Origin of the sequence: Actinomyces faecalis (assembly GCF_013184985.2) — a bacterium.
In the GTDB taxonomy this organism is placed as follows: domain Bacteria; phylum Actinomycetota; class Actinomycetes; order Actinomycetales; family Actinomycetaceae; genus Actinomyces; species Actinomyces faecalis.
Genome location: NZ_CP063418.1, coordinates 2,184,298 through 2,241,968 on the forward strand (window position 1 = coordinate 2,184,298; position 57,671 = coordinate 2,241,968).

The following is a 57,671-nucleotide window of genomic DNA, read 5'->3' on the forward strand; positions in this document are numbered from 1 at the left end:
CGTTCTTGTGGCCGACCTGCCAGGGGCCGTCCATCTCGTTGCCCAGGCACCACATGCGCACGTTGTAGGGCTCGGTGTGGCCGTTGTCCCGGCGCATGTCCGCGTACTGGGTGCCGAGCTCGCCGTTGGTGTAGTCGAGGATGTTGACAGCGTCCTCCTCGCCACGGGTACCGAGGTTGATAGCCATCATCGGCTCGATCTCAGCCTGACGGCACCACTCCATGAACTCGTCCAGGCCGAAGGAGTTGGGCTCGGTGGAGTGCCAGGCCAGCTCGCGGCGGGTGGGACGCTCGGACACCGGGCCGATGGCGTCCTCCCAGCGGTAGTTGGACACGAAGTTGCCGCCGGGGTAGCGGGCCACCGTGATGCCGAGCTCGCGCACGAGCTCCATGACGTCCTGACGCAGACCGTGCTCGTCTGCCGTGGGGTGGTCCGGCTCGAAGATCCCGGTGTAGACGCACCGGCCCATGTGCTCCACGAGCACGCCGTACATACGGCGGTCGATATCGCCGATGGGGCGGTGGGCGTCAACCGCGATGCGTGCGTTAGCCATAGGGACTCTCCTTGAGGTGTAGTACATCGAGCTCGCCAACGGCGTCCACATGTCTTCCCCGTCCGGCGGCAACGTAAGCGTCCCCCATCACTTCATCGTTGTCAACCCTTTTGGACAACATCATCAGCATCGTTCATCAGATACGTTGTCACTACGTGGCTCCTCAAGCACCATTGTGAATGACAGCGATGAATATGCCTCGGAGCACATTCCGCGCCCATATGAGTAGACTGCACCCATGCCGCCCACGATCCTCGACGTCGCTTCGCTCGCAGGCGTGTCCGCCAAGACAGTCTCACGCGTTGTCAACGATGAATCTGGCGTGTCCGAGGGCACGAGGAACAAGGTGCTGCAGGCGATTCGGTCCCTGGGCTACTCCCCCGACCGGGCCGCCACGTACCTGAGAACCGGACGGTCCGGCGTCATTGGTCTAGCGGTCCCCGAGCTTGGCCAGCCCTTCTTCGCCGAGCTCGCCGACCGCATCACCAGGACCGCCGCCCAGCACGGCCTCTCGGTCGTCCTCGGGGTCACCGGACAACATGGCGAGGGCGAGGAAGAGTTCCTCGCCCGCCACGTCGAGCTCGACGGCGTCATCCTCTACTGGCAAGGGCTGGAGGCACGCCACCTGAGCATCGAGGCCCGTCGTCGTCCCGTCGTCGTCCTGGGCGAGAACGAGCATGGCGAGGTCGACCGCGTCACGATGGGCAATGACGCAGGTATCCACCTCGCCCTAGCCCATCTGCTGGCCCTGGGCCGCCAGCACATCGCCGTCCTGGGAGTCCCCGAGCAAGGGAGCCCTGGCCACGGGGCCGCCCGCGCCAGGACCCGCGCCCTGCAGTCGGCCACCGCCAGGCTTGGCACAAGCATCGAGGCGCCCCTCCTGGTCGCGACGGACGACTGGCGACGACCCGAGGGAGCAGCTGCTGTCCGTCGTCTGCTCGCCTCCGGTCACCCTTTCGACGCCGTCCTCGCCTTCAATGACGGGCTCGCCCTGGGAGCACTGCACGAGCTGAGCCGCCAGGGCCTGCGCGTGCCCGACGACGTCGCCGTCACAGGCTTCGACAACCTGGAGATCTCCCGATTCTCCGTCCCCTCCCTCACGACCGTCTCCCCACGGCTCAGCTCCTACGCCGACGACGCCCTCGACCTCCTCCTCACGCGCCTGGACAACCCGTCCCTGCCCGCTCGCACACGCGTCGAGGACGTCACCCTTCTTCCACGCGACTCCACGATCGGAGGGACCCGCCCGTGGACACACGAGTGACGATGCAGGACGTCGCGCAGGTCGCGGGAGTCTCAGCGAAGACAGTCTCCAACGTCCTGCGCGGGGCGGGCGGGGCCTCCGAGGAGACCCGACAGCGGGTGCTGGCCGCAGCAGCCAGCCTGGGCTACCGCATCAACGCAGGCGCCGCCGCCCTGCGATCGGGCCGTCACGGCGCCGTCGCGCTCGCCGTTCCCACCCTGCAGCAGCCGATCTTCGCAGACCTGGCAGCCGAGGTGATGCAGGCCGCGACGGACCTGCAAGTGGTCCTAGAGCTCACCGGGGGCGAGCGAGAGCGAGAGGCAGCCCTTCTCGCAGGATCGTGGCGCAGCCAGTGCGACGCGCTCATCCTCCTCCCCCGCTCCATCACCCCGGGCCATGACGCTGCGGACGCCAGGGGCGTGGTGCTCGTGGCCGAGGACGGACCCACGCACCTGCCTCGCCTGTCCTGCTCCTCTGCTTCCCAGACGCTCCTGGTCGCCGGTCACCTCCACCAGCTTGGTCGCACCCGGGCCGCCGTTCTCGGCGTCAACGAGCCTGCCGACCAGTGGACCGAGACCTGCTCCCACGGGCTGCAGTCGGCCGGCATCGAGGTCCCGCCTGGCGCGGTCCTGCGCCTGACGGACCCGGACTCCGTGCGCTCGGGCGTGGAGGCCGTTGCGAGGCTGCTTCACTGCGGCCCGAGGGTCGACGCCGTCGTGTGCCACAACGACGCCGTCGCCGCAGGAGCTGTGACCGCGCTGCAACGACACGGTGCTCGTCTGCCCGAGGACGTCGTCGTCATCGGGCGCGGGGACACTGAGACGGCTGCCTTCGCCTCCCCCGGGATCACGAGCGTGTCCTGCGGGGCGCAGGCCCTGGCCGCTGAGCTGGTCAGGACCGTCACCGCCGTCCTGGCCGGTGCGCCCGCGCCCCCTCCCGAGATCGAGGTAGCCCCAGCCCTCACGATCCGGGAGTCCTCCCGGCGTCCCGCCCCGACCTCCTCATGACTCCCGCCGGTGCCACCGCCGTACCAGGACCCAGCCCGACCCCGCAGGTCCGCGACGCCGAGAACCTGCCTCACCACACCGAGAGGACCGTCATGACCACCGACCTCCACGAGGACCCCACGCAGGGTCACCCCTTCCCCCAGCTGCGCCGGCCCTCCTGGCACAGCCTCGACGGGCAGTGGGACTTTGCCTACGACGACGCCCGCACCGGGGTCCGCCAGGGCTTTCCCGCTACCGGGGTCAAGGACCGTACGATCACGGTCCCCTTCCCTCCGGAGAGCTCCCTGTCCGGGATCGCAGACACCTCCTACCACCCTGTTGTGTGGTACTCACGCGTCCTGGAGGCCTCTGAGCTGACCGGCCTGCGGGAGGAGGCGGGGGAGGCCGGGCGCGTGCTCCTGCACCTCGGCGCCGTCGACTACCGCGCCAGCGTGTGGGTCCAGGGCCAGCACGTGGGCGACCACGAGGGCGGGCACGTCCCCTTCACGCTCGACGTCACGGACGCCCTGCCTGCCGATGGCACGGCACTGGTCGTCGTACGCGCCGAGGACGAGCCCCTGGACGTGGGACAGCCGCGCGGCAAGCAGGAGTGGCAGGAAGAGCCTCACGGCATCTGGTACTCACGCACCACCGGTATCTGGCAGTCCGTGTGGCTGGAGGCCGTACCCGCCCTTCACCTCACGGAGATCGCCTGGACGCCGTCGAGGGCCTGCGACGCCGTCACGCTCGAGGTAGGCCTCAGCGCCATGGCTCCCGAGGGAGCCGTCCTGCGCGCCGAGCTGAGCCTGGACGGCCGGCCGCTCGCCGCCGCCACCACCCGGCTTCCCGCCACGAGCACGGCCCGCCTGAGCGTGGACCTGCGCGAGATGGTCCACGGCCAGCACTACGAGGAGCTGCTGTGGTCGCCTGAGCACCCCAGGCTGATCGACGCCGTCATCACGCTGGAGCCGGCAGGCTCGGCCGGAGCCGACCGCGTCGAGAGCTACCTGGGTCTGCGCAGCGTCGGGGTGGAGAAGGACCGCTTCCTGCTCAACGACCGCCCGTACTACGTGCGCGGCGTCCTGGAGCAGGGTTTCTGGCCGGACTCCCACCTGGCCGCCCCCAGCGACCAGGACCTGCGGGACGAGGTGGCGCTCATCAAGGAGCTCGGCTTTAACGCTGCCCGCATCCACCAGAAGGTGGAGTCCCCCCGATTCCTGTACTGGGCCGACCGCCTGGGTCTGCTCATCTGGGGAGAGATTGCCGCTCCGTACGAGTTCACGGTCCAGTCCCTGCCGCGTCTGGTGTCCGAGTGGACGGCAGCCGTGCGCCGCGACCGGGCGCACCCGTGCATCGTCACCTGGGTGCCGGTCAACGAGTCCTGGGGCGTCCAGCACATCGGCAACCGGGCCGAGCAGCAGGCCTTCTCCCGCGCGATCAGCGACCTGACCCGAGCCCTCGACCCGTCGCGCCCGGTGGTCTCCAACGACGGCTGGGAGCACACGAGCTCGGACATCATCACGATCCACGACTACGACGCGGACAACTCGGCCGTGCGCGAGCGCTACGCCAGCGCCCAGGCACTGGCCCAGGTCCTCCACGGCTTCGGCCCCTCGGGCCGCAAGACGATGGCCTCCGGTCACGCGGTGCCTGAGGAGGCGCCGGTCATGGTCAGCGAGTTCGGCGGCATCCGCTACGTCACGGACGACGGCGCTACCTCCTGGGGATACACGACAGCCTCCGACCCTGAGGACTTCGAGGCGCGGCTGGCCGAGGTCTTCGAGGCGCTGCACGCATCGCCGGTGCTCTGCGGATTCTGCTACACCCAGATCACGGACACGATGCAGGAGGCCAACGGTCTGGCCGACGCCCAGCGCCGGCCGAAGATCCCGGCTGAGCGCATCCGAGAGATCGTGGTGGGCACGCACCCGACCGAGTAGCCAGTCGGCTGGCCCAGCCACCGCCCTGGACCGACCGCGAGAGCCACGGCCGACCACCGTACTAACGCGAGTACGGTGGTCGGCCGTGGCTCTCGCGGTCGCTGGAGGCGTGCGCAGTCCGTCGAGCGCGGCCCGGCCTGTCGGTCGTCGTACACGTGCCAGGAGCGCTGGCCTCAGGCCTGGTTCAGGCGGTAGTAGACCTGGTTGAGGCGCAGGTTCTGGGTGAAGCCGCGCGTCGTCGTCGACTCGTCGATGACGGCCAGCTCCATCTGCGCGATCTCAGCCAGGTCCTGCCAGGTCTCCAGCGTGGTGGCGGTGGACATGACCGTGTGGTGAGCAGCGCCGGACATCATCCAGCACTCGGTGGAGGTGTGGAAGTCAGGAGCCGGCTCCCACACAGCGCGCGCCACGGGCAGCTTGGGCAGTGGCTCGTCGGGGCCGACGACCTCCACGACGTTGGCAGTCAGGCGGAAGCGCTCGCGCATGTCCGACATGGCGACGACGACGCCCGGGCCACGGTCGGCGTCGAAGACCAGGCGCACCGGGTCCTCACGATCCCCGATACCCAGCGGGTGGATCTCCAGCCGCGGCTTCGACTCAGTCAGGGACGGGCAGACCTCAAGCATGTGGGCGCCGAGGATCTTCTCCTTGCCCTCACGCATCTCGTAGCAGTAGTCCTCCATCAGGGAAGCACCACCGGGCAGGCCGTAGCCCATGACCTTGGCCGCACGGACGAGGATGGCGGTCTTCCAGTCACCCTCAGCACCGAAGCCGTAGCCAGCAGCCATGAGACGCTGGACGGCCAGGCCCGGGAGCTGGCGCAGACCGCCAAGGTCCTCGAAGTTGGTCGTGAAGGCTGTGGCGCCGTGCTCCTGGAGGAAACGGCGCATACCAGCCTCGATCCGGGCGCCGTAGCGCAGGGACTCGTGGCGCTCCCCGCCAGGGAGCAGCTCGGGGACGATCTCGTAAGCCTCCTGGTACTCGGCAATGAGCTCGTCGACCTCGGCCTCGCTCACGGCGTCGACGACGGCGACCAGGTCGTTGACGCCCCAGGTGTTGACCGAGACGCCCAGGCGCAGCTCCGCCTCTGTCTTGTCACCCTCGGTGACGGCGACGTTGCGCATGTTGTCACCAAAACGCACCAGGCGGGTGTGGTGCAGGGCGTCCCAGCCGGCGGCGGCACGCACCCAGGTACCGATCTTGGCCTGGGTGGCGGGCTGGGTGGCGTGGCCGACGACGACCTTCCGGGGCTGGCCCAGGCGCGAGAGGATGTATCCGAACTCGCGGTCGCCGTGAGCGGCCTGGTTGAGGTTCATGTAGTCCATGTCGATGGTGTCCCACGGCATGGCGGCGGAGTACTGGGTGTGCAGCTGCAGGAGCGGCTTGGACAGGGCGTCAATGCCGAGGATCCACATCTTGGCCGGGGAGAAGGTGTGCATCCACGCGATGACGCCGATGCAGGACTCGTCCGCGTTGGCCTCGAGCATGGCGGTACGGATCGAGTCACGGTCCTTGAGGACCGGCTTCCACACGATCTTGACCGGGATCGACTCCGCCTCATCCAGCCAGCCCGCGACCTGCTGGGACTGGTCAGCGACCTGGGCGAGGGTCTCCTCGCCGTACAGGTCCTGGGAGCCGGTCAGGAACCAGATCTCCTTGCCGGTAAAGGGGTTTGGCAGTGCTGTAGCCATAGCGTCTCGCTCCTGGTAACTGGTAGTGGTGTGGGCCGGCTGGCGCCGGAGAGACGGTGCGTCGCAGAGGTTAATAAGGGCGCATCACTGGGCCTCACAAGGCGCTGCGGCAGGTCCAGGCAAGCCGGACGCTTCCAATTGTGAACGTTCACTTTCAGGGAGTCAAGGCGCCCGACTCGGCCACGGCCAGTCGGGCGCCCCACCTCACCCCTTGACGCTCCCCGCCGTCAGCCCCGTGACGATCCAGCGCTGGCAGAAGATGAAGAAGATAAACACCGGAATCAGCGCGATCACCGTCATCGTCATGAACGAGGGCCAGTCGGTGGCAAACTGCCCGACGGCGTTGTAAACCTGAAGCACCATGGTGCGCTTGTGGGTGGAGGAGATGAAGACGTTGGGTGTCATGAAGTCATTCCATGTCCACATCGTCTGGAAGACGACGACGGTGGCCAGGATGGGACGAATCAGCGGCAGGATGATCCGCCAGTAGATCTGGAATGGTCCTGCGCCGTCAATACGGGCGGCCTCCACCACCTCCCAGGGAAGCTTGCGCATGTACCCGATGATGAGGAAGTAGCAGAAGACCGCCCCTCCCAGGTAGATGAGGACCAGCCCGCTCAGGGTGTTGACCAGCCCCATCCTGGCCTCCATCCGGTACAGGGGGATCAGGGTCGCCTGGCCGGGGATGACAAAGGCAATCATGAGAACCAGACCCACCACCGAGGTCAGACGGCTGCGACGCATGATGATCCCGTAGGCCGCCATCGAGCCGATCAATACCTGCAGGGCCACACCCACCACCGTCACAAACAGGGTGTTCAGGAAAGAGCGCAGCACCGGGGTCTTGGCCAGCACGGTGGCATAGCTCTCCAGATTCAGCCTGGCAGGCAGCCCCAGCGGCGAGGCCGCCATCTCCGCGTTGGTCTTGAACGTATTGACCACGATGTAGTAAAGCGGCACCGCCATCATCACTGCCAGGGCGCCCATGAGGATGGTACGCACCCAGTACCAGAGCCGACGACGTACAGCAGGACTCATTGCAGGCCCCTCTCAAGACGGTGGGAGATCGCCAGCTGCGCCAGCACGATCAGCGCCACGGCAAGGGTGAAGATGACGGCGAGCGTGGAGCCAATATCCACACGCCCCTGGGAGATGCCCTGCACGATGATCGACTGGGTGAGGGTATTAGTTGCGAAGCCCGGCCCTCCCTTGGTCAAGGTGAAGGGAAGGTCGTACACCTTGAGCCCAGAGGTCATCAGCAGGAAGGTTGACACCACCATCCCCGGCGCTAGCTGAGGCAGAGTGATGTGCCGCAGCTGCTGGAGCTGGTTGGCGCCGTCGATCTCGGCCTGCTCGTACAGGTCAGCGGGGACCGCCTGGAGGTAGGCCAGGTAGAGCGTGGCGTGCCATCCCACCGCGGCCCACACGGCCACGGCAATGACGCACGTTCTCGCCAACGTCGAGCTGCCGAGCCAGGCCACGGCCTGCGAGCCGAAGAGAGCATGCAGAACCCGGTTGGCCACCCCGGTCTCCAGCGGGGAGAGGATGTACTGCCATACCAGCCCGAGGACCGCCATTGAGGGGACGGACAGGAAGAAGAACAGCGAGCGGACCACGCTCCGCCCGAGGAACCGTTTGTTGAGCACTACTGCCAGGGGCACCGCTAAGCAGGTGACCAGGACCGTGGTCGCCACGGCGAACAGGATCGTGAAGGCCAGCCCCTGCAGCAGCGAGGGATCGGACAGCACCTGGAGGTAGTTTCTGAGCCCTACGAACTCAGCCCGGCCGGAATACCCCGAGAAGCTCGTGAGGCTGTAGTAGAAGGTGTGAGCCAGGGGTACCGCGAAGAGCACCACGAACACCGCCGCGATCGGCAGCAAGAAGGCATGGGAGGCGAGAGACTCCGAGCGGTCCCGGCGGCCGGGACCAGCCTCCGCGTCGCCGTCGTTCTTTCTCATGAGCATGGGACGCCACCTGTGTAATCCACCTGACTTACCACCGCCGTCAGGATCGACAGCCGCCTCACAGAGAGGCCAGCTTTCTGTCCAGGGCCTGGCCCACCTGCTCGGGGCTGACCTGCCCCTGCACCAGCTGCTGGAGCTGGGCCTGGGCCTCAATCTGTAGTGCGTCCGGCGCCTTGTCCCAGTAGCTCATTGGCAGGTAGTAGCGTGACTGGCGGACGTAGTCCTCGTAGAGTCCCTCATACTGCGGGACCACTTCGACGCTGTAGTCCGCAGTGTTGATCATGGCACCGAACTGCCTCGCCTGGAGCTCAAGCCCCTCCTGGGAAGCCAGGAAAGAGACGAACTTCAGCGCCGCCTCCTTCTTCGCTCCTTCCAGCCGGGACGCGACGGCGATGCCCGGGTCAGCAGCACCAGCCACGTAGGGCTGGCCATCAGCTAGGGCCGGGACCGGGGCCAGAGCCCAGTCAAGCCCGGCCTCGGTGAGCCTGGCGAAGTTCCATGGCCCGGTGACGAACATGGCGGTGTTCCCCGCCAGGAAGTCGTCACGTACCTGGTCTGCGGTCAGGGACACAGCCTCTGTTCCAACAATGCCCTCGGTATAGAGACGGGACCACTGGGTGACTGCGGGCGTCCACTCCTTGGCAAAGGTGGTCTCACCAATGAAGATCTGCCGCTCACCTTCACTCTGCCCCGCCTTCTCGTAGCGCGCGCCAAGGAAGGCGGCAAGGATCCCGGGGATCTCTGCCAGGCTCTCGCGGTAGGGGGTGATGCCCTTGTCCTTGAGTTCCTTGCACATGTCCAGGAAGTCGCCCCAGCTCTGGGGCACGGAGCTGAAGCCGGCCTGCTCAAGCAGGCTCTTGTTGTAGACGACGCCGGCGGCCCAGGCCCCGAAGGAGGCACCGTAGAGCCCTGTCCCGGAGGAGTACGCGTTCCTGTTCGCCTCGGCCAGCGCCTCTGCGAAAGGTTCGGCACTTAAGTCCGCCACCAGCTCCTCGCCGATGAGGTTGGCTCTGGTCTCGGGATTGATACAGTGGATGTCAGGCTGCTGGCCCCCAGCAATCCGGGTTTGCAGGGTCTGGAAGTACTCGGCCACCGGCGGAGAGTAGGAAAAGTCGATCCGGATTCCTGGGTTGGCCTGCTCGAAGGCGTCGATGAGCGGACGAGAGGTCTCCTCATTCTGCCAGGACAGGTACGTCAGCGTCACCGCCCCAGAGGAGTCCTCGCCGGCGCCTGCACACGCGGCCAACGCGGCAGCCATGGCGCCGGCGCCAAGCCCCGCCAGAGCCTGACGGCGGGTCAGGGGCAGGCGGACGGTCTGCGCGAGATGAGCGGGAAGACGGGTTGACATGGGTGCTCCTTTGCACGTCAACGGAGGAGAACACCTCCGACGATTCGATTTAACGATACATCGACAGTAGTACGCACCTTACTCCCCCGTCAAACAGCGTGCCGTCGACGCTATGGTGAGGGCTCAGGCACCAGGAAGGAGGCCCCAGTGACGACCCTGGCCGACGTCGCCCGCGAGGCCGGCGTGTCCGTCATGAGCGTCTCGAACGTGCTGCGCGGCAAGCCGACAGTCTCCGACTCTATCCGCGAGCGTGTTCTGGCCGCGGCGGACAAGCTCGACTACCGGGTCAACATCGCCGCCAAGAGCCTGCGCTCGGGACGCACCGGAGTCATCGGCCTGGCCGTCCCCCGCCTGGAGATGCCTTTTCACGCCCAGTTCGCCGCCGAGGCCACCTCTGCCGCCGAGGCCCGCGGCGTGCAGGTGATGGTCCAGCAGACTCACTCCAGACCCGAGACCGAGCTTTCGCTGCTACGAGGAGCCGCCGCCTCCCTGGTGGACGGCACCATCTTGTGCACCGTCAGCTCCGATCCCGCAGACCTTGAGCCAGCGTCCAAGGGTCACGCCCTCATCCTCTTCGATGAGCAGATTGAGAACACCACCCTCGACGTCATCTCCTGCCCCAACCACGAAGGTAGCCGGGACGCCGGACGGCACCTGATGAGTAAGGGCTGTCGCACGATCGCCGCCGTCGGAACCTCACTCGCCACGGTAGGCCACTCCCCCATCCCGGGCGGTGGGATCGACCACCGGTGGGCTGGTATCAACGCGGCACTGGAGGACTTCCCTGGCACCCGGCTCATTCCGGTGCCCTGCGCCTGGGACTCTGAGGCCGCCAGGCGCGCCCTCAGCGCAGTGCTGGCCACAGGGCCATCGATTGACGGGGTTTTCGCCATGACCGATTCGATGGCCCTGGGAGCGCTACGAGCCCTGGCCGACCATGGTCTGCGCGTACCGCAGGACGTGCGGGTTATTGGCTTCGACGGGATCGCGGAGGGGGCCTGGTCCACGCCGTCGTTGTCCACCGTCAGCATCGGGATCCCACAGATCGCCCACACCGCGGTGGAGATGCTTCTCCACCGCATGGGTACCCCGCTAGACCAGGAGCCTGGGCACCGTTTCACCCCGTCCTACACGCTGATCGAGCGCGAGTCCTCGCGCTAGGACCGGCCCTTGTGCCGGCCGGTGTGCCAGCCCCCGCCCGGCACAACCCACATGGGGCAGGACTCTCGTGGGGCAGGTAGTCCAAGGCCCGGAACAGCCCACGCCCCCCTGCGCGGCAGGACGCCAGCGCTGTACGCACCTCACGTAATGTATCGATACACTGAGGCTCGGGACGTGATTTCCCACGTGCCCCCACCGCGAAGGCAAAGGAGCTTCCTCGTGCGCACCACCGAGAGCGCCCCATCACCCCAGGCCCCACGCGCCGTCGTCAACCTCGACGTGCCCGGCCCCACCATCTCCCGTCACATCTATGGCCACTTTGCCGAGCACCTAGGCCGGTGCATCTATGACGGGTTCTTCGTCGGCAAGGACTCCCAGATCCCCAACGTGGACGGCCTGCGCACCGACGTCATCGATGCCCTCAAGGCGATCGACATTCCCAACCTGCGCTGGCCCGGCGGATGCTTCGCCGACGAGTACCACTGGCGCGACGGCATCGGCCCGGTTGATCAGCGTCCCACGATGGTCAACACCAACTGGGGAGACGTCGTCGAAGACAACTCCTTCGGCACCCACGAGTTCATGCACCTATGCGAACTGCTGGAGACCGAGCCCTACATCACCGGCAACGTCGGCTCGGGCACGGTCCAGGAGATGAGCGAGTGGGTCGACTACCTCACGCGCGACGGCGACTCCCCCATGGCCCGCCTGCGCCGCGCCAACGGACGCGAGGAGCCCTGGAAGGTCCCCTTCTTCGGGATCGGCAACGAGAGCTGGGGCTGCGGCGGCAACATGACGCCACAGACCTACGCTGCCGAGGCCCGCCGCTACGCCACCTACGTGCGCAACCACGGCGGCAACAAGATCACGCGCGTCGCCTGCGGCCCCAACACCGACGACTACCAGTGGACTGACGTGCTCATGCGGGACCTGGTGGACTGCGCCACCTGCCCCAAGGCCGAGCCTGGCCCCTACCAGGCCATCAGCCTGCACCACTACACCTTCACCCACTCCTTCCAGGACAAGGGACAGGCCACGCGATTCTCCACCGCCGAGTGGTACAACACCTTCACCCACGCCTGGTGGATGGACGAGCTCCTCACCCACCACTCCACGATCATGGACCGCTACGACCCCTACCGGAAGGTCGGCCTGGTCGTGGACGAGTGGGGCGCCTGGTGGGACGTCGAGCCAGGCACCAACCCGGCCTTCCTGTACCAGCAGAACACGCTGCGCGATGCTCTCATCGCCTCGCTCACCTTCGACATCTTCCACCGTCACAGTGAACGCGTCATCATGGCCAACCTCGCCCAGACGGTCAACGTCTTGCAGTCCCCAGTCCTCACCGATCCCGAGACCGGGCAGATGATCCTGACGCCCACCTACTACGTGCTCCTGATGAACAAGGGGCACCATGATGCCCGGCGTCTGGACCTGCACTGGGTTGACGAGCTGCCCACGCTTGACACCGGGGCTACCACTCCACTCCAGCTGGTCTCTGCCTCTGCCTCCGGCAAGGACGGGGCGGTGCTGACCTCGTTGAGCAACCTGGACGCGCGCGACTCCCACACTCTGCGCCTGGACCTGCGCGGGCAGGAAGTCACGGGATCCAGTGCTCAGATCCTCACCGCCCCCGAGCTTAACTCTCACAACACGGCCCAGGCGCCCGACGTCGTCGTTCCCGCCGCCTTCACGGATTACCAGCTGGCCGACAGCGTGCTGACAGTGACGCTGCCACGCGCATCTTTCGTCACGTTGAGCCTGACGTTGGGATGATCTGGAGGCCGTAGACCGTAGTCATCCGGCGTATCGGGGGTTGCGCGGGCACCTCGGGCTTATATCGCCCGATGCGCCGCGCAACCCCGACGCCTTCCCTGTGGAGCGTGCCTGCACCGTCACCACAAGATCCTGACGAATCCGCGATCCAGGCTCGGCGAATCCGCGATCCAGGCTCGGCGAATCCGCGATCTAAGCCTTGCGAATCCGCGATCAACGGGCCACAATTGGCGCGATGACACCTCTTTTTCCTCGCCACAGCATTCCCCTCGGACAGGAGATGCTCCGCTCGTTCCCTGCCATCACCATCCAGGGGCCCAGGCAGGCAGGAAAAAGCACTCTTGCCAGGATGCTGGTGGGCGAGGAGGCAACCATCGCCACCCTCGACGATGAGGAGACTCGCGCCGCGCTGTCGGCAGACCCCAAGGCTTTTCTTGACCAGCACCGCAACAGCACCCTCGTCCTTGACGAGGTTCAGCGTCTTCCCAGCCTCCTGCTTGAACTCAAGGCAAGCATCGATCGCGATCGCCAACCTGGACGATTCGTCCTGACGGGCTCAGTCAACCTTCTTCACGTCTCTGGGATCGAGGAGTCCTTGGCCGGACGCATCGTTGACCTACCTCTGCGACCGTTGAGCGTGGGCGAAGTCCTTGACGCGTCCGACGACTTCGTGGGGGCCGTTGTCTCTGGGACCATCGACATACCCACAGTGAGCTCAACCTGGACTCGCTCTGATTACCTCACCGCGATGGAGACCGGCGGCTATCCCGAGCTCCAGGGCATGAGCCAGCGCATGCGACGTCGATGGATCGACGCCTACCTGGCACGGGTTCTCAGTCGGGATGTCGCCAGCGTCCCTGGCGGTTCCAACCCAGAGCGTCTTCACTCCACCCTACGTCTGCTCGCCGCCAACCAGAGCGGAGAGCTAGTCAAGGCAAGGCTCGCCCAGGCTGCGGGATACCCCGAGACGATGGTGACTGGCTACATGGACGCGTTGCGCTCGGTCTACCTGCTTGACGTCCTGCGCCCCTGGACCCAAAATCTCACGAAGCGTGAGGTAGGTCGCCCCAAGGTCAGCGTCGCAGACCCCGCACTGGCGATGCACCTAGCCGGCCAGTCCGCCGCCTCGCTGACCCCCCTGACAGCCGATGGAGTTGGCGCGCTATTGGAAGGTTTCGTCACTAGTCAGCTACGAGCCCAGCAGGGCTGGAGCGAGGAGGACTTCAACCTTTTCCACTACCGGGACCGCAGTGGCAAAGAGGTCGACCTCATTATCGAGCTTCATGACGGTCGAGTCATCGGCATCGAGGTCAAGGCCTCATCCTCCTACAGGGCTGAGCAGTTTGCCGGGCTCCAGTTCCTGCGCGAACGTCTAGGTGAGCGCTTCATCGGCGGATTCGTCCTGGGGATGTCCGATCACGGATACCAGTACGCCGAACGACTGTGGGGGCTCCCCATCTCTGCTTTGTGGGCCAGCCCCGGGCCGGGCCGCCGATGAGACCAGCGACGACACTGCGCACACGCCGGTTCGCCCACTCCCCTAGACTCTCAGCACACGTCACAGACGACGCGGCCCTGAATGGAGCACCAACAGATGGCTTTCTATGACCTACCGCTTGAGGAGCTGGAGTCCTACCGCCCCGAGATCGTCGAACCCGCCGACCTCGACAGCTTCTGGTCCGCCACCTTGGCAGACCACGCCTTCGACCCGGCCAGCGTGACCGCGGTTCCGGTCGACTCGGCGCTGCGCACCGTCGTCGTCCACGACGTCACCTTCGGAGGGTACGCCGGCGATCCCATCAAGGCCTGGCTGGTCACGCCTGCGGATGCGCAGGAGCCGTTGCCAGCCGTCGTCGAGTTCCTCGGCATGGGAGGAGGCCGCGGCTTCTCCTTCGAGCACCTGCGCTGGGCGAGTGCCGGCTACGCCCACCTGGTCATGGACACGCGCGGCGAGGGTGGGCACTGGGGCTCAGGCGGCGAGACTCCTGACCCTCACGGCAACGGCCCGATGGTCGCCGGTTTCGTCACCCGAGGCATCCAGGACCCGGAAGGCTACCTGTGGCGCCGCCTGTTCACCGACGCGCACCACGCCGTCGAGGCGGCTGCGACGCTCCCCCAGGTTGACGCCAGCAGGATCACCGTCACCGGCGTCTCCCAGGGCGGCGGCATGACGATCGCCGCCGCGGCCCTGAACCACCGCGTCATCGCGGCCATGCCTGACGTCCCCTTCATGGCTCACCTGCAGCGCGCCGTCGGACTGACAGACGCCGGCCCCTACCCGGACGTCGTGCGCTTCCTGCACACCCACCGCGACGAGGCCGAGCAGGTCATGCGGACCCTGTCCTACTTCGACGGTGCGGCGCTGGCGCGCCGGGCACAGGCCCCCGCACTGTTCTCCACCGGCCTGATGGACACCACCTGCCCACCGTCGACCGTCTTTGCCGCCCGCAACAAGTGGGGAGAGCTGGCTGACGGGGGCGGTACGGCAGGCACGGCCACCCGGCCAGCGGCTGACATCCGGGTGTACCCGTACAACGGCCACGAGGGCGGCGAGGCCTACCAGTGGCGTGAGCAGGTGGCCTGGCTCGCGGACCTGCTCGCCACTACCCCAGCCTGACGGCTGCTCCCCCGTCCTGACACTCGCTACCCCTTCCCTCATCTCGCTCCCCAACAGCGCGCCCTATGGGGTAGCGAAGGACACCATGGGGTGGCGGACACGGTACTGGGATAGCGGCGGGTCCTGGTGAGACCGTTACTCACCAGGACCCGCCGTCGTCTGTCACGGGGCTACACCGTCACCGGGACCCCGGTCACCACACCCGCACGCGACTGGAACCAGCCTTCAGCGAGGCGAGCGGACCAGCCGGGTAGGACGACTCGTGGTCCTTGACCTTACCCACCAGGTCCACGTCCGCGAACAACGCGCTACCATCCGGGTTCTCAAACGTCTGGTCCGGGTACCAGGCCCGTCCCAGGTCAGTACCTGCAACGGTCTTGACCGAGGTGGTCGCGATGGCCTCCGGCAGGTCGGCGACGAGGTAGACCTCCTCGCCCTCCACCTCCAGATGGGCACTGGCCTGGCCGATGTGCACCGGCCGCTCCTCGGACTCGTAGGCAGGTGCCTCGTTGCCGTAGGCGTTGTCCCGGATGAAGACAGGCAGCGGCGCGCCCTCGAAGCGCTCGTGATCACCCTTGGAGGGGTCGTTGACGAGCTCCAGGTAGGCCTCGACTCCGGCCGGGTGGCCGTCGAACAGCGCCGTGCCGTTAGAGATCTTGCGGTGCGACGGCGGGTTGACGAAGGACTTCTCCCCCACCGTGGACAGGAAGAGGTTGCCGATGTAACGGTCGTCCCCGCCTCGGATGGCGGCGTAGCCGGCAGGCTGCGTGGAGTGGGGCAGGTGGTAGGGCGTCGGACGCTCGATGATCGGCTGGTTGGCGACCACGCCGAGAACGAGGTTGTTGACGTAGGCGCCGCCCTGGGAGTGCCCCTCCAGGGACACGTCCGAGGAGAAGACGTTGTGGTCGACGACGTAGGGGCCGTGGCTGACCTCGATGAACAGGTCACGAGCATTGTTCCTGAAGACGTTACGGGTCACGCGCGTGCCCTGGGCCTCCCAGTCCAGCCAGATACCCAGCGTGCACTCCTCGATGAGGTTGTGCCGGATCACCGTGTCCAGAGCCGCGTGCAACTTGATACCCGCGATCTCGTAGCCGTAGAACTCGTGCTTGGTCGCGATGTGGTGGATGTGGTTGTCCTCGATCGTGGAGAACACGCAGCCCAGGTGCCCCACCACCGCGTTCTGCCCGCAGTCGTGAATGTGGTTACGACGCACCACGTGCGAGCCGATCAGGTCCCTCGACCAGCCGATGTGGAAGGCGGAGTACACGGCCTCGAGCTGGTACTGGTAGCCGGGCTTGTCCAGGCGCTCGGTGGCCCAGTTGTGCCCGGAGGAGCTCTCCTTGCCCAGGGAGACGGCCGAGCACTTGGCGTCGTGGATGTCGCAGTCCTCGATGACCCAGCCCTTGGCCCAGTTCGGGCCGATCAGACCAGGCTGGTCCGCCGTCGGAGGAGCCCACGGCGTGGCGGCCTGAGCCAGCTCCAGACCACGCACGGTGATGTAGTTGACGTGGTGGACCGTGGGGTAGAAGACGCTGCGGCGCACGTTGATCTCCACCAGCTCCTCACGCGGGTCCGCACCCCGGAAGTTCGCCCAGATCGTCGTCACCTCAGCACCAACCTCAGCAAACCAGACGTAAGGCGTCTGGTCAGGCTCGCGCACCGACTCGGCCACGCCGGTCCAGCGGTCGTAGTCCTCGGTGCGGCGCTCGGCGGTATCCACCTCCTCGCGGCTGGTCACCTCATAGAAGCTCTTACCGTTGAGGTAGACATCGCCCAGGTGCTTGCGCGGGGCGGTTCGCGAGGCGTAGACGGTCCAGTCGCCCTCGACCTCGATCGCAAAGGGGTTGAACTCACCGAACAGGGTGTTGGGGACCTCGGCCCTCCACACCGTGGACTCCGAGCCTCCCTCCTGCACCCAGTCAGTCACCTGCTCGGAACCCTTGATGACAGCGTGCTCACCAGGAGCGGCCTCAAAGGTGATCCGGCGGTCGTCACTGCGACCGGTACGGGTGGGCTTGACCCACTCACGGTAGACACCCTCGTGGATCTGGACGGTGTCACCCGGGTAGGCCGCAGCCACAGCCCGGTTGATCGTACGGAACGGAGCCTCCACCGAACCGTCAGCGGCGTCGGAGCCAGAAGGCGAAACATGAAGAACAGGGGACATCGTCGTCTCTTTCGTTGTGTCGTGAGAACAGTGGTACCGGATTCATCGGCCTGCAGGCAGGCGGACAGGGTCGGTGGAACGGGCCGCGGCTGAGTGTCCCAGCCCCGCCCCCGAGAGCATCTACTTTCCGACGCCGGCCGTCAGACCGGCCACCATCTGCCGGCGCCCGACGGCGTAGGCGATGATGAGCGGCAGTGCCGACAGGACGACCGCGGCAAGGATCGCGGGCGTGTCCGAGCTGAAGGAGCCCTGGAAGTTCCACAGGGACAGCGGCAGTACCCGCTTGTCCGCGCTCTGGGTCAGGATGAGTGGGAACAGGAAGCCGTTCCACACGTTGAGGGCGTCATAGATACCGACAGTCACCAGCGCAGGCTTCGACAGGGGCGCAGCCAGGCGCCAGAGCATCTGCCAGTCAGTGGCGCCGTCGACCCGCATCGACTCGAACAGCTCCTTGGGAACGTCACGGAGGAAGTTCGTCAGGATCAGCACCGAGATCGGGATCGCGAAGGCGATCGAGGGCAGGATGAGGGCCCACAGGGTGTCATACAGCCCGAGCCGCACGATGAGGTAGTAGACCGGGACGATCGTGGCCTGGATCGGGATAGCGATACCAAGCAGGAACAGGGAGAAGATCCTGTCCGAGAACCGCGTACGGCTCCGCACGATGACGTAGGAGGCCATGAAGGAGATGATCAGGACGATCGCCACCGTTGCCAGCGTCACCAGCACGGAGTTGATGAAGTAGGTGGCAAAGTCGTTCTGGAACACCGAGATGTAGGCGCGCAGCGTCGGGTTGCTCGGCAGCGACAGCGGGTTCTCGACGTAGTAGTCGGCCTGCGACCGCAGCGAGGTGACGACGATGTAGTAGATAGGAACGACGGCGACCGCCAGCCACAGCCAGCCGAACAGCCCGCCCAGGATGTTGGGGCGCTGCCCTCCGTGACGCTTGAGCATCAGACTGCTCCTTCCATCGTCGACTCCATCTTTGAGCTACCCGACAGCTTGTTGAGCAGGTAGGAGATCGTCAGCCCCACCACGACGAGCAGCACACCGATGACGGCGGCACCGCCCATGTTGTAGGAGCGGAAACCGGTGAGGTACATGTCCAGCGGCAGCACCCTGGTGGCGTTTCCTGGGCCTCCTGCCGTCATGACGAAGATGAGGTCGAAGTAGGTCAACGATCCCACGATCATGAGGGTCGAGGAGGTGACGATCGTGTTGCGCAGCTGCGGGAGGGTGATGTGCCAGAAGGTCTGCCAGCGTCCTGCGCCGTCGATCATCGCCGCCTCCATCACGCTCTTGGGGATCTGCCGGGCGGCACCCTGGTAGAGCAGCGAGTGGAAGGGGACGAAGCACCAGGCGATCACGAACATGATCGTGTAGAAGGCGAGCGTGGGGTTACCCAGGAAGTCCTGCGAGAGGAAGTCCAGGCCGAAGGCGCGCGACATCCCGAAGTTCGGGTCGAGCAGGGCGCTGAAGGCGATACCCACAGCCGTCGCCGAGAAGAGCAGGGGCAGGAAGTAGAGCACCGAGAGCACGGCGCGGTACTTCTGCTGACCGGCCATAAAGACACCCAGCAGGAGGCTGATCGGGGTCTGGATGACCCAGCACAGGACCGTCATCCCGAGCGTGAGCAAGATGGCGTGCTGGGTGACTCCGTTGCCCAGCATCGCCTTCCAGTTGTCCACGCCGGCGAAGGTGATGGTGCCCAGCCCGTCCCAGCTCATGAAGGACAGGACGAAGACTCCGACGAGCGGGATGAGGGCGAAGAATCCGAAGAAGGCCAGGGCGGGAGCCGCGATCCAGGGGCTAGGCCCCGTCCGCAGCTTCTTGCCCTTCTTGGAGGGGAGGGACTCGCTCATGCCAGCGTCGCGTTCATCTTCTCGACGAACTGCTCCGGCGTGATCTGCAGGAGGAAGATCTGCGAGAGGTTGGTCAGCAGCTCCTGCGCCTGTGCCGGGGGCAGCGCCTGGTCCCAGGACATCTGGAAGCTGCCGGCGTTCTTGACGAGCTCGTAGCCGAAGGAGAGGTACTCCGCGTTGTCCGAGGCCTCGATAGCCGCCTCAGCGTCCAGGGCCGCCGGGATCGTTCCGGAGTCCACCAGGGCCTTGACGTAGGCCTCGGAGTAGAGCTCCTCGTTGAGGTAGTCGGTAGCGGTCTTCTGCGCGGTCTCGTCACCCGAGGTAGACACGGACCAGTAGTTGGCAGGGTTACCGGTGATGTTCGAGGCGTCGCCCTTACCGCCCTCGACGGCGGGGAAGGTGGCGTATCCGAGGTTGCCGGCCGCCATGAAGTCAGGGGCGTCAGTGAGGAAGTTGGCGTAGACCCAGGAGCCCTGCAGCACCATCGCCGCCTTGCCGGTGTGGATCAGGGCGATGTCAGCGCCGCCATCGGCGTCCACCGAGCCGTAGGAGTCGCCCAGGCCACCAGCCTTGACCATCTGCTGGATCTTGGTCAGCGCCTCGGTGAAGGCCGGGTCGGACCACGCTCCGGCCTCACCGGCGACGACCTTGTTGAAGACCTCCGGACCGCCGATGCGGTCAGTGAGGTACTGGATCCACATGAGGTAGGGCCACTGGGAGGAGCCGGCCTCGGCGATCGGGATGTAGCCGGCGTCCTTGAACTTGGGGATGAGGGCCATGAGCTCGTCCCAGGTCGTGGGCACCTCGACGCCAACCTCCTCGAAGGCAGGCTTGGAGTAGTAGAAGAGGACAGGCTGGGTGTTGTTGTTGGGTAGGGCGTAGACCTTGCCGTCCACCTTGCCGACCTCCAGCAGGGCGGGGATGATGCGGGACTGGGCGTCCGCGGTCGAGCTCGTGATGTCCACGACCTGCTTGTTGGAGACGTAGTCGACCAGCGTGCCACCGGCCCAGTTGTAGAGCAGGGTCGGGGCGTTGCCGGCGCCGACGGCGGTGCGGATCTTCTCCTTGTAGGCGTCGTTGGCGAACCACTCGGTAGCGAACTGGGCGTCAGAGTGGGCCTTGTTCCAGCGGTCGAAGGAGTCGCGGAAGGTCTGCTCGGGACCACCGGTCAGCACCCAGGCTGTCGCGCCCTTGCCTGCCGCACCACCCGGCTTGGAGCCTCCGCAGGCCGCGAGGGTGGCGGCCACACCGGCGGCCAGGAAACCGGCGCAGGCCTGACGACGTGAGATGACGAGCTTGGTCATGTTGCTTCCTCTCAGATCTGGGCCCCTCATCGGACCCCTTCCGACGTCCTCGTCAGAAGCTCATGGATGACCGCGTACGCGGCGGAAACCGTGGTGAAAATTTTCGTTCGTTTCACCGACAAACAGAAGGGTACACCCATCCTGTGGGATCAACCACGCGCCTCTATAACGATTAGATAACTTTTCTTGGTTTTACTGCGGAGTTTGCGCAAATTTTGCTTGGATCAGCCGTTTCTCGTCTACGGTTGAGGCAGGCGCGCCGCAGCGCCGACACATCTCACCGCCCACATGCCGCAACGACGACGACCGTCCCCGCAGAGGAGGACCGATGCCGCGCACCCGCTCATCTCGCCCGACGCAGGCCATGATCGCTGCAGCCACGGGATTCTCCATCCCCACCGTGTCCAAGGCGCTGCGTGCCGACGCGTCAATCTCACGGAAGACCCGCGACCTCGTGCTGGCAGCGGCCGCAGACCTTGGTTACCCGCTTCCCGCCAGCCCGGACGCCTCGATGAGCCCTGGGCCCCCGCGCCAGAAACGCGTCGCGGCGCTCTTCGACACCGTCACCAACGCCTATGCCACCGAGATCCTCGGTGGCATGCTGTGCGCCGCTGACGAGCTCGCCGCCACGCTCCAGGTTCATCACATCGGCGTCTCGGCCGACCAGATGGGGCCGGACGCCACGCTGCTGACGCAGGATCTCGCGGCCCGGACCGCCGACGGCGCAGACGCCCTCATCCTGGTGACGACCCCGGTCAGCGCGGACATCGTCACCTTCGCCCAGGAGCGCGACCTCCTGCTGCTGTCCATCGACCCTGCCACGCCCCCGCCCCCCGGGCTCGTGACCCTGTCCGCTACCAACTGGCGTGGTGGGGTCCAGGCTGCCGAGCACCTCATCAGCCTCGGTCACCGCCGGATCGGGATCGTGGCCGGTCCCGACTCCTCGACCCCGACGATCGAGCGACTGGCAGGCTTCCGCTTTGCCTGCGCCCGCGCTGGCATCGAGGTCGACGAGAGCCTCCTGACCCACGGCCCCTACCTGTACTCCACCGGCGTGGTGCACGGGTCCTTCCTCCTGGAGACCGAGAACCCGCCCACCGCCGTCTTCGCCCTCAACGACGCGATCGCCGGAGGCATCCTCGAGGCGGCACGACGGCACGGCATCCGTGTCCCTGACGACCTGTCAGTCATCGGCTTTGACGACACCTCGATCGCCTCGCTGTGCTCCCCTCAGGTCACCGTCATCCGCCAGCCTCTTCAGGAGATCGGCGCGGAGGCCATCCGGACCGTCATGGACGCGCTCAACGAGGGGCGCAGCCTCGGTAGCCCCGTTGAGCTGCTGACGACTCTCGTCGTCCGCAGCTCAACAGCAGCGCCAGCACGCTGACCGAGCCACCTCAGGCGGCGCCGTCGCCAGGACGTCTCTTGCCTAGCAGCGATGTTCCTCGCTGCCGGACAAGAGGCGCAGCCTCACAGCGTCGCGTTCATCTTCTCGACGAACTCCTCCGGCGTGATCTGCAGGAGGAAGATCTGCGAGAGGTTGGTCAGCAGCTCCTGCGCCTGTGCCGGGGGCAGCGCCTGGTCCCAGGACATCTGGAAGTGCGCCGCGTTCTTGGCCAGCTGGTAGCCGAAGGACAGGTACTCCGCGTGCTCAGACTTCTCGATCACCGACTCAGCGTCCAGCGCGCCCGGGATGAGCCCCTGGTCCACACACTTGGCGATGTACGGCTCGGAGAGCATCTCCGTGTTGAGGTACTCCAGGGCGACCTCGCGCGCCTCCTGGCTCGCCGTCGTCGTCACAGACCAGAAGTTAGCCGGGTTTCCGGTGAGGTTGCTCGGGTCACCCTTGCCGCCCTCAACCGTCGGGAAGGTGATGTAGCCCAGCTTGCCCGAGGAGACCATCTCCGCGGCGTCAGCCAGGAAGTTGGCGTACACCCACGAGCCCTGAAGGATCATCGCCGCCCTGCCAGTGTGCACCAGAGCGATGTCAGCGTTGGCGTCGGCATCGACGGAACCGTAGGAGTCACCCAGTCCACCTGCCTTGACCATGCCCTGGATCATTGTCAGCGCCGTGGTGAAAGCCGGGTCAGACCACGCGCCGGTCTCACCAGCAAGCACCCGGTCGAAGACCTCGTGCCCGCCGACACGGTCGGTCAGGTACTGGATCCACATGAGGTAGGGCCACAGTGACGCGCCGGCCTCCGCGAACGGGATGTAGCCAGCGTCCTTGAAAACAGGGATCAGTGCCATGAGCTCGTCCCAGGTCTGAGGAGGCTGTACACCGACCTTCTCGAAGACCTCCTTGTTGTAGTAGATGAGGACGGGCTGGGTGTTGTTGTTAGGCAGGGCATAGACCTTCCCGTCCACCTTGCCAATGTCCAGGATGGACGGGATGAGGCGCTTCTGCGCCTGCGCGGTCAGGTCCGTGAGGTCGATGACGTGGTCGTTGCTGACGTAGTCGACCAGCGTGCCTCCCGCCCAGCTGTAGAGCAGGGTCGGGGCGTTCCCAGAGCCGACCGCGGTGCGGATCTTCTCCTTGTAGGCGTCGTTCGCAAAGACCTCGTAGGCGATCTTCTTGTCGGCGTGCTCGGAGTTCCAACGCTCGAAGGAGTCACGGAAGGTCTTCTCCGACCCACCGGTCAGGAACCAGGTCGTAGCACCGCCACCCGACGCCCCGCCCGGCTTCGACCCGCCACAGGCCGCCAGGGTGGCCGCGATTCCTGCAGCGAGCACACCCGCACATGCCTGACGACGTGAGATCACGAGCTTGTTCATAGTGCTTCCTCTCAGATCCGGGCCCGTACGGCCCTCCGACAACGTTGTCGGTTCCCAACGATCCGTCAGCGATGACGGCGCAGGTCACGAAACACAGTGTTCGTTTCACTGACATACAAACCGTAAGCCCCTGCTGTGTGGCCGACAACCTTCCGTGGGTCACAATTTCATAACATTACTTCGATTTGACGCCAGAAAGAGCAAAATAATGAAAGTTATTGATGTCCGCCGCCAAGGAGCACTCCATGCCACGGCCTCGCTCTGACACGCCCACCCAGGCCGCCGTCGCCTCCGCCGCGAAGGTCTCCGTACCGACGGTCTCCAAGGCGCTGCGCGGCGACCCCACGATCTCCGCCCGAACCCGCGAGCGTGTCCTCGCCACCGCCCGCCGACTGGGCTACCCGGTCCGACCGCTCAGCCGGCCAGAACCCGCCCCCGTCACCGGTAGCAGTGCCGCGTGCGGACCAGGCGCGGTCCGCAAGCAGCCGCATGTCGCCGTCCTCTTCGAGACTGTCGACAACGCCTACGCACCCGAGGTGCTCAAGGGCATGCTCATGGCCGCGGCCGAGCTCGACGTCATCGTTCACATCGACGAGATCGGCGCTCCCACCCATGCCTCTGGACCTCGGTCGCCCGAGCGGACCATGGAGCTAGCCACACGCGCCGTCGAGAGCGCAGACGGACTGATCCTGGCCACCACTCCCTGCTCGGTCGAGCTGTTCCGCTACTGCAGCGCCCGGGGCGTCCCCGTCGTCTCCATCGACCCTGCCTGCGCCCCGCCCGAGGGCCTCGTCGCCCTGTCCGCCAGCAACTGGCGCGGCGGCGTCCAGGCCACGCGCCACCTGCTGGCCCTTGGTCACAGACGTATCGGCGTCGTGGGCGGCCCGTCAACCTCCGTTCCCAGCGTCGAGCGGCTGGCAGGCTACCGCTCCGCCTTGGCCGAGGCCGGCATAGCCTTCGACCCTGAGCTGGTCACCAGCGGCAGGTACACCTATGAGGCCGGGGTGGCTGGAGCCGCCCAGGTTCTTGAGGTCAGCAACCCTCCGACCGCGGTCTTCGCCCTGTCGGACTCCATCGCCTTCGGCGTCATGGCCTACGCCCACAAGCAGGGCATCTCGATCCCGGAGCACCTGTCCGTCATCGGCTTTGACGACACCGCGCCGGCACGCCTGGTCTCCCCCGGGCTGACGGTCATTCACCAGCCGCTTCGCGACATGGGCCGAGAGGCCCTGGAGCTGATCAAGCGTGCCGTTGACGGCGGTTACGTCCCAGGACGTCCCGTCGAGCTGCAGACCGCACTCGTCCAACGTGGGTCGACGGCGCCACCGGGCTCGCGGTGACGGCGTCGTCTCGGGCTCAACCTGACCGCCGCGGCAGACGACGGCGGTCGCGCAGGCTCCGGTCAAGGAACCCGCACGACCGTCGCGTGGAGGGCGTGCGCTGGCTCAGTGGCCCGGGTGGACCATGGACTTCAGCGTGGTTGGCGCAGGCTTCACCTTGAGCGGGGTCTCCGCCTCGTCCAGGCCGTAGTGGTCAGTCACCAGGCGATCGAGGTCTACCTTGCCCGAGGCCACCAGCTCGATAGCCGTGGGCCAGGTGTTGTTGTACCGGAAGATACCGGTGACGTTGACCTCGTGGCTCGTGATGTAGGAGACCGGCAGGAGCATGTCGTCATCCCCCATGCCTATGATGATCGCTGAGCCCCCGGCCTTGACGTGCTTGATGCCGTCCACGACGGCCGCGGTCACGCCAGTGGCGTCAAAGAAGGCGTCAAAGCCCCGTCCCTCCAGCTCGGGGGCCCCAGGCTCGTAGGCCTCGGTGGCGCCGAGCTCCAGCACGGTCTGACGACGACCTGCCACCATGTCCGTCACCACGACCTCACGGGCACCGTACGCCTTGGCCACCTGGGCGACGATCGCACCGATCGGGCCGGCGCCGGCCACCAGGACGGTGTCGCCGACGGTCAGGCGGGCCTTGCGCGCTGCCGCGATCCCCACACTCAGGGGTTCGAGCAGCGCACCGGCGTCCCAGGACACCGAGTCCGGGATCTCGTAGGCGAAGTCGTCCTGGATGAGGGCGTACTCACTGAAGCAGCCGTCGATCGGCGGGGTCGCGTAGAACTCGATGTGCGGGCAGAGGTTGTACTCACCGCGCTTGCAGAGCTCGCACACGCGGCACGAGCGCTGGGGCTCGATGGACACGCGCTGGCCGACTCGCCCAGGGTCCACCTGCTCGCCGACGGCGACGACGGTGCCGCAGGCCTCGTGCCCCAGGATCATCGGCTCCTTGACGATGAAGTCGCCGATGCGTCCGTGCTGGTAGTAGTGCACGTCCGAGCCGCACACGCCCACGGACTCGATCTTGACCAGGACCTGGTCAGGGTCGGGGACGGGGACAGGGCGCTGCTGGATCTCGACCTCGTGCTCACGCAGGAGAACCTGAGCACGCATCGTCTCAGGGACGGTGAGGACGTTGTCCGTCATGGTTCTTCGTTCTTCCTTGCTTCTCAGACCTGCGTGCCGGCGACCACCGCGGCCGCCCTGTCATACGCGGCCCGGACCTGCGGCTGCGCGGGAGCAGTCAGGTGCTCGGCGCCGGCCAGCTCCCAGGCCGGCGGCTCGGCCCCGCCGTCGAGGACCCAGGCCGCCTGCCTGGCCGCGCCGATGGCCACGTACTCCCCGGCCGGCGGGACGTTGACCGGCACGCCCAGCACGGCCGGGCTCAGCTCCTTGGCGCTGCGCCACCTGACGCCGCCGCCGACGATCGCGACCTCGCTGATGTCCACGCCCTGGGCCCGCACGGCGTCCAGGCAGGCACCCATGAGACACAGCAGGCCCTCGACGGCCGCGCGCGCGTAGTTGGCAGGGGTGAGGCTGGACAGGGTCATGCCCGTGAGCGTGCCGGTGGCCTCGGGCAGGTTCGGAGTACGCTCGCCCTCCAGGTAGGGCACGTGGACGAGGCCGCCGGCACCGGGCTCGGCAGACAGGGCCAGCTCGTCGAGCTCGTCGTAGCTGACTCCCAGGACCTTCTTGGCGGCGTCCAGGACGCGTGCGCCGTTGAGGGTGCAGGCCAGCGGCAGGAAGGCGCCGGTGGCGTCAGCGAAGCCGGTCACCAGGCCGGACGAGTCATGGGTGGGGGTGGCGGAGACGGCCGCGACCACGCCGGAGGTCCCCAGAGACACTGAGGTCTGGCCGGGGCGCAGCCCCAGTCCCAGCGCGGCACCGGCGTTGTCACCACAGCCGGGCCCCAGTGCCAGGTGGGTGAGGTCGCTGCCGAGCACGTCGCGACCGCCGTGACCGGCAACCGCGTTCGGGCCCACCACGCGCGGCAGGACGATGCCCGCAACCTCGTCCTCACTGCGGCGCAGAGCCAGGGCAAGCAGGTCGCGACGGTACTGGTTGGTCACGGAGTCGAAGTAGCCGGTGCCTGAGGCGTCAGACCGGTCCGTGGTCAGGGTCTCCAGGCTCGTGGCCCCCGAGAGCCTCCAGGTCAGCCAGTCGTGCGGCAGGCACACAGCCGCGACCCGCGCGGCGTTCTCAGGCTCGTTGTCCGCCAGCCACCGCAGCTTGGTGATGGTCAGCGACGCGACGAGCACGCTGCCCACGGCGTCCGCCCAGGCCTTGCGACCAGCAGCCTCGTCCCCCTCGCCCAGCTCGACGATGAGGTCGCGGGCGGCACCGGCCGACCGGGTGTCGTTCCACAGCAGGGCGGGGCGGATGACCTCGCCGTCGGCGTCGAGCACGACCATGCCGTGCTGCTGGCCGCCTACGGACAGGGCGTCGACGTCAGCCAGTCCGCCGACGGCGTCGGCCACCTCACCCAGGGCACGCCACCACTCATCGGGGTGGACCTCGGTGCCGTCCGGGTGAGAGGCCTTGGCCTCGCGGACCAGTGCGCCGGTGGCGGCGTCACGGATGACGATCTTGCAGGACTGCGTCGAGGAGTCGACGCCGGCGACGAGTGCCATGAAGGTTCCTTCCGCGGTGAAGGTGGCGGTAGCGAGAGGGTGTCGGATGGTAGTGACAGGGTCAGGACAGGCGAGGGGACGACGGCGGTGCTCGCCGTCGTCCCCTCGCTCGCCTGGCAGGGACCCTTGCGTGCCGTGCCCCGGCACGCAAGGGAGCCGGCTAGGACCGGCCTCAGCCGATCAGGTGCATGACGGCCTTCTGGTAGAGGTCGACGAAGTGGTAGTCGCGTGCGGCGGCGGCCTCAGCGTCGAAGTCCTCGTAGGCAGAGCGGTCGGCGATGAAGTCCTCCAGGGACTCGCCCTCGGCCAGGGTGGGCTCACCGAGCTCGTAGATGCCGGAGAGCTTGAGAGCCTCCTGGACCTCAGGGTCGGCGCGGAAGGCCTGGGCCTTCTCCTTGAGCTGCAGCCACATCTCCATATTGGCAGCCGCGGACTCCCACACACCCTCCATGCCGTCGGTGCGCGAGGGCTTGTAGTCGAAGTGGATCGGGCCGTCGTAGCGCGGGCCGCCGTTCGGGAAGCCGTTGACGATGAGGTCCACGGTGAAGAAGGCGGACAGCAGGTCGCCGTGGCCGAAGACCAGGTCCTGGTCGTACTTCAGGCCCTTCTGGCCGTTGAGGTCGATGTGGAAGAGCTTGCCGTGGTTGAGGGCCTGGGCGATGCCGTGGGTGTAGTTGAGGTTCGCCATCTGCTCGTGGCCGACCTCGGGGTTCAGACCCACGACGTCACCGTTGTCCAGCTGGCCGATCAGGGCCAGGGCGTGGCCGACGGTGGGCAGGAAGATGTCACCGCGGGGCTCGTTCGGCTTGGGCTCCAGGCCGATCTTGAGGTCGTAGCCCTTGTCCTTGATGTACTGGGCGACGGTGTCCAGGCCCTCCTTGTAGCGGTCGAAGGCCGCGTTGAGGTCCTTGGAGGAGTCGTACTCAGCGCCCTCGCGCCCGCCCCACATGACGAAGGTCTTGGCGCCCAGCTCGGCGGCCAGGTCGACGTTGCGCAGGATCTTGCGCAGGCCGAAGCGACGGATCGAGCGGTCGTTGTTGGTCAGGCCGCCGTCCTTGAAGATCGGGTGGGTGAAGGTGTTGGTCGTGACCATCTCGATGGTCAGGCCCGTGGCGTCCACCGTGTCCTTGAGCCTGCGGACGATCTCGTCACGCTCGGCGTCGGTGGCGTCGAAGGGGAAGACGTCGTTGTCGTGGAAGGTGATGCCCCAGGCACCGAGCTCGGCGAGCTTCTCGGTGTACTCCCACGGACGCAGGGCGGCGCGGGTCTTGTCACCGAAGGGGTCGGCGGCGAGCCAGCCGACGGTCCACAGACCGAATGAGAACTTGTCTTCCTTGGTGGGCTTGCGAACCATGGTCTCCTCCTCGAGCCGGTATTTGTTCGTTGGTGCAACTATGACATGTCCATGAGGTAGGGTCAAGGCGTGGTTCGAAGCACATCCCAGACGACGGCGTCTGCCGCGGCTCGCGCCCGACGCTCTCCAGCACGCGCCGGCGCGACCCGTGGCGCGCGCACCACGGCCTCAGCCCGTCAGTCGACACTGCGCACGGCCAACCTGGCACTGGTGGCACGCCAGGTCCTGTCCTCCCCCACTCCGATCTCACGGGCCGACGTGGCCGCCGCGACCGGGATGACCAGGTCCACGGCCTCCCGCCTGGTCGACGAGCTCGTCGGTACCGGGATCCTCGTCGAGCTCGACCCGGCCCCGTCCTCAGGCCCAGGCCGCCCCGCCGTCCCGCTCGCCCCGCCGCACGCGACCTTTGTGGCGCTGGGGCTGGAGGTCAACGTCGCCCACATGGCAGTTCGCGCGATCGACCTGTCCGGAGAGCTGCTGACCGAGCGCGTGGTCCTGGACGACTTCTCTGACTCAGACCCCGCCGTCGTCCTTCGTCGCCTGGCCGCCCTCGTCGCCGACGTCCTCGCGCTGCCCACGATCCGCGCTGCGCGGCTCGTGGGAGCCGGTATCGCCCTGCCGGGCCTGGTCTCCGACGGCGTGCTGCTGCGCGCCCCGAACCTCGGCTGGTCCGGAGTGCGCCCCGCCGACCACCTGGCCAGCGTCCTGGACGGCAACAGACTGAGCCTGGAGGTCGGCAACGAGGCGAGCCTGGGCGCGCTCACGGTAGGACGCTCCCGCCCTGTCCTGGCTCCCCAGTGGCCCTCCTTCATCTACCTGTCCGGAGAGAACGGCATCGGTGCCGGCATCGTCCGCGACGGACAGGCCCTGGCAGGGACCAACGGCTTCGCGGGCGAGATCGGACACGTCCAGGTCGACCCCAGCGGACCGCTGTGCACGTGCGGCAACACAGGCTGCCTGGAGCGCTACGCCGGGCGTCGCTCGATCCTCACAGCAGCCGGCCTGACAGAGGACACCCGCCCCGAGGAACTCGTCGCAGCCTGGCAGGCCGGCGACGTGGGCGCCCGACAGGCGATCTCAGCGGCCGCGCACGCACTAGGAGTCAGCCTCGGTGCGGCGGTCAACCTGCTCGACATCCCCGTCGTCGTGCTCGGAGGACACCTTGCGCCACTGGCCGAGGTCCTGCGCTCCGAGGTCGAGGAGGAGCTGGGCAAGCGGGTCCTGGCCTCACAGTGGACCGAGCTGGAGATCCTTCAGGCAGGCAGCGACCAGATGCCTGGCGCCACCGGTGCCGCCTGGTCCCTCCTGGAGACCGTGGTCGCTGACCCGAGCGCCTGGATGTAGGGTTCCCGCCCCGTGCCAGGGCTTACATACCTCCTCCTTCAGAGATGAGCGGTGCCACATGCTCGCGCAGATACTCCCTGACATACGGCAGGATGAAATCAACCTGTCCCCATCCCACGGACTCAATCATCTGGGCGTCAATGAGTCTCTTCCTATACACACCCGCATATTGGGCATCCACACCCATACGCTCAGCGATGTCAGCCATCAATGAGGGCCCATCGTCAACCGCCATAGCAACGAGGAAAGTGCGATCGACGTCCGACAAGTCAGATACTGCCGGCTCGTGGACAAGCGCGCCAATCTTGCGACGCGCCTTCGCTATCCCCTGCGCTGCAGCCTTGGGTGTAATAAGCACCCCCTGCGCATACCGACAAGCCCATCGCCCTACGAGTTGAATCATGAAGGGATAGCCCGCGCACGCCCGTACTGCCGCTGCCAAGGCGTCAGGATCCCACCGCGCCTCAACATCCTCCACAGGCTCCTGCAAGGCGCGCTCGACATCGGCGTCGCGGACGCCGCCAAGAGTCACCATATTCGCGCGCCGCAGGAAGGTAATCGGGTTCGAGTCGTCACTGGAAGCCAGGAGAGGGCGAACCGCTGCGGGAATCCCTGCCATAACAAGGCAGATCTGCCGGTCTTCACGGATCAGGTGTTGGATCGTGGCGGCGAGCTGCCGGATTTCATCAGTGCGCAGATGGTGAAGTTCATCAAGCGTGATCATGACCCCTGCTGCCTGTTGCCCGAGTACGCCCGCTTTATCGATCAGCTGGTCAAGCAAGCCACTCAGCGCACCTCGCAAGTCCACCGGCGGCAGGGTAGGAGCCTCGTGAGAAACTCCGATAGACACCCCAAAGAGCCCAAGGTCAGTCAGCCGCGTGCGCGCACCGGGATCCTGTCGCAACAGTTCCCGAACAACGGCATCGCGCAGACGATCCATGAATCCGATCGTTCCGGTCTCGGAAAACACGATCCAGCCGTAACGCTCACGAGCTAGACGCTCGAGTTCATTGAGCATGACGGTCTTCCCGATGCCGCGCATGCCCGTGAGGACAGTCACTCGCTCGTGCGCCCCCGGGCCGGAAGCGAGAGCGTCATCAAACTCCTCCAACACGTCCTCACGACCGACTAGGAGAGGCGGAGTCTTGCCTAGCGTCGGACTGAAGGGATTCGACACGATCATGCTGTCATGATACACGCAAGGAGAGTGAAGTTTTTAGATTTTTTATAAGTTTTTGATTGCTTTATACCTCTCGCCGCGCAGACCTGGATGGCCAGGATTCCATCCATAACATCATCTCTTGACAAGTATCTTGGCCATCACCACGATGATGACATGGCAAAAAGTTGGCATCCCGCCACCAGACGCAGGATGAAGACCATCGGACCGTCCATCCGCTCATGGCGACTGGCCCGAGGCCTGTCCGCGACCGACGTCGCAGACCGCTCTGGCATCTCACGCACCACCTTGCGCCAGATCGAGACAAACCCGTCCGGCGTCTCCTTCGGCAACGTCTTCGCCGTGCTGTCCGTCCTCGGTATTGACCACAAGGTCGCTCAAGCCGTCGACCCTCTTGAGGACCTCGTCGGCCGGACGCTCGTCCTCAGCGCGCTGGAAAAGAAGTCCCGATGAGCTCCGCCGTCCCGCTCCAGTGCACTGGACCCACCCAGACGGTACGACCTCGTGGGTTGGAGCTCTCTCGCTGGCCGGTCACGCACAGATCCAGTCATTCACCTACGCTCCCACCTGGCTGACCTCAGGTTGCGAGATCGGAGTAGGCCTGCCCCTCCAGACCGGCCCGTTGAGCCCACCTGGAGGTACGTCGACCTTCGGCGCCCTGGATGACGCCGGACCGGACTCCTGGGGACACTGTGTCATCAGCCGTAGCCGACCGTTGGAAGAGGTCAGCACAAGTCTCGGCGTGTTGGCAGCCGTTGCCGATGAGTCCCGGCAAGGAGCCCTACGTCTGAGCACCGGGACAGGTGACTGGCTCACCTCGGGGCAGGTAGCGCGCGTCGAGGAGCTGGCTACCGTCCTGGCCGGCGTCGAGGTCTTCACCCGTGGCGAGGCGATCGCTCCCAGCGCTGCATGGGATGCGGGGCTTGCCGTCCCCGATTTCCGCCTCATCCGGCTTGACGAGACCCGCGCGATCCTCCTCCTCGACCGGTTCGACCGATGTGTCGAAGGCCGTTACGGCTATCAGTCAATGCGCACTGCAGCAATGCTCGGCCCGTACGACTCAATGACCTACCAGACGGCCGCCGAGACAGCACGCTATCTCGTGGGCGTCCGAGCGGTCAGACAGGTCGTTCAAGCCGCTGCCCTGGCGATGTGCGTGCACAACATCGATGACCACGCCCGCAACCTCAGTTTCATCCACCGTGGCGACGGCTGGGAAATCGCTCCCCTATTCGACGTCGTCCCCTATCCAGATGAGCAGGAGGGGACCCCACTCACCGCGGGCAGCTCATCGCGTAGCCTGGAGCAGCTGCTTGGCACCGACTGGGGCCTGCCGCGAGACGCGGTTGCGGCCATGACGGCCCGTATCGCCGCCTGCACACGTTCCGTCTGGTACACCGCCCCGCAAAAGTGGGGACTTGATCCGGAGGTTGCCCAGGCCTGCGGACACGTCATCGCAGAGTCCTGCGACTTCTCCACCGTGCTCGACGGCGGTGTGCCCCGCTACGGGCCATAGCGGGGCGCACCAGCATCATGCCGACCGGGCTCAGAGCTCGTAGATCCTCACGCCGTAGGGCTCGACCTCGACCTGCTCACTAGCGCCGCTGAGCAGATCCGTGTACACCGCCGGCAGCCGGAGGACCTGGGGCTCGTCCTGGTAGTTGAGGACGAACAGCCACTGCCGCTCGTCCTTACGACGCACCGCGAGCTCGACCCCCTCAGGTGCCTCGATCAGCCCAGCGAGCGGCGAGGCCAGGCCTGTCCCTGGCCCAGCACACACCGGTCAGCACTGGCTGGCGTAACACAGCGGGGTGGGTCCCCCTCATGCTGCTGACAGGAGGGGCCCACCCGATCACCGTTCAACGAACGGCACGACTCTGGGTCAGATCCCGATCTCCGCGCCCTCGCGGCGGAAGACCGGAATGTACTCATACGGCGCAGCCACTGTCACCCGCTGACCACCGTCGAAGGTCTCACCGGAGTGAATCTCGACCCAGCGAGCGCCAGCAGGCAGGTAGACCTCACGCTCGCTGACGCCAGCCTCCAGCACGGGCGCCACGAGTAGGTCAGGGCCAAGCATGAACTCGTCATCGATCTCCCAGGCAGCCTCGTCCTCGGGGAACTGCAGGAAGAGCGTGCGTATGGCCGGAGTACCCTGCTCGGCAGCCTCGCCCATGACCGTGGCGATGTACGGCCGTAGCTTCTCTCGCAGCTCCATGTGCTCGCGCGAGACCTCCAGGCAGCGCTCGCCATAGCTCCACACCTCGTTGGGGCCACCGCTCAGGGGTGACCCGAGCTCCCCGCGAGGCTCGCGGTGACCGTGCAGACGGAAGAGCGGGCAGAAGGTGCCGAAGGCGAACCAACGGGCGTACAGCTCCTGGTAGTCCGGGTCGGAGGGGTCACCTCCGTGGAAGCCACCAATATCCGTCGTCCACCACGGGATCCCAGACATTCCGATGCTCAGTCCTGCCCGGATCTGACGGGCCAGGGAGTCCCAGGTCGGCGGGATGTCCCCGGACCATACCGCCGCGCCGAACTTCGCCTGGCCAGCCCATGCCGAACGGCACAGCAGGACAGTCGGCTCCTCTCCCGCGTCGCGGTTACCCTCGTAGAAGGTGCGCGCGTTGTCACGCGGGTAGATGTTGGCCACCGCGGCACCAGGACCAGCGTAGAAGGACAGGTTCTTCGGGTGACCAGGGTTGAGCTCGGGCTCGCAGGCGTCCAACCACCACACGCGCACACCTAGGTCAAAGTAGTGACGCTTGACGGTGTCCCACAGGAACTTGCGCGAGCGCGGGTTGGTCGGGTCGTAGAAGGACACCGGCAGCGAGCGTGGCATCTTCTTGTCGTGGATGTCCTGGTGGAACTCCACCCCCTGGTCGGCCCCCACTAGGAGGCCGCGTGCGCGCATCTCGTCATAGTTCTCGGAAAGCGGCGAGATCGTCGGCCAGATCGAGACCATGAGCTTGACACCCATCTCATCCAGCTCCCGGATCATGGCCTCTGGGTCCGGGTACTCCTCGGGGTCGAACTTGTAGTCGCCCATCGCGGTCCAGTGGAAGAAGTCTGTGACGATCACGGACAGTGGCAGACCACGGCGCTTGTGCTCGCGAGCAACGTCAAGGATCTCCTGCTGGCTCAGGTAGCGCAGCTTGCACTGCCAGAAGCCCGAGGCCCACTCCGGCAGCTGCGGGGCGTGTCCGACGGCGTCAGCATAGTGGGACATGATCTCCACCGGGTTCTCGCCCGCTGTCACCCAGTAGTCCAGGGCTGGCGCGGCATCCGCGACCCAGCGAGTAGCGTCGTCGGAGAACTCCACACGCCCGACGGCCGGGTTGTTCCACAGGAAGCCATAGCCGCGGCTGGACAGGTAGAAGGGGATGTTGACCTCGGTGTTGCGCTGGACCAGGTCGACGACCAGGCCCTTGTGGTCCAGGCGTCCGTGCTGGTGCTGTCCCAGGCCGTAGACGCGCTCTCCCTCGTAAGCCTTGAACTGCTGGTGGATCTCGTACAGGCCTAAACGCTGTCCGTAGAACACGTGGGAGCCTGGCCACCAGAAGTGCTCGCGCTTCTCAGCCAGCAGCTCCGCGCCGTCACGGGTGCGCAGGAACTCCAGCATGACCGCAGGCTTGCCGTCGCCAGAGTCCAGACGGGCACGCACGGTCAAGTTGCCGACGACGAAGCGGACGGTTCCGTCCTCGTCCTGCGAAGCGCTGGCTGCGGGCAGCCCTTCCGGTCGCTCCTCCAGCGCGCCGACGTCGCTGCTCGGGATCTGGTGCTGCGCGGCTCGCACGCGCACAGAGTCCGGCCCCCACTGCTCCACACGCAGCACCTCGTGCTCGTGCCGAACTTCAAAGCCGTCTTGGATTGCTGTGTACTCCAGCATATGAAGCTCCTTCGCTCCTGGTGTCAAAGATGATGAGTACGGTTGGCCTGAGCGGTCACGCCCGCCCCAGAGCCAGGGTTGTCAGGGACGTCAGGCCTTCACCGCCCCTCCAGTCGCGCCGGCGGCTACGTACTTCTGAGCGACCACAAGCAGGATCGCAGCAGGCAGGGAGGCCATCGTCGCCGTCGCCATGACCGCGCCCCAGTCAGCGACGTAGCCACCTATGAACTGGTAGATACCCAGGGTGACCGGACGGGCCGAGGAGTTGGAGCTCAGCGTCAGGGCGAACAGGAAGTCACTCCACGCGAACAGGAAGCTGAACAGCGCCGCCGTGATGACGGCATTCGTGCTCAGCGGCAGCACGATAGAGAAAAAGGTGCGGAACCTACCTGCGCCGTCGACCCTGGCAGCCTCCAGCACGGACATGGGGATCGCCCGCATGAAGGCCTGGATGATGAGAATGGAGAAGGGAACGCCCAAGGCGGAGTCAGCAAGAATGAGGCCTAGTGTGGTGTTGAGGATGCCCAGGTCGTTGTAAGCCGAGTACAGGGCGTTGGCAATGACGATGCCCGGGATCATCTGGCTGATGAGCAGGGCGAACATGACCAGCGCGGACCCGCGCACACGGTACAGCGAGAGCGCGTAGGCCGCAGGAGTCGAAATCACCAAGCTGAGTACCGTGGCACCGACTGCCACCACGAGGCTGGTCACCAGATTGCCTCCCTGGCTGGCGAACGCAGAGCGGTAGCCGTCCAGGCTCGGGTGAATCGGGAACCAGCTGAGATCGACGGTGGCCACACCCGGCTGCAACGAGGCGTTGACCATCCAGTAGACGGGGAAGAGCATGAGGGCCAGGAAGAACAAGCCCAGCACCACGTGGAACCAGGTGCGGTTGCTTGAGTGTCGCATGTTCGTTGCCGCCTCTCAGTCCTGGTCGCTGGAGCGGGAGACCCGCAGGTAGACCAGAGCGAAGACCAGGGCAATGATCACGAGGATGTTGCCCAGTGCTGCTCCCTGGCCGAACTCGAAGTTGGCGAAGGACAGCTTGTAGGACTGCGTCGCCAACGTCTCCGTGGCGTTGGAGGGCCCGCCTCCGGTCAGTCCCAGGATGATGTCGAGAACCTTGAGGGTGTAGACCACGCCAAGAATGAGGACCACCGAGACCACCGGGCGCAACAGGGGCCAGGTGACGTTGCGGAAGGCCTTCCACCCTACGGCCCCGTCCAGTGCCGCGGCCTCGTACAGCTCGTCCGGGATGTCCTGGAGCCCGGAGTAGAGGATGGTCATGTTGAAGGGGATCCCGAGCCAGATATTGACCATGATGACGGCGATGAGTGCCACCGAGGTGCTCGTCAGCCACGGCACGGCGTCAATGTGAAGCAGCCCCAGGACCTGGTTGATGACTCCGCTGTCCTTGTCCAGCATCCACTTCCAGATGGCGCTGGAGACAATCATCGGAAGCAGCCAGGGCAGCAGCAGGAGCGAGCGCATGACGCCGCTGAGCGGAAAACGCTTCTTGAAGAAGACTGCCAACGCCAGACCAATGGTGAACTGCCCGATGATCGATCCGACAGTGAACAGGACCGTATTCAGCAGGGCAGTGGTGAAGACCGAGGAACGGATGACCGCGATGTAGTTGTCCAGCCCTACGAAGGGTGCCTCACCGGTGTAGAAGGTCTTGGTCGTGTACTCCTGCAGGCTCATCGTGACGTTCTTGATGATCGGATAGCCGAAGAACAGTAGCAGGAAGACAATTGCGGGGGTCAGGAAGGCCCATTTCGCCAGCTCCTCACGTCGTTGTTGGCGACGGCGTGCTGGCCGGATCGTTTCAGAAGGCACCGTTGCGCTCCTTTCTCGTCAGTAGCGACGCCGGGGCTCGTCTCCGGGCCCCGGCGTCGCCGTCAGGACAGGAAGTCAGACTTGGCTGTCTCAAGTGCGGCCAGGGGCTCTTCCTTGCCCGTCAGCGCCGACTGGATCGCGTTGTAGAGAGCCTCGGCAGTCTTGGGCCATGCCTCACCGAGCTGGGCGGTGCGCGAACGGCCGTTGTTGACGGCGGTAACCAGTGACTCCATCTGAGGCAGCGCCTCGATGTAGGCGGCGTCCACGGCCTCCTTCGTGGGGATGGTGAAGCGGGTGGTGTTGAGCTCCAGGACCGTGTCATCGTCCAGGAGAGCCTGCAGCAGCTCCATCGCCTTGGCCTGCTTGGCCTGGTCCCCGGTCTGCGGGACCGTCCACAGCTCGCCGCCTAGCGGGGCGACTGCGGTGTCACCGGCCGCCGGAACCGGAATCTGTGCCACGGCCCAGTTGACGTCCGACTTGTCGAACGTCGTCGTCAGCCACGGGCCATCGATGACCATCGCCGCCTTGGCCGAGGTGAACTGTTCTCCCACCTCCGTCTGGGACCAGTTGAGGACAGACTCCGACGCCGAGCCTTCGCGCACAAGGTCCACCCACAGCTGCAGCGCGCTTGCCGCCTCCGGAGTAGCGATATTCGTCTCCTCAGCCCCAGCGGACCAGAAGAAGGGGAGGAACTGCCAGGAGCCCTCATAGGAGGCCTTGGCGCAGAAGGCGATGCCGTAGGTGTCGCCGCTTGTCAGTGTCTTAGCGGCAGCCTTGAGCTCATCCCAGGTGGTCGGTACGGTCACACCTGCCGCGTCAAGCAGGTCCTTGTTGTAGTACAGACCGAGGGTGTTGGCGCACGGTCCCATGCCGTAGAGCTCACCCTCGTAGGTGCCAGCACCTACGAAGCCTTCGATGAAGCCGTCCGCCTTGAAGCCAAGGTCTCCCAGCGGAGTCAGCGCGCCGGTAGCCGCGATCTGCTGGAGATCTGGGTTGTCCAGCATGAGCAGGTCAGGCAGCGTGTGCGAGGAGCTCATCTGCAGAACCTTCTGGATCAGGCTCGTACCGTGGACAGCCTCCCGCTCGATCGTGACACCTACCTTCTTCGCCGCAGCCTCAAGAGCCTCAGCAAAGATGCCGTTGTCGGGGTCGTCGGCGTAGTAGTCGAGGATCTTCAGGGTCGTAGCGTCACCAGAGCCAGACTGACCACCGCCGCCTCCGCCACAAGCGGCAAGCGGCACAGCGGCAAGTGCGAGGGCGGTGCCCTGGAGGAGACGGCGGCGGGCGATCGAGGTCATGGGCATCGTTGCAGACATGAGGGGATCCTTCCTCCTCGTCGAAACGTTGAAATCTCAGAGGGATACGTATGCGCATACGTATGAGAACTGGTCCTTCGACGCCTCAGACGATGATGTAATGGGGGTTGGGCACAGCTTCGTCGTCGTGCCCCGTGTCACGAATGTATCGTGAGGTTAAGTCGATCGCAAGACATTTTTAACCTCTCCCCGTTCTCGACCAACTGCACCGGAGACACAGATGGCCACTTCCGTCACCAGCCGAGACGTCGCCGAGGCAGCTGGCGTCTCACAGTCGACGGTCTCCTACGTCCTGAGCGGCAAGAGATTCGTCGCGCCAGACACTGAGGCTCGCGTCCTGGCAGCCATGGACGAGCTGGGATACCGCCCTCACGTGAGCGCCCGCGCCCTCAGAAGCCGACGCAGCGGCATCATCGGCGTCGTTGTGCCCTACCACGCGCTGACGGACACCGCGAACCAGTACCGCTACGTCGTCTCGATCGCCGCGGCCTGCCGCGAGTATGACTACGAGCTACTGATGGCCTCCTCCGAAGAAGGTATTGAGGGAATGCGTCGCCTCATCGACTCCGCCCAGTGCGACGGCCTGGTCATCATGGATGTCCTGGACTCCGACCCTCGCGTACTTCAGGCGCACGAGGCTCGCATCCCCTCCATCTTCATCGGCACCAGTCACGACTCCGATGTGACAGCGGTCGATACCAGCTTTGAGGAGGTCGCCGAACGCTGCGTCGACCTGGTAGCTGATCGTGGCCACACCGAGGCCCTTATCCTGACTAGCACCTCGGAACACGTACGCGCCATGGGCTTCTCACACCGTTTTAACCGCACGCTCAGCAACCACGCCACCGACCGAGGCTGCGACCTGGTCCACGCCGAGGTCCAGCGAGGCCTAGCCCCTATGCGCGAGGCGATCAGCCAGGCCCTCCAGACCCGCCCAGAGCTCTCGGCCATCATCACCGGCCCTACCTTGTGCGCTGACGATGCCGCTAACGCCTTGCTCGCTCTGGGCCTCACTCCCGGGCAGGACGTCTCATTAGTGGCCGCCGCCCACCCAGCCGACTCCCCTCACACGGAGATCGACTACACCTACTTTGACGCCGACGTTCCCACGGTGGTGTCCACCGCGATTGAGATCCTCATCAACACCCTTGAAGGAGGACCCCGCAACCTCAATCAGGGCCTACAGACCATCTCCCCGATCTTTCACGCCGGAGCGTCTCTGCGCCCCGCCACGTGACGAGGGGCGGACCGAAGCCACCCTCAACCGAGACGGCACCGCAACCTACTCATCGGTGTCCTTGCTCGTCGAGCGGATAGCGACATTCCGCAGATGGCTCGCCAACGCCTCCAGTGCGTCCTCATCACGCCCTTCCTCCAGGGCCTGCAGGATCTCTTCATGCTCAGCCACGGCGATCGGCGCGTCCGTGGTGCCCGCTCCGATCGTCTGACGCATACGGTGGACAGAGAAGGACAGCGCGTTCACTGAGCGGTTGATGTACCGGTTCCCGCAGTGGTCGAGGATCGCCTGGTGGAACGCCCAGTCGATCTCGAAGTACTCGTGCACCGCCTGGACATCGGTCGCCAGGGCCGGATCAGCGAACTTCTCCGCCTCACGCCGGTGCCGCTCCCACGCCTCGCGAAGATCGGCGACAAGCGCCTCCTTGTCCTCCAGCGCACGCTCAAGCGCTCCAGCCTCCAGGACCAGCCGCGCCTCCACCAGCTCTCGCATCTGTGCGGCCGACATCGGCGGGGCAACCCGGTAGCCGCGACGGGTCGTGCGACTGATCAACCCGGTTGACTCCAGCCGAGCCAGCGCCTCCCTGATCGGCGTGGGAGAGACTTGCAGGCTCTTGGCCAGCCGATCGATGTAGAGCGGGGCGTCAGGCTCGAAGACGCCTGAGGTGAGCATGTCAAGGAGCGTGTCATAGACGTCATCAGTCAGACCGCGTGCCGGGATCGGCTCCAGGACAGGCTGTGGGACGGGGCTGGGCGACATGGGAAAACCTTAGAGGGAACATCAGTCTGCACACGGCAGAGGACGTACCGAGAAGTGAGGTATCCCACGCCTTGACATCTCACACTCGATATCCTATAGGATATTCCCGTAACGCAGGACACACCTGCATCACGTCGCAAGGAAGCGACGGAGCCGAAGAGGAGTTCACCGTGACATTCCTGGTCAACGACCCACTGACCTTCGCCGCAGACAGCCTTCGCGGCTTCGTTGCCGCCCACGCCGATCTGGTCCAGCCCGTCCACGGCGGCGTCGTGCGCGCGACCACCTCCCCCGAGGGCGAGGTCGCCGTCGTCGTCGGCGGCGGCAGCGGCCACTACCCGGCCTTCGCCGGCTGGGTGGGTCCCGGCATCGCCCACGGCGCCGTGTGCGGCAACATCTTCGCCTCCCCCTCCGCGTCCCAGGTCATCTCCGTCACCCGCTCGGCCGACAACGGGGCCGGCACGCTCCTGCTCTTCGGCAACTACGCCGGCGACTGTCTCCAGTTCGGCCAGGGCGCCGAGGCACTGGCCGAGGAGGGCATCGACGCCCGTATCGTGACGATCTCCGACGACGTCGCCTCCGGCAAGCCGGACCAGCACCGCGAGCGCCGCGGCATCGCCGGTGACCTCATCGTGGCGAAGGTCGCCGGCGCGGCTGCCGCACGGGGAGACAACCTTGACCAGGTCGAGGCCCTGGCCTGGCGCTCGAACGACCTCACCCGCTCCCTCGGTATTGCCTTCTCCGGGCCGACCCTGCCAGGCGCCACCGAGCCGCTCTTCGAGGTCGCTGACGGCACCTACGAGCTGGGGCTCGGGATCCATGGCGAACCCGGGCTGTCCAGCCACAAGCTGGTTGGTGCGACCGAGGTCGCCCAGCACCTGGTCTCCGGCGTTCTCGCAGAGGAGCCTGAGCGCGGCAGGGACGGTTACGACGGCCGCGTGGCCGTGATCGTCAACGGCCTGGGCGCGACCAAGTACGAAGAGCTCTTCGTCCTGTACGGCGACATTGCCGAGCTGCTGGAGCAGGCAGGGCTGACCGTCGTCGCTCCCGTCGTCGACGAGGCTGTCACGAGCCTGGACATGGCCGGAGTCTCCCTGACGGTCTGCTTCCTCGACGAGGAGCTGGAGTCGCTGTGGACCGCCCCGGCCTACACCCCCGCCTTCACTCGCGGCCAGGTTGACGGAGCCGCGCTGGGCGGCGCCCGCCGTGAGGTCAAGGACGACGCCGCGACCCAGATCACCCGGGGCGGCGAGGCCTCGGTCGCGCAGGCCCGGCGCGTGACCGAGCTGCTCGACCTCGTGGCCCGTACCTGCAAGGCGAACGCCGAGTCCCTCGGTCAGCTCGACTCCATCGCCGGCGACGGCGACCACGGTCAGGGCATGGTGCTGGGCGCTACCGCCGCCTCCAGCGCCGCGCACGCCGCACTCGAGGCCAGGGCTGGAGCGGCCACGCTGCTGACGCTGGCTGGCCAGGCCTGGGCCGAGGGAGCAGGGGGCACCTCCGGAGCCCTGTGGGGGCGCACCCTGGAGACGATTGCCGCAAGCTTGAGCGACGAGACCCGGACGGAGGAAGGCGAGCTGATCCAGGCGGTTGCCGCCGGCGCCCGTGCCGTCGCCGAGTTCGGCGGGGCCCAGATCGGCGACAAGACCATGGTCGACGCCACCGAGCCCTTCGCCCAGTCCATGAGCGAGGCCGGCGCTGACCTGGCAGCTGCCTTCCGGGACGCCGCCGAGGTCGCTACCCAGGCCGCCGCCTCCACCGCGGACATGGTGGCCCGCAAGGGACGTGCCAAGACTCACGGGGACGCCTCCCTGGGACACCCCGACCCCGGCGCGGTCTCCTTCTCGCAGATCGTCACCGCCGTCGCCCAGGAGCTGACGGCCAGCTCCTGACGGCTGCCCCACCACATACCTCAAGCCTGACCCGCCCCGGAGCGAGCCAGGCCAGGACCTACGCACCCTGAACGACACATCAACTGAACGCATCAAGGAGGATGACGTGTACACAGCAGACGGCTGGCCCATCGCAGCCAAGATCAGCTACGGCCCGTACACCGAGGACGGCCAGCTTGCCGCAGAGGCACCGGCGAGCGTCTGGCGCGAGCAGCTGTCCCAGGTGGCCGAGCTGGGCTACCGCTACATCGACCCCATGGACGACTGGGTGCCGATCGGCGACATCAGCGACGAGCGCTTCGCTGAGCTCAAGGAGGTCCTGGACGACCTCGACCTGCGCATCATCGCCATCTCGATCGGACGCAACTCGGTGATCGACACCGAGCGTGGCGATGAGAACCTGGCGATGGTCCACCGCACCATCGACCGCGGTGCCGAGCTGGGCGCAAAGTTCGTCAACGTCGGCTTCCTGCAGGAGCTCTACCCTGCCCAGAAGGAGGCCCTGTGGTTCTGGCTGGCCGACGGCCACCACGACGACCCTGCTCTGTACGACAAGGCCGTCGAGCGCGTCCGCGAGCTGGGCGAGCACGCGCAGGGCCTGGGCATGCAGATCAGCCTGGAGATGTACGAGGACACCTTCCTCGGCACCCCCGAGGGCGCTGTCCAGTTCCTCAAGGACGTGGACCACGCCGCCGTCGGCATCAACCCTGACATCGGCAACCTCATCCGTCTGCACCGGCCCATGCCCAAGGGCGAGGACATGTACGACATCGTGCTGCCCTACGCCAACTACTGGCACATCAAGAACTACATCCGCGACGAGGACCCGGCCACCGGCTCCTACATGTCCGCACCCGTGCCCCTCAAGTACGGGACGATCAACTACCGCGCCGTGATCCGCAAGGCTCTCAAGCTCGGTTACACCGGCCCCTTCATGGTCGAGCACTACGGCTCGGACTGGCTCGGCGTAGGCGCCGAGAACGCCGAGTACATCCGCGACGTCATCCGCTCCTACCTCAGCAACAAGTAGGGACGACGTCCCGACAGGCCTTCCACGGCCACGCCTGTGCTGGGGTGCGACCACTCGCACCCCAGCACAGGGAGGGTGCGCCCTGAGCGCCCCATGACGACCACACGTCGTCTCCCACCTACCACCCCCTCAGACGTGACAAGGAGGTCACACATGACCCACCACCCCCCTCTGCGCACCGGCTTCACGCCTAAGCCCGCCATCGTGGAGTCCGCTCTGTCCAAGGTGACCAAGCGCCTCATTCCGTTCCTGCTGCTGATGTACGTCATCGCCTTCGTTGACCGCACCAACCTCGGCTGGGCACAGCAGGCCTGGGAGGCCGACTACGGCATCTCCACCGCCGCCTACACCTTCGGCGCCACACTCTTCTTCATCGGCTACGCCGTCTTCGAGGTCCCCTCAAACCTCATCATGCACCGAGTCGGTGCACGCTGGTGGATGACCCGAATCATGATCAGCTGGGGCATCGTCGCCGCCTGCTTTATGTTCGTCCAGGGACCAACAAGCTTCTACATCCTCCGTTTCCTGCTGGGTATCACCGAGGCTGGGTTCTTCCCCGGCGTCATGCTCTACCTGACCTACTGGTACCCGGCTGCTCGCCGCTCCTGGGCCACAGGCCTGTTCTACATGGGCCTGCCTATCGCCAACATGTTCGGCAACCCCCTGTCCGGCGGCCTCCTGGAGCTTGACGGCCTGCTCGGCATGGACGGCATCCACTGGATGTTCCTAGTCGAGGGCCTGCTCGCCGTCGTCGTCGGCCTCATCTGCCCCTTCGTGCTGGTCGACCGCCCTGCCAACGCTCGCTGGCTGACCCAGGACGAGAAGGAGCACTTGAGCGAGCAGATCGCTCACGAGGAGAGTGCCAAGCACGAGGCCAAGCCGATCTCGTGGAAGCAGGCGATGCTCGATCCTCGCATCCTCTACTTCTGCCTCATCTACCTGTGCATCCAGGCCTCCGTCTACGGCCTGACCTTCTTCCTGCCCAAGCAGGTCGTCAACATGACCAATGGTGAGGCCGGCCTCAAGGCCTCGCTCATCACCGCCATCCCGTGGGCCGTGGCCCTCATCGGCGTCATCATCCTGCCCAAGATCGCGGACCGCCGTCAGAACCACGCCGGCCTGGCTGCGCTCATGCTGGCCTTCTCCGGAATCGGTATCGGCGGCTCGGCATTCTTCCTGCACAGCCCGGTGCCGGCCCTCATGCTGCTGTCCATCGCGGCCGTCGGCTTCGTGACCGCCCAGCCAGTCTTCTGGCAGCTGCCCACCCGTTACCTCAGCGGTGCCGCTCTTGCTGGCGCCACCGGCCTGATCAACGCCCTGGGCAACCTCGGCGGCTGGCTCGCCCCGCTTCTGCGCACCTGGGCGACCACCCACGTCGGTGGCAGCGTCGAGGCCCCCAACGAGGCCGCCGGACTCATCGTCCTGGGCCTGGCCGGCATCATCGGTCTCTTCCTCGTCCTGGGGCTGCGCCTGTTCAAGGCCAGCGACAAGGAGCGCGCAGCCGCTGCACTCCAGGAGTCGCTCTGACCCGCACCATCCCGTTCCAGAACCACTACTCACAAATCTCAACTGATTGGAGAATCCCATGAAGGACTACACCAAGCCCGTCTTCCCTGAGGCTCGTACCGCCGTCGTCTCCGGCTGCGGCGCCCCGCGCGGCATCGCCCGCGCCGTTGCCCGCCGTCTGGCTGACGAGGGCTGGAACATCGTCGCCGTGGACCTCAACCCGGCCGTCAAGGACTTCGAGACCGAGCTGGGCCAGGCCCACCCCGATCTCAAGGTCCGTGCCCTCGTCCTGGACATCGCCGACCAGGAGGCCGTGGCCGCCGCCTTCGCTGAGGTCGCGAAGGAGATGCCCCCGGTCGTCGGTCTGGCCAACGTGGCCGGTATCGCCTGCCCGGTCCCGCTGGAGGAGCTCGACGCCGAGCTGTTCGACAAGGTCGTCGGCGTCAACTGCCGCGGCACCATGCTCATGATGAAGTACGCCGCCGAGGAGATGAAGAAGTACGGCATCGGCCGTATCGTCAACTTCTCCTCCATCACCGCCCTCGACGGTGGCGGCACCTTCTCCAAGTTCGCCTACGCCGCCGCCAAGGCGGGGGTCCTCGGAGTCACCCGTGGCGGCGCCCGCGAGCTGGGCCAGTACGGCATCACCGTCAACGCCCTACTGCCCGGACCGATTGACACCGACATCATGGGCGGCAAGCTGACCGACGAGCGCAAGGCGCAGATGTCCTCCAACATCCCAGTCGGCCGCGTGGGCCAGCCCGAGGAGATCGCGGCCGTCGTCAGCTTCTTCCTGTCGGCAGACGCCTCCTTCGTCAACGGCGTGTCCATCAACGTCGACGGCGGCAAGCACATGCACTGACGTCACGCGCACCAGGCGCTGTGGTCAGCGGGTGGCAATGCCGTCTACCCGAACTTATGAAAACAGCGAGGCCAGTTCTCCCAAACCTTCCACACAACTCGATAATTTTCACGGTCAACAGATAAGCAAAGGGGCTTATTTAATGATATCCAATAGCCAAATATACGCGCCAGACAAGAAGGCGACACACAAGAGATTTGGTATATTCGTCATCCTCTGGCTTCTCGTTCTTCTGAACTATGTTGATCGCTCCACACTATCCATTGCCCTCCCCTATATGGAAAAGGACCTGGGGCTCTCTGCAGACATGCAAGGATGGATACTTTCTCTCTTCTTCTGGACATACCTTGTGTTCCAGGTCCCCGGTGGCTGGCTCCTTGACAAGTTCGGCCCCAGGCGGGTGGTCAGCATTGCGGGCCTACTTTGGGGGTCGCTCCAGCTCGGAATCGGCTTCCTCACATCGGGTACCGCGCTCGGCGCAGCCCGACTCGGGCTTGGCGCCTTTGAAGCACCCACCGCCCCTTCAGGGGCGAAGGTCAACTCAAGCTGGCTAAGCGAGAGCGAACGAGGCCGTGGAGCCACCTTCGTCGATATGGCAGGCCCCTTTGGTAGCGCCGTCGGAGGTGTACTCGTCACTGCCGTCATCGGAATATTTGGTTCATGGCGCTGGGCATTCTTTGTCACAGGAGCGCTGACGATTGTTCTCGCAATCATCTATTGGACCTACGTACGCGATACCCCCGAGGAGCATCCAGGGGTCAACGAAGCAGAACTGGCTCACATCAAAGGCCAGAACGTTGAGAATGCAGGAAAGCAGCAATCAACCATTCGCGTGGTGAAGGAAGATGCTCCTCTACCCTCCTTGAGAGATTACGCTGTCTCGATCTCCTGGTGGGGATTCTGGCTCGGCCGCCTCGGCTGGGCGACAGTGTGGTGGGGCATCATCTCCTGGACACCTTCCTACCTTCATCAAGCCAGAGGATTTGATCTCATGGGACTAGGTGGGGCCACATTCCTCATTTTCGGTATGGGAGCCGTCGGTCAGCTGGTTGCAGGAAGCCTCGCCGATTGGGGGCGCAAACAATTTGGAAACTATAACATGGTGATGAAGAGCATCCTCGTCGGCTCTGCATTTTTCATGGCAATGAGCGTCCTACTGATCCCCATGGTTTCGAGTGCCACCCTATGTCTTGCCATGCTCTCATCAGCAGTATTTTTCACAAACTTCGGTGGACTGTACTGGGCTATCCCCGCCTGGCTTGCTCCAGGCCCACAAGTGGGCGCCGTCGGTTCCGTCATGAATATCGCTTCAAGCCTCGGAGGCGCCCTCGCGCCCGTGATCATGGGATACACGATCAAAATTGCAGGAGGATCATACTCCGGCGCCTTTTTCTTCCTCGTGGCGGCCGCAGCCCTCTACATGCTCGGCTCGGCACTGATCAATTTCCGCAAACCCCTAGCTTCTGCTAGATCCTGAGCACAGGAAACACTATGACTACATATAATGGACCGGTTATCGATGCACATCACCACTTCTGGGAGCCTTCTCTCGGAAAGCAGCCCTGGCTACTTCCAGGAGTAGATATAGGCTTTCGTTACGGCCCCTACGAGAGCATCAAGCGCGACTACCTCCCGCCGGACATCATCAAAGATGCATCCACAGCAGGTATCAACCTCGTCGGCACTGTCACCATGGAGACAGAATGGGAAGAGGATGATCCGATTGGAGAGATGGAATACACCGCCAACATCTCGAAGAAATACGGTCTGCCCAACGCCGCTGTCGCACATGCTCTACTCCACCACCCAGATGTTGAGCAGACACTCGAAGAACTATCCAACATACCATTGGTCCGAGGCGTGAGACACAAACCGGGGCAGGCGCCGTCACCCAAGATGGCAGCACAGTACAAGACACTCATGACCGACAGTGCCTGGCTTCACGGCATCAGCCTCCTTCGCAAATACGGTCTCAGTTTTGACCTCCAGGTAGCCTGGTGGCATCTGGATCAAGCAGAAGAAATGCTGCGGAAAAATCCTGAGCTTCCAGTCATCATCAACCATGCCGCACTACCTTCAGACCGTTCTGAAGACGCCCTTACGGCATGGCAAGAAGCGACCGCGCGAATCTCACAGTTCCCGCAGGTCACCGTAAAGGTGAGCGGCATCGGATTACAAGGAATTGCTTGGACGGCGAACAACAATCGGCGAATCGTCGAGCATCTCGCAACTTCATTCGGACCAGATCGCATGATGTTTGCCTCGAACTTCCCAGTGGATAGCCTGACAGCCTCCTACTCAGAGATCTGGAACGGATTCCTTGAGATCGTCAAGGACTACAGTTCGACTGAGCAAAAGAAAATGTTTGCCGGAACAGCGCAGCACGTCTACCGTCTTCCCCCAGACCTGTTAACCGAGTAGCACCACCACAACCAGTATGCAGAAAAAGATCGAGACGCAAGGAGAATCCTATGCCCTCACATAACAAAATTCCTAAAATTACGATAACTCTTGGCGACTTTTCAGGTGTCGGACCAGAACTCGCGGTAAGGCTGCTGTCGAATCCGACGAACCTTGAGAAGGCTGCCGTTTCTATCTTCGCATCCGCCTCGGAAATCGCTACCATCTCAGACGAGTTTAATGTCACCGTTCCGATCGGTGACGATCCCGGTCCTGGTCACGTGTGCCTACTCGGATCCGAGCTGGCAGATATCCCCGTAGCGGCCAAACAGACTTCTGTTGCCGCCGGCCGTCGCGTGATGTCTGATCTGCGCGCTGCAGTCCAGCGCTATAGAGATGGGTTGTCGGACTCATTGATGTTCCTGCCTCTGAACAAGACCTCACTACACCTCGCTGGCATGCACGAGCACGATGAGTTACGGTGGTTCGCAAATCTCCTTGGCTTTGACGGCTTCACCAGCGAATTGAACTTCGTTCCTGGGCTGACTACCTCTCGGGTTACCTCTCATATCCCTCTGTCTGAGGTCGCTTTCGGGATCACGGCCCGAGCAGTCCGTGATGCCATCACATTGCTTCACCGTGTCATTCAGGGTACAGGTGTTCCCCACCCACGTATCGCGGTGGCTGCCCTCAACCCGCACGCGGGTGAGCACGGTCAGTTTGGACGCGAAGAGATCGAACACATCTCGCCAGGAATTGAATTGGCCAGTCAAGTCGATGGGGTCAATGTCGAAGGGCCATTCCCTTGCGACACGATCTTTATCAAGGCGAAGAAAGGTGAGTATGACGGTGTCGTGACCATGTATCACGATCAGGGTCAGATAGCCATGAAACTCATGGGTTTTGATTCTGGGGTCACTGTCCAAGGCGGCTTGCCTGTTCCTATCGTAACTCCGGCACACGGGACCGCATACGAGATTGTTGGTCTCGGCAAGGCTTCGCTTGGCCCCTCACAGCGAGCCTTCGACATTGCTGTGGATCTTGGGCGGCAGCACATGCACTGACGTCACGCGCACCAGGCGCTGTGGTCGGCTGAGCGGTCCTGCCGTCTGCCGATCACGGCGCCTGCGTCGTCCTCCCGTCTTCCACCCGGCACCGCCCCCCTGCGCCAGAGCCCGGTGCCATACTGACCGGGGCGCAGCAGCAAGACCTTTTCTCACCCCTGTAGGAGCTCTCGTGACCATCGTCGCCGTCAGCCTCAAGATGTACTTCGAGCGTGCGCGCACGCTGCGCTACTGCGAGGAGGTGGCCCGTATCGCGGCCAGCGTCCCTGCCACGGCCGAGCTGCAGATGGCGGTCTACACCGACTTCCTCACGGTCCCGGCGGCAGCCCAGCGCCTGGCAGGCTCCTCTGTCCTGCTGGGGGCCCAGGACCTGGCTCCCGAGGACCGCGGTGCCCTGACCGGTGAGGTCTCCGGAGCGGACCTGGCAGACCTCGGGGTACGCACGGTGGAGGTCGGCCACTATGAGCGCCGCACGGTCTTCGGCGAGGACGAGCAGATGGTCGCTGCCAAGACCCGTGCAGCCCTGCGCAACGGCATGGTCCCCATGCTGTGCGTGGGCGAGCCTGAGCAGACTGACCCCGCCAAGGCGGCTGAGGCGTGCCTGGCCCACGTCCGCTCCGCCGTCGGCCAGGAAGGAACTGACGCCCCGCTGTGGGTCGGTTACGAGCCCTACTGGGCGATCGGCGCCCCGCAGCCCGCGCCGGTGGGCTATGTCCAGGAGGTCTGCCAGGCCCTGCGCGCCGGGCTGACAGAGCTCGCTCCCACCGCCAGCGTCGTCTACGGAGGCTCAGCCGGACCGGGACTGCTCACCGAGCTCGTCCCGGCTGTCGACGGCGTCTTCCTGGGCCGCTTCGCCCACGACCCCGCGGCGCTGGAGCAGGTCGTGGCTGAGGCACTCGCTGTGCAGCCATAAGAACCTGGCGGGCGACGCCTCACAGCGACGAGGGAGGGGGCCACCAGTCGGTGGGTCCCCTCCCTCGTCGCTGTACTCGCCGCACCCAGGCGACGACGGCCCCGGCTCAGTCTCCTAGCCGCTGAGCCACGGTCTCCGCCACGAGGGCGAAGGAGACCGCGCCCGGGTCAGGAACCTGACGGGCCTTCTCCCCGTGGGAGCGAGCCCGTCCGAGTCCCGGCATCATGCCGACAGTCGAGGCAGCCCCCTCGTGAGCCGCAGCGGCAGCCTGCCGCCACACCGCCTGAGCTGGCTCCTCGGCGTCGGCGAAGACGCGGGCAAAGGGAGCGAGGGCGTCGACAAGAGTCTTGTCCCCCACCTGTGCCCCGCCCTGACGAGTCACAGCCTCGTACGCTGCCTGGATCCCCTGGCGAAGGGAAGAGAGGTCTGCGCCCTCCTGGTCACCCAGCTGACGTCCGAGCGTGGCGAGCATCGTGTCCCACAGCGCGCCGGACGTCCCGCCTGCTCCGTCAGACCAGGCCCGGCCCGCCCGGACGAGCAAGGTACCGGCTCCCGCGCCTGCTGCTGCGAGCTCGGCGGCGCTCGCCGCGGCGGCCCTGGCCCCGTTGTGCATACCGATACCGTGGTCGCCGTCGCCGGCGATGGCGTCGATACGGCCCAGCTCATCCATCTGGGCGTCGACTGCGTCGCTGACAGCACGCAGGACGTCCGCGACTCTCTCGGCAAGTCCTTGAGAAGCCAGCGAGGCGACCGGGAGGTCGGGCTCTCCATGCCGCGGGACGGCAGCCGTCTCCTCTCTCCGCTCAGACCGCACGACGGCGATCTCACCACCATCCGACTGCCCCACCTGGTACTCGGCCGAGCGGGCCGGCGCCCGCCACAGCTCCTCCAGCTCAGGATCGAGCCAGGCCAGGGTCAAGGACATCCCAGCCATCTCAAAGCTGGTGCAGAACTCTCCCACCTGGACGTCAGCCACCTCCACGCCAGCCGTCTCCAGCGCCTGTCTGATCTCGCCCCAGACGACGTAGAGCTCGTCCATCTTGACCGCACCCAGGCCGTTGACAAGGGCCACGACCCGCGAACCACGAGCACGACCGCCTGGAGCCTCTGCAAGGAGGCGGGAGACGAGCAGCTCAGCCAGGCCGGCCGGGTCAGGCGTGTCGACCTCGTCCAGGCCCGGCTCGCCGTGGATGCCCAGGCCAACACCCATCCGTCCTTCGGGGACGGTGAACAGCGGAGCCTCGGCACCCGGCAGCGTGCATCCCGTCAAGGCCACTCCGAGGGTCCGGGTCACTGCGTTCGCCCGTCCAGCCAGTGCGTGGACCGTCTCCAGGTCGTCTCCGCGCGCGGCTGCCGCGCCAGCGACCTTGAAGACCACAAGGTCTCCCGCCAGGCCTCGACGCCATTCGGCCTCCTCGGGAGGGGCCGATGAGACGTCGTCGGTCACGCGCACGGTGCGTACCGGGGTCCCTGCCGCCTCCAGCCTGGCGGCCGCGGCGTCGAACTGGAGCCTGTCACCTGCGTAGTTGCCGTAGCTGAGCAGGACGCCACGGCCCTGCTCCACGGCTCGGGCCACGCCCTCGACCTGGCCGGCTGAGGGCGAGGCGAAGATGTTGCCCAGCACCGCGCCGTGGGCCAGCCCCGGGCCCACGAGCCCGGCGAACGCCGGGTAGTGGCCGCTGCCACCGCCGATGACGAGCGCTACCTGGTCCTCGCAGTCACGCGTGGCCCGCGCGACTCCGCCGTCGATAGGCTGAACCAGGTCAGCATGAACCTGGGCGAAGGACTGCACGGCCAGGGCCGCGAAGGTCGAGGGATCGTGCTTGAGATAGGTCATGACTCAGCACCGTCCTACGCAACCAGCCACAACAGGCTGATGATCGCCATCCCGAGGAAGCCTCCTACGGTGCACAGCACCGTCCACGTCCTCAGGCCACCGGCAACGCTCAGGCCGAGGAGGCGCGAGGAGATCCAGAACCCGGAGTCGTTGATGTGGGACAGCGAGACCGATCCCATCCCGATTGCCAGGATGATGAGGGCCACCTGGAAGTCGGTGTAGCCACCGGTCTCCACAGCAGACTGCATGAGGCCGGCTGCTGCAAGCGTGGCGACCGTACCGGACCCCTGAGCCACCTTGAAGACCAGGGCCACAAGGAACGCCATGAACAGGATGGGCACCCCGGCGTCCATGAGCAGCCCAGCCACAGCCTCACCGATGCCGGACTCCGTGAGCACCTTGGCGAAGACACCGCCGGCACCGGTGACGAACACGACCACGGCTGCCGGCCCGAGTGCTGCGTCCATCAGGGCACTCATCTCCTGCTGGGGCCAGCCGTTGCAGCGTCCGAGCACCCACATGGCCAGGACGACCGCGACGATGAGCGCGAAGCCAGGAGCTCCGACGAAGGAGGCGACGCGGCGGAAGGTGCACCCCTCCTCCGCGACGACGGAGACGATGGTGCCGAAGGAGATCATGAGGATCGGCAGCAGGATCATGGCCACCACCGTCCACGCACGCGGCTTGCGCAGCGCCGTGGCAGCCTGCCCCGTCTTGCTCGCAACGGCAGAGAAGTCAGCGGCCCCTGTGGAGTCGTAGGTACGACGCACCTCCGCGGACAGCGGAAGGTCCTGACGAGTCAGTCGGTTGGAGACCAGGTAGATCACCACACCGATCGGCACGGCCAGCGCGATGCCAAGCATGGTCACCAGGCCGAGCGCGTCGCCACGCAACAGGGCGGTTGAGCCGGTGACACCGGGGTGAGGTGGGACGGAGTTGTGGATGAAGACCATCGTGGCAGCCACCGGGGCACCCAGAATAACTGGGGAGCGGTGGCCCGCAGCCTTGGCAAAGCTGAAGATGATCGGGACCAGGATGATGAAGCCGACGTCGAAGAAGATCGGGATCGCGATCAGGCCGGACGCGATCAGCAGCGCTGGGCCGAGTCGCTCCTTGCCCAGCAGCTGGACAGCCCGCGTGGCGACCACCTCGGCACCACCGGTCTTCTCGATGATTCCACCGAGCATGGCTCCGAGCCCGACCAGGAGCGCCACGGACCCGAGAGTGCCACCCATACCCGCGATGACAGTCGGCACGATCTCGTCGATCGGGATCCCGGCGGCAGCCGCGGTAGCCACCGAGACGGCAAGCAGCGCGACGTATGCCGGCCATTTCAGACGCATGACGAGCAGGAGCAGGGCGGCGATCGCTAGCGCCGCGACAATGAAGAGATAGGTCACGCTCATGACGAGGAGTCCTCCGTGTCACGCCCCGGGCTGGCGCCACCGCCTACCGCTGCGGCGCCAGCCCGGTGCCAACACGTCTCAGTGCTCGACCTTGTCGAGCTTGAGCATCTTGGCGATGACGACGTCAAGGTCGTCGTCCTTCCAGATCTTCTTCCAGTCCTCCTTGATGATCGCCTCGCGACCGTAGTCCATCGCCAGCAGGCAGGCGTCGGAGAAGGGGTTGGAGCCACGCAGGGCGTTGGTCAGGGCGATGTAGATGTGCCCGTAGAAGATGGCCTTGACAGCGTCCTCGGGGATTCCGATCTCCTTGACCGCGTAGTCCATCGAGTCCTTGAGGAACTGTCCGATCATGCAGCCGGTAGTCTCAACCAACGTGGGCTCCAGCTGGGCGAGCTGGTGCACAGTGACCCAGTGGACGTCGATGACAGGGGCGTACTGGGCACGGATGACGGCGTCAGCGACCTCCTTCTGGCGGTCGGTCGCGTCCTCGACAGCCGCCACGACCTCCTGCGGGGCGCTGATACCGCCGAAGGTGTCGTTCCACTGGTCACCCTCACGCTCGAGGAAGACAGAGGGGTGGCAGGGGTGGGCACAGGCCAGTGCCACGCCGTCGGCTCGGGCGATCAGCCCGGCGTAGGCGGCAGCCGGGTCCAGCGTGAGCAGGACCGAGCCGGGACGCATCAGCGGCACGACGGTCTCGGAGACCGGCCCAAGAGCGATGTCCGGCACAGCCAGGATGACGACGTCGCACTCAGCGGCGACGTCCTCAATCCTGCTGATCTCGCGTCCCAGCTCCTTGACCGCGGCCTGGCCGCGCTCAGAGGACTCGCAGTAGTAGATCGTGGCGTCAGTGAGGTTGAGGTTGTTGGACACACGCGTGCCCATCTTGCCGGCGGCGCCGACGACGGCAATCCTCAGGGAGGGGTCAAGCTCCACGGTCTTGCCGTACAAGGGGTTGAGGGTCTTCGAGTCAGTCATGACAGGTCCTTTCTGAGACTGGGCATCGTTGCCAGGTCGAAGGTGAACGGGACTATCAGCCACTGCGCCGCGCCACGTGCGCGCACAGGGCCCACCGCGGCCGGTTCCGTTCAGCACCGGCCGCGGAGCTTGTGGGACGGACGGGCCGCTACCGCGCGGCGGCCCTCAGGTCCAGGAGCCTGCGGACCGCGGTCTCGGTCCAGCTGCGCTCCAGGGCGATGGTGGTCTCGATATCGCCTTGCCAGGGCACCCAGTGCTCGACGACGGCGCTCGGCCGGTCCGGGTCGCTGCCGCCCGCTCCCGAGTCGCCGTAGACGGCTTGGATCTCGGCGTCCAGGTCGAGCAGCCCTTCACCCAGCCGGGCTCCTGCGTACAGGAAGCCGACCCAGCCCTCGTTACGGGTGAAGGCGAAGTCCTTCACGTGCAAGTTGGTCACCAGGCCGGAGGTCTTGGCCATGACCGAGTCCGGTGTCTCCAGAGCCGAGACGCAGTTGGCCGGGTCCAGGCAGATTCCGACTCGCTCGGAGTCGACCGCTCTGACGACCCGTACCAGGTCGTCAGTCGGGACCTGCTCATAGGTCTCCAGAGCAAGGGTGACGTCCGCGGCCTCCAGCACCGGCACGAGCCTTCGCAGCCGGTCCACGACAGGCTCCAGACCGCCCGCGACCTCAGTCGCCTGGACCATGGAGCGCAGCAACCTGACCCCCAGCCTCTGCGCCCGCCGGACGTAGGCGCTCAGGTGTTCCAGGCCGGTGCCACGTGTCCCCAGCTCCAGCTCAACGTCAAGGCTGCGGGCACGGTCCGCCACAGCGTCGAGCCCTTGGTCGTCATAGTCCTCGATGCGAGGATCGTCGCAGATCTGGAAGACGTCGCAGCCGAGCTCCTTGGCCCAGTCGATCATGGCCTCGATCCCCAGAGGGTGGGGACAGCGCTCGTTCCACTCCCAGAACAGGGCATAGGTTCCGATTCCGACGCGCATGGTCACCTCATCGTGAAGCACAGGTGTCTGTGAAGATATCGGTCAACCACATACGCATCATTGCGTGATGGAGACCACTGACACGCACGAAGATAGTGCCAATCATGCAATTGGTCAACCAGATTGGTTGACCAATTTGATCTCCTGCTGAGCCTTCTCGCGTCCCCTACGATCAGGGCATGTCCTTCCCACCTCCTCCCAGCGCGGACGACTCCGCGCCACTCGGCTCCTCACGAACCGCCGAGCAGCTCCTGGAGCTGATCCTCGAGTCGGGACTACGCCCCGGCGACCGGCTGCCCGCCGAGCGCACGCTGGTCAACCAGCTGGGCGTGGGGCGCTCTGCCGTCAGGGAGGCCATCCGAACTATCGAGTTCCTCGGCCTCGTCGAGACGATCGGCGGATCAGGGACCTACGTGCGCAACTCGGTCAACAACCTGCTTCCCACTACCCTGAAGTGGGGAATGATGCTCTCACGTGGACAGACCGAGGACCTTCACCAGGTCCGCGCCGCCTTGGAGGTCTCTGCCGTCGAGGTCGCTTCACGGCGCTACAACCCCCAGACCCTGGCCGAGCTCGAGTCCTTCATCACCCAGCAGGAGGGGGCGCTGGAGGACCCGGCCCACTTCGTGGAGGCCGATGCCGCCTTCCACCTGCACATCACCACCGTCGCCGGCAACGCCATCCTTGCCGACCTCCTGGTGACCACCCGCTCACTCCTGCGCGTGTGGGATGAGCGATCGGTCCATGATCCCGCCGACATGCGGGACGCCCTGCGCGAGCACGCCATGATCGTCAAGGCGTTGAAGAACGGGGAAGCCGCCAACGCTGCCGCAGCCATGCGCCTGCACATGATGACGGCCCAGACCCGCCTGCTGGCAGCAATACCGACCGAGCAAGAGGCCGGCCCCTACTCCCATCCGATATCCGGACCCCTCGCCACCACCGCGCACGGCGGGATGCTGTCCCGCATCCCGCCCGCACCCACCCATTGAGACCCGAAGGCAAGGGCGCTGACGTATGCTGTGGTTGACCACTTTCCTAGATAATATTTGATTCCACCACAGACAAAGGAGTCCTGTATGAAGCTCGCATTCGGGTGCGACCCCAACGCCACCGACCTCAAGGCCGTCCTCATCGAGGAGGCCAGGAAGCTCGGCCACGAGGTGGTCGACTACCCCTCCGAGGACCCGATCTACGCCAACGTCGCCATCGCGGTGGCCACCGACGTGGCCGCCGGCAAGGCGGACCGCGGCGTCCTCGTGTGCGGCACCGGCATCGGCGTGTCCATCGCGGCCAACAAGGTCCCCGGCGCCTACTGCGCCTGCGTGGCCGACGTCTACCAGGCACAGCGCGCCAGCCTGTCCAACAACGCCAACCTCATCTCCATGGGCTCCCAGGTCGTGGGCACCGAGAGCGCCAAGGTCTTCCTGCGTGAGTACCTGGCCGGGCAGTTCGACCCCAACGGCCGCTCCGGCCCCAAGGTCGAGCGCATCTGCGAGTTCGAGCGCACCCAGGCCTGACCACAGACCCCTCCCCACTTTTGTTCTCCCCTGATACTTTTGGGGCGGGAACACCACTCTCCCGAGCGCGGGGCGTGCTGCGCACAGTTGAGCCAGCACGCCCCGCGCGGGAGGATCAGCACAGTCGGGGCAACACTCATCGTCGCCCCACCCACGACTAAGGAGCCTCAAACGATGAGCCCTGCCCCCTTCTCTCTGACCGATGACGACCGCAAGGCCATCGTCGTCTCCAAGGCGCTGGCGGCTGACGCCGTCGAGAAGGCCGGATCCGGTCACCCGGGTGCCGCCATCTCCCTTGCCGGCGTCGCCTACCTGCTCTACCAGTACGAGATGACCTCGGACCCCGCCAATCCACACTGGCTGGGCCGCGACCGCTTCGTCCTGTCCGCCGGGCACGCCTCCGTGCTCCAGTACATCCAGCTCACCCTGGCGGGCTACGGCCTGGAGGTCAGCGACCTCAAGCAGCTGCGTCAGGCAGGCTCCCTGACCCCTGGCCACCCCGAGTACGGCCACACCAAGGGCGTGGAGACCACCACCGGCCCACTGGGTGCGGGCCTGACCAACGCCGTCGGTCTGGCCATGGCCGCCCGCCGTGAGCACGGCCTGTTTGACGCCACCACCCCGGCCGGGGAGTCTGTCTTTGACCACTTCGTCTACACGATCATGGGCGATGGCTGCCTCCAGGAGGGAGTGTCCGCCGAGGCCGCCTCCCTGGCCGGCACCCAGCAGCTGGGCAACCTCATCGCCATCTACGACGACAATGACATCTCCATCGAGGGTGACACCGACATCTCCTTCACTGAGGACCCCTCCGCCCGCTTCGCCGCCTACGGCTGGCAGGTGCTGGACGTGGACTGGAAGAAGGGCGGCACCTACCACGAGGACCTGGAGGCCCTCCACGACGCGCTGGAGGAGGCTCGCGCCGAGACCTCGCGCCCCACTCTCATCCGCCTGCGTACCATCATCGCCTGGCCCTCCCCCACCAAGCAGGGCACGGCCGGCTCCCACGGCT

General features: G+C 65.7%; 48 protein-coding genes (2 of these 48 only partly in view). 24 read left to right on the top strand and 24 right to left on the bottom strand.

The features are described 5' to 3' along the window. On the bottom strand, positions 1 to 553 hold the start of the coding sequence (gene arfA / locus HRL51_RS09410) for an arabinosylfuranosidase ArfA (RefSeq protein WP_172191453.1). 956 nt of this gene lie to the left of the window's left edge; 553 of the gene's 1,509 nt are visible here — the first part of the coding sequence; it begins with the start codon at positions 551 to 553; the stop codon falls past the left edge of the window. 238 nt (positions 554 to 791) lie between these two features. Here arfA and HRL51_RS09415 point away from each other — a divergent pair, with 238 nt between their 5' ends. The 3 genes from HRL51_RS09415 (at position 792) to HRL51_RS09425 (ending at position 4,722) form a co-directional block, all read left to right on the top strand. After that, positions 792 to 1,817 (top strand): LacI family DNA-binding transcriptional regulator, encoded by a 1,026-nt coding sequence (locus HRL51_RS09415; RefSeq protein ID WP_172191455.1) that lies wholly within the window; start codon positions 792 to 794, stop codon positions 1,815 to 1,817. Continuing rightward, entirely contained in the window at positions 1,802 to 2,803 is a 1,002-nt protein-coding gene (locus HRL51_RS09420) for a LacI family DNA-binding transcriptional regulator (RefSeq protein ID WP_172191457.1), read from the top strand. The genes HRL51_RS09415 and HRL51_RS09420 overlap by 16 nt, the downstream gene beginning before the upstream one ends. A gap of 92 nt (positions 2,804 to 2,895) precedes the next feature. Continuing rightward, positions 2,896 to 4,722: a glycoside hydrolase family 2 protein gene (locus HRL51_RS09425; protein WP_172191459.1), complete on the top strand. Its 1,827-nt coding sequence runs from the start codon at positions 2,896 to 2,898 to the stop codon at positions 4,720 to 4,722. A 173-nt stretch (positions 4,723 to 4,895) separates the two neighbouring features. On the opposite strand, the gene araA is transcribed toward HRL51_RS09425, so the two are convergent. From araA to HRL51_RS09445, 4 genes are all read right to left on the bottom strand, one after another. After that, the gene (gene araA / locus HRL51_RS09430; RefSeq protein ID WP_172191461.1) at positions 4,896 to 6,413 is read right to left on the bottom strand and encodes an L-arabinose isomerase; all 1,518 of its coding nucleotides are present in this window, start codon (positions 6,411 to 6,413) and stop codon (positions 4,896 to 4,898) included. Between the two features lie 204 nt (positions 6,414 to 6,617). Then, entirely contained in the window at positions 6,618 to 7,451 is an 834-nt protein-coding gene (locus HRL51_RS09435) for a carbohydrate ABC transporter permease (protein WP_172191463.1), read from the bottom strand. Continuing rightward, a complete protein-coding gene (locus HRL51_RS09440; RefSeq protein ID WP_172191465.1) occupies positions 7,448 to 8,371 on the bottom strand; it encodes a carbohydrate ABC transporter permease in 924 nt (307 codons plus the stop codon). Before HRL51_RS09440 ends, HRL51_RS09435 begins: the two co-directional genes overlap by 4 nt. 64 nt (positions 8,372 to 8,435) lie before the next feature. After that, a complete protein-coding gene (locus HRL51_RS09445) occupies positions 8,436 to 9,725 on the bottom strand; it encodes an ABC transporter substrate-binding protein (RefSeq protein WP_172119492.1) in 1,290 nt (429 codons plus the stop codon). 147 nt (positions 9,726 to 9,872) lie between these two features. On the opposite strand from HRL51_RS09445, the gene HRL51_RS09450 reads away from it, so the two are divergent. From HRL51_RS09450 to HRL51_RS09465, 4 genes are all read left to right on the top strand, one after another. After that, on the top strand, positions 9,873 to 10,886 hold the full coding sequence (locus HRL51_RS09450) for a LacI family DNA-binding transcriptional regulator (RefSeq protein WP_172119491.1): 1,014 nt from the start codon (positions 9,873 to 9,875) through the stop codon (positions 10,884 to 10,886). Between the two features lie 219 nt (positions 10,887 to 11,105). Next, positions 11,106 to 12,662: an alpha-N-arabinofuranosidase gene (locus HRL51_RS09455; RefSeq protein ID WP_244960155.1), complete on the top strand. Its 1,557-nt coding sequence runs from the start codon at positions 11,106 to 11,108 to the stop codon at positions 12,660 to 12,662. 280 nt (positions 12,663 to 12,942) lie between these two features. After that, complete coding sequence (locus HRL51_RS09460; RefSeq protein ID WP_172119489.1) at positions 12,943 to 14,160, top strand: ATP-binding protein; 1,218 nt, start codon at positions 12,943 to 12,945, stop codon at positions 14,158 to 14,160. Between the two features lie 96 nt (positions 14,161 to 14,256). Then, positions 14,257 to 15,279 (top strand): acetylxylan esterase, encoded by a 1,023-nt coding sequence (locus HRL51_RS09465; RefSeq protein ID WP_172119488.1) that lies wholly within the window; start codon positions 14,257 to 14,259, stop codon positions 15,277 to 15,279. A 193-nt stretch (positions 15,280 to 15,472) separates the two neighbouring features. Here HRL51_RS09465 and HRL51_RS09470 read toward each other — a convergent pair whose 3' ends face one another. From HRL51_RS09470 to HRL51_RS09485, 4 genes are all read right to left on the bottom strand, one after another. After that, a complete protein-coding gene (locus tag HRL51_RS09470) occupies positions 15,473 to 17,449 on the bottom strand; it encodes a right-handed parallel beta-helix repeat-containing protein (protein ID WP_172191469.1) in 1,977 nt (658 codons plus the stop codon). A gap of 120 nt (positions 17,450 to 17,569) precedes the next feature. After that, positions 17,570 to 18,403, bottom strand: coding sequence for a carbohydrate ABC transporter permease (locus tag HRL51_RS09475; RefSeq protein ID WP_172191471.1), 834 nt, complete (start codon positions 18,401 to 18,403; stop codon positions 17,570 to 17,572). After that, positions 18,403 to 19,311 (bottom strand): carbohydrate ABC transporter permease, encoded by a 909-nt coding sequence (locus HRL51_RS09480; RefSeq protein WP_172191474.1) that lies wholly within the window; start codon positions 19,309 to 19,311, stop codon positions 18,403 to 18,405. Before HRL51_RS09480 ends, HRL51_RS09475 begins: the two co-directional genes overlap by 1 nt. Further along, positions 19,308 to 20,615, bottom strand: a complete 1,308-nt coding sequence (locus HRL51_RS09485; RefSeq protein ID WP_172191476.1) for an extracellular solute-binding protein — start codon at positions 20,613 to 20,615, stop codon at positions 19,308 to 19,310. Before HRL51_RS09485 ends, HRL51_RS09480 begins: the two co-directional genes overlap by 4 nt. 328 nt (positions 20,616 to 20,943) lie before the next feature. On the opposite strand from HRL51_RS09485, the gene HRL51_RS09490 reads away from it, so the two are divergent. Then, positions 20,944 to 22,002 carry a LacI family DNA-binding transcriptional regulator gene (locus tag HRL51_RS09490; RefSeq protein ID WP_172191478.1) on the top strand — a complete coding sequence of 353 codons (1,059 nt, stop codon included), beginning with the start codon at positions 20,944 to 20,946 and terminating at the stop codon, positions 22,000 to 22,002. A gap of 83 nt (positions 22,003 to 22,085) precedes the next feature. Here the strand turns inward: HRL51_RS09490 and HRL51_RS09495 are convergent, their stop codons facing one another. Further along, complete coding sequence (locus tag HRL51_RS09495; RefSeq protein WP_172191480.1) at positions 22,086 to 23,390, bottom strand: extracellular solute-binding protein; 1,305 nt, start codon at positions 23,388 to 23,390, stop codon at positions 22,086 to 22,088. A 245-nt stretch (positions 23,391 to 23,635) separates the two neighbouring features. Here HRL51_RS09495 and HRL51_RS09500 point away from each other — a divergent pair, with 245 nt between their 5' ends. Then, a complete protein-coding gene (locus tag HRL51_RS09500) occupies positions 23,636 to 24,730 on the top strand; it encodes a LacI family DNA-binding transcriptional regulator (RefSeq protein ID WP_172119481.1) in 1,095 nt (364 codons plus the stop codon). Between the two features lie 105 nt (positions 24,731 to 24,835). Here HRL51_RS09500 and HRL51_RS09505 read toward each other — a convergent pair whose 3' ends face one another. The 3 genes from HRL51_RS09505 to xylA form a co-directional block, all read right to left on the bottom strand. Beyond that, the gene (locus HRL51_RS09505) at positions 24,836 to 25,873 is read right to left on the bottom strand and encodes an NAD(P)-dependent alcohol dehydrogenase (RefSeq protein WP_172119480.1); all 1,038 of its coding nucleotides are present in this window, start codon (positions 25,871 to 25,873) and stop codon (positions 24,836 to 24,838) included. A 23-nt stretch (positions 25,874 to 25,896) separates the two neighbouring features. Continuing rightward, positions 25,897 to 27,357 carry a xylulokinase gene (locus HRL51_RS09510; protein WP_172191482.1) on the bottom strand — a complete coding sequence of 487 codons (1,461 nt, stop codon included), beginning with the start codon at positions 27,355 to 27,357 and terminating at the stop codon, positions 25,897 to 25,899. A gap of 172 nt (positions 27,358 to 27,529) precedes the next feature. Next, complete coding sequence (xylA, locus tag HRL51_RS09515) at positions 27,530 to 28,711, bottom strand: xylose isomerase (protein ID WP_172119478.1); 1,182 nt, start codon at positions 28,709 to 28,711, stop codon at positions 27,530 to 27,532. 69 nt (positions 28,712 to 28,780) lie between these two features. Here xylA and HRL51_RS09520 point away from each other — a divergent pair, with 69 nt between their 5' ends. Then, the gene (locus tag HRL51_RS09520) at positions 28,781 to 30,055 is read left to right on the top strand and encodes an ROK family transcriptional regulator (protein WP_172191484.1); all 1,275 of its coding nucleotides are present in this window, start codon (positions 28,781 to 28,783) and stop codon (positions 30,053 to 30,055) included. Positions 30,056 to 30,077: 22 nt separating this feature from the next. Here the strand turns inward: HRL51_RS09520 and HRL51_RS09525 are convergent, their stop codons facing one another. Further along, a complete protein-coding gene (locus HRL51_RS09525; protein ID WP_172191486.1) occupies positions 30,078 to 31,238 on the bottom strand; it encodes an ATP-binding protein in 1,161 nt (386 codons plus the stop codon). A gap of 189 nt (positions 31,239 to 31,427) precedes the next feature. Here HRL51_RS09525 and HRL51_RS09530 point away from each other — a divergent pair, with 189 nt between their 5' ends. Together HRL51_RS09530 and HRL51_RS09535 are read left to right on the top strand one after the other, a co-directional pair. Continuing rightward, a complete protein-coding gene (locus HRL51_RS09530; protein WP_244960156.1) occupies positions 31,428 to 31,688 on the top strand; it encodes a helix-turn-helix domain-containing protein in 261 nt (86 codons plus the stop codon). Positions 31,689 to 31,977: 289 nt separating this feature from the next. Continuing rightward, positions 31,978 to 32,751, top strand: a complete 774-nt coding sequence (locus tag HRL51_RS09535) for a HipA domain-containing protein (RefSeq protein ID WP_194256520.1) — start codon at positions 31,978 to 31,980, stop codon at positions 32,749 to 32,751. A 30-nt stretch (positions 32,752 to 32,781) separates the two neighbouring features. Here HRL51_RS09535 and HRL51_RS09540 read toward each other — a convergent pair whose 3' ends face one another. The 5 genes from HRL51_RS09540 to HRL51_RS09560 all read right to left on the bottom strand — a co-directional run bounded on the left by HRL51_RS09540 (position 32,782) and on the right by HRL51_RS09560 (position 38,276). Beyond that, positions 32,782 to 33,015 carry a Beta-galactosidase C-terminal domain gene (locus HRL51_RS09540; protein ID WP_172191492.1) on the bottom strand — a complete coding sequence of 78 codons (234 nt, stop codon included), beginning with the start codon at positions 33,013 to 33,015 and terminating at the stop codon, positions 32,782 to 32,784. A 102-nt stretch (positions 33,016 to 33,117) separates the two neighbouring features. After that, positions 33,118 to 35,121 (bottom strand): glycoside hydrolase family 31 protein, encoded by a 2,004-nt coding sequence (locus HRL51_RS09545; protein ID WP_172191494.1) that lies wholly within the window; start codon positions 35,119 to 35,121, stop codon positions 33,118 to 33,120. A gap of 90 nt (positions 35,122 to 35,211) precedes the next feature. Further along, positions 35,212 to 36,030, bottom strand: a complete 819-nt coding sequence (locus HRL51_RS09550; RefSeq protein WP_172191496.1) for a carbohydrate ABC transporter permease — start codon at positions 36,028 to 36,030, stop codon at positions 35,212 to 35,214. 15 nt (positions 36,031 to 36,045) lie between these two features. Continuing rightward, positions 36,046 to 36,960 carry a carbohydrate ABC transporter permease gene (locus tag HRL51_RS09555; RefSeq protein ID WP_244960157.1) on the bottom strand — a complete coding sequence of 305 codons (915 nt, stop codon included), beginning with the start codon at positions 36,958 to 36,960 and terminating at the stop codon, positions 36,046 to 36,048. Between the two features lie 62 nt (positions 36,961 to 37,022). Beyond that, positions 37,023 to 38,276, bottom strand: a complete 1,254-nt coding sequence (locus HRL51_RS09560) for a sugar ABC transporter substrate-binding protein (RefSeq protein ID WP_218957630.1) — start codon at positions 38,274 to 38,276, stop codon at positions 37,023 to 37,025. Between the two features lie 220 nt (positions 38,277 to 38,496). On the opposite strand from HRL51_RS09560, the gene HRL51_RS09565 reads away from it, so the two are divergent. Then, on the top strand, positions 38,497 to 39,513 hold the full coding sequence (locus HRL51_RS09565; RefSeq protein ID WP_172191498.1) for a LacI family DNA-binding transcriptional regulator: 1,017 nt from the start codon (positions 38,497 to 38,499) through the stop codon (positions 39,511 to 39,513). Between the two features lie 45 nt (positions 39,514 to 39,558). Here the strand turns inward: HRL51_RS09565 and HRL51_RS09570 are convergent, their stop codons facing one another. After that, the gene (locus tag HRL51_RS09570; RefSeq protein ID WP_172119476.1) at positions 39,559 to 40,272 is read right to left on the bottom strand and encodes a GntR family transcriptional regulator; all 714 of its coding nucleotides are present in this window, start codon (positions 40,270 to 40,272) and stop codon (positions 39,559 to 39,561) included. A 170-nt stretch (positions 40,273 to 40,442) separates the two neighbouring features. Here HRL51_RS09570 and HRL51_RS09575 point away from each other — a divergent pair, with 170 nt between their 5' ends. The 8 genes from HRL51_RS09575 to HRL51_RS09610 all read left to right on the top strand — a co-directional run bounded on the left by HRL51_RS09575 (position 40,443) and on the right by HRL51_RS09610 (position 49,939). Then, complete coding sequence (locus HRL51_RS09575) at positions 40,443 to 42,164, top strand: dihydroxyacetone kinase family protein (RefSeq protein WP_172191500.1); 1,722 nt, start codon at positions 40,443 to 40,445, stop codon at positions 42,162 to 42,164. Positions 42,165 to 42,270: 106 nt separating this feature from the next. Further along, positions 42,271 to 43,194 (top strand): sugar phosphate isomerase/epimerase family protein, encoded by a 924-nt coding sequence (locus tag HRL51_RS09580; RefSeq protein WP_172119474.1) that lies wholly within the window; start codon positions 42,271 to 42,273, stop codon positions 43,192 to 43,194. Between the two features lie 153 nt (positions 43,195 to 43,347). Continuing rightward, the gene (locus HRL51_RS09585; protein ID WP_172191502.1) at positions 43,348 to 44,721 is read left to right on the top strand and encodes an MFS transporter; all 1,374 of its coding nucleotides are present in this window, start codon (positions 43,348 to 43,350) and stop codon (positions 44,719 to 44,721) included. A 58-nt stretch (positions 44,722 to 44,779) separates the two neighbouring features. Continuing rightward, positions 44,780 to 45,562 carry an SDR family NAD(P)-dependent oxidoreductase gene (locus HRL51_RS09590; protein ID WP_172119472.1) on the top strand — a complete coding sequence of 261 codons (783 nt, stop codon included), beginning with the start codon at positions 44,780 to 44,782 and terminating at the stop codon, positions 45,560 to 45,562. A 142-nt stretch (positions 45,563 to 45,704) separates the two neighbouring features. After that, the gene (locus HRL51_RS09595) at positions 45,705 to 47,039 is read left to right on the top strand and encodes an MFS transporter (RefSeq protein ID WP_172191504.1); all 1,335 of its coding nucleotides are present in this window, start codon (positions 45,705 to 45,707) and stop codon (positions 47,037 to 47,039) included. Between the two features lie 14 nt (positions 47,040 to 47,053). Next, positions 47,054 to 47,983, top strand: coding sequence for an amidohydrolase family protein (locus HRL51_RS09600; protein ID WP_172191506.1), 930 nt, complete (start codon positions 47,054 to 47,056; stop codon positions 47,981 to 47,983). Between the two features lie 50 nt (positions 47,984 to 48,033). After that, on the top strand, positions 48,034 to 49,026 hold the full coding sequence (locus tag HRL51_RS09605) for a 4-hydroxythreonine-4-phosphate dehydrogenase PdxA (protein ID WP_172191508.1): 993 nt from the start codon (positions 48,034 to 48,036) through the stop codon (positions 49,024 to 49,026). A 172-nt stretch (positions 49,027 to 49,198) separates the two neighbouring features. After that, on the top strand, positions 49,199 to 49,939 hold the full coding sequence (locus tag HRL51_RS09610; protein ID WP_218957631.1) for a triose-phosphate isomerase family protein: 741 nt from the start codon (positions 49,199 to 49,201) through the stop codon (positions 49,937 to 49,939). 106 nt (positions 49,940 to 50,045) lie between these two features. Here the strand turns inward: HRL51_RS09610 and HRL51_RS09615 are convergent, their stop codons facing one another. The 4 genes from HRL51_RS09615 to HRL51_RS09630 form a co-directional block, all read right to left on the bottom strand. Further along, complete coding sequence (locus tag HRL51_RS09615) at positions 50,046 to 51,776, bottom strand: dihydroxyacetone kinase family protein (protein WP_172191510.1); 1,731 nt, start codon at positions 51,774 to 51,776, stop codon at positions 50,046 to 50,048. A 14-nt stretch (positions 51,777 to 51,790) separates the two neighbouring features. Further along, complete coding sequence (locus HRL51_RS09620) at positions 51,791 to 53,182, bottom strand: GntT/GntP/DsdX family permease (protein WP_172191512.1); 1,392 nt, start codon at positions 53,180 to 53,182, stop codon at positions 51,791 to 51,793. Positions 53,183 to 53,260: 78 nt separating this feature from the next. Then, positions 53,261 to 54,160 carry a phosphogluconate dehydrogenase C-terminal domain-containing protein gene (locus HRL51_RS09625; RefSeq protein WP_172191514.1) on the bottom strand — a complete coding sequence of 300 codons (900 nt, stop codon included), beginning with the start codon at positions 54,158 to 54,160 and terminating at the stop codon, positions 53,261 to 53,263. Between the two features lie 148 nt (positions 54,161 to 54,308). Further along, entirely contained in the window at positions 54,309 to 55,139 is an 831-nt protein-coding gene (locus HRL51_RS09630; protein WP_172191516.1) for a sugar phosphate isomerase/epimerase family protein, read from the bottom strand. Positions 55,140 to 55,318: 179 nt separating this feature from the next. Here HRL51_RS09630 and HRL51_RS09635 point away from each other — a divergent pair, with 179 nt between their 5' ends. From HRL51_RS09635 to tkt, 3 genes are all read left to right on the top strand, one after another. Beyond that, entirely contained in the window at positions 55,319 to 56,131 is an 813-nt protein-coding gene (locus tag HRL51_RS09635) for a FadR/GntR family transcriptional regulator (RefSeq protein ID WP_172191518.1), read from the top strand. Between the two features lie 87 nt (positions 56,132 to 56,218). Beyond that, complete coding sequence (locus HRL51_RS09640; protein WP_172119468.1) at positions 56,219 to 56,659, top strand: RpiB/LacA/LacB family sugar-phosphate isomerase; 441 nt, start codon at positions 56,219 to 56,221, stop codon at positions 56,657 to 56,659. A gap of 174 nt (positions 56,660 to 56,833) precedes the next feature. After that, positions 56,834 to 57,671, top strand: partial view of a transketolase gene (tkt, locus tag HRL51_RS09645; RefSeq protein ID WP_172191520.1) — the start only. It continues 1,247 nt past the right edge of the window; the window shows 838 of its 2,085 coding nt (coding positions 1-838); it begins with the start codon at positions 56,834 to 56,836; the stop codon falls past the right edge of the window.

What these genes read in the sequence shown, in the direction of transcription:
- HRL51_RS09415 (WP_172191455.1), top strand. Translation starts at nt 792, where the DNA reads ATGCCGCCCACGATCCTCGACGTCGCTTCGCTCGCAGGCGTGTCCGCC.
- HRL51_RS09425 (WP_172191459.1), top strand. Translation starts at nt 2,896, where the DNA reads ATGACCACCGACCTCCACGAGGACCCCACGCAGGGTCACCCCTTCCCC.
- araA (WP_172191461.1), bottom strand. Translation starts at nt 6,413, where the DNA reads ATGGCTACAGCACTGCCAAACCCCTTTACCGGCAAGGAGATCTGGTTC.
- HRL51_RS09435 (WP_172191463.1), bottom strand. Translation starts at nt 7,451, where the DNA reads ATGAGTCCTGCTGTACGTCGTCGGCTCTGGTACTGGGTGCGTACCATC.
- HRL51_RS09440 (WP_172191465.1), bottom strand. Translation starts at nt 8,371, where the DNA reads ATGAGAAAGAACGACGGCGACGCGGAGGCTGGTCCCGGCCGCCGGGAC.
- HRL51_RS09445 (WP_172119492.1), bottom strand. Translation starts at nt 9,725, where the DNA reads ATGTCAACCCGTCTTCCCGCTCATCTCGCGCAGACCGTCCGCCTGCCC.
- HRL51_RS09460 (WP_172119489.1), top strand. Translation starts at nt 12,943, where the DNA reads ATGCTCCGCTCGTTCCCTGCCATCACCATCCAGGGGCCCAGGCAGGCA.
- HRL51_RS09465 (WP_172119488.1), top strand. Translation starts at nt 14,257, where the DNA reads ATGGCTTTCTATGACCTACCGCTTGAGGAGCTGGAGTCCTACCGCCCC.
- HRL51_RS09470 (WP_172191469.1), bottom strand. Translation starts at nt 17,449, where the DNA reads ATGTCCCCTGTTCTTCATGTTTCGCCTTCTGGCTCCGACGCCGCTGAC.
- HRL51_RS09475 (WP_172191471.1), bottom strand. Translation starts at nt 18,403, where the DNA reads ATGCTCAAGCGTCACGGAGGGCAGCGCCCCAACATCCTGGGCGGGCTG.
- HRL51_RS09480 (WP_172191474.1), bottom strand. Translation starts at nt 19,311, where the DNA reads ATGAGCGAGTCCCTCCCCTCCAAGAAGGGCAAGAAGCTGCGGACGGGG.
- HRL51_RS09485 (WP_172191476.1), bottom strand. Translation starts at nt 20,615, where the DNA reads ATGACCAAGCTCGTCATCTCACGTCGTCAGGCCTGCGCCGGTTTCCTG.
- HRL51_RS09490 (WP_172191478.1), top strand. Translation starts at nt 20,944, where the DNA reads ATGCCGCGCACCCGCTCATCTCGCCCGACGCAGGCCATGATCGCTGCA.
- HRL51_RS09495 (WP_172191480.1), bottom strand. Translation starts at nt 23,390, where the DNA reads ATGAACAAGCTCGTGATCTCACGTCGTCAGGCATGTGCGGGTGTGCTC.
- HRL51_RS09500 (WP_172119481.1), top strand. Translation starts at nt 23,636, where the DNA reads ATGCCACGGCCTCGCTCTGACACGCCCACCCAGGCCGCCGTCGCCTCC.
- HRL51_RS09505 (WP_172119480.1), bottom strand. Translation starts at nt 25,873, where the DNA reads ATGACGGACAACGTCCTCACCGTCCCTGAGACGATGCGTGCTCAGGTT.
- HRL51_RS09510 (WP_172191482.1), bottom strand. Translation starts at nt 27,357, where the DNA reads ATGGCACTCGTCGCCGGCGTCGACTCCTCGACGCAGTCCTGCAAGATC.
- xylA (WP_172119478.1), bottom strand. Translation starts at nt 28,711, where the DNA reads ATGGTTCGCAAGCCCACCAAGGAAGACAAGTTCTCATTCGGTCTGTGG.
- HRL51_RS09525 (WP_172191486.1), bottom strand. Translation starts at nt 31,238, where the DNA reads ATGATCGTGTCGAATCCCTTCAGTCCGACGCTAGGCAAGACTCCGCCT.
- HRL51_RS09530 (WP_244960156.1), top strand. Translation starts at nt 31,428, where the DNA reads ATGAAGACCATCGGACCGTCCATCCGCTCATGGCGACTGGCCCGAGGC.
- HRL51_RS09545 (WP_172191494.1), bottom strand. Translation starts at nt 35,121, where the DNA reads ATGCTGGAGTACACAGCAATCCAAGACGGCTTTGAAGTTCGGCACGAG.
- HRL51_RS09550 (WP_172191496.1), bottom strand. Translation starts at nt 36,030, where the DNA reads ATGCGACACTCAAGCAACCGCACCTGGTTCCACGTGGTGCTGGGCTTG.
- HRL51_RS09560 (WP_218957630.1), bottom strand. Translation starts at nt 38,276, where the DNA reads ATGTCTGCAACGATGCCCATGACCTCGATCGCCCGCCGCCGTCTCCTC.
- HRL51_RS09565 (WP_172191498.1), top strand. Translation starts at nt 38,497, where the DNA reads ATGGCCACTTCCGTCACCAGCCGAGACGTCGCCGAGGCAGCTGGCGTC.
- HRL51_RS09570 (WP_172119476.1), bottom strand. Translation starts at nt 40,272, where the DNA reads ATGTCGCCCAGCCCCGTCCCACAGCCTGTCCTGGAGCCGATCCCGGCA.
- HRL51_RS09585 (WP_172191502.1), top strand. Translation starts at nt 43,348, where the DNA reads ATGACCCACCACCCCCCTCTGCGCACCGGCTTCACGCCTAAGCCCGCC.
- HRL51_RS09590 (WP_172119472.1), top strand. Translation starts at nt 44,780, where the DNA reads ATGAAGGACTACACCAAGCCCGTCTTCCCTGAGGCTCGTACCGCCGTC.
- HRL51_RS09595 (WP_172191504.1), top strand. Translation starts at nt 45,705, where the DNA reads ATGATATCCAATAGCCAAATATACGCGCCAGACAAGAAGGCGACACAC.
- HRL51_RS09600 (WP_172191506.1), top strand. Translation starts at nt 47,054, where the DNA reads ATGACTACATATAATGGACCGGTTATCGATGCACATCACCACTTCTGG.
- HRL51_RS09605 (WP_172191508.1), top strand. Translation starts at nt 48,034, where the DNA reads ATGCCCTCACATAACAAAATTCCTAAAATTACGATAACTCTTGGCGAC.
- HRL51_RS09615 (WP_172191510.1), bottom strand. Translation starts at nt 51,776, where the DNA reads ATGACCTATCTCAAGCACGATCCCTCGACCTTCGCGGCCCTGGCCGTG.
- HRL51_RS09620 (WP_172191512.1), bottom strand. Translation starts at nt 53,182, where the DNA reads ATGAGCGTGACCTATCTCTTCATTGTCGCGGCGCTAGCGATCGCCGCC.
- HRL51_RS09625 (WP_172191514.1), bottom strand. Translation starts at nt 54,160, where the DNA reads ATGACTGACTCGAAGACCCTCAACCCCTTGTACGGCAAGACCGTGGAG.
- HRL51_RS09630 (WP_172191516.1), bottom strand. Translation starts at nt 55,139, where the DNA reads ATGCGCGTCGGAATCGGAACCTATGCCCTGTTCTGGGAGTGGAACGAG.
- HRL51_RS09635 (WP_172191518.1), top strand. Translation starts at nt 55,319, where the DNA reads ATGTCCTTCCCACCTCCTCCCAGCGCGGACGACTCCGCGCCACTCGGC.
- HRL51_RS09640 (WP_172119468.1), top strand. Translation starts at nt 56,219, where the DNA reads ATGAAGCTCGCATTCGGGTGCGACCCCAACGCCACCGACCTCAAGGCC.